The 54,158-nt window shown below is 65.8% G+C and carries 57 protein-coding genes and 1 riboswitch (1 of these 58 only partly in view); of the genes, 22 read left to right on the top strand and 35 right to left on the bottom strand.

What is annotated here, in order from left to right; translation table 11 throughout:
• Positions 1–19: the 3' portion of a phosphoribosylamine--glycine ligase gene (gene purD / locus ACNJYA_RS34780; protein ID WP_439401562.1), read on the top strand. The gene continues 1,265 nt to the left of window position 1, outside the view; only the last 19 of its 1,284 coding nucleotides appear in the window; its start codon lies beyond the left edge, outside the window; the stop codon is at positions 17–19.
• Positions 20–219: 200 nt separating this feature from the next.
• Positions 220–1,122 (top strand): alpha/beta fold hydrolase, encoded by a 903-nt coding sequence (locus ACNJYA_RS34775; protein WP_439401561.1) that lies wholly within the window; start codon positions 220–222, stop codon positions 1,120–1,122.
• A gap of 102 nt (positions 1,123–1,224) precedes the next feature.
• Here the strand turns inward: ACNJYA_RS34775 and ACNJYA_RS34770 are convergent, their stop codons facing one another.
• Positions 1,225–1,683: a nucleoside deaminase gene (locus ACNJYA_RS34770; protein ID WP_439364667.1), complete on the bottom strand. Its 459-nt coding sequence runs from the start codon at positions 1,681–1,683 to the stop codon at positions 1,225–1,227.
• 117 nt (positions 1,684–1,800) lie between these two features.
• Between ACNJYA_RS34770 and ACNJYA_RS34765 the strand changes: the two genes are divergently transcribed.
• Both ACNJYA_RS34765 and rsmD read left to right on the top strand, forming a co-directional pair.
• Complete coding sequence (locus ACNJYA_RS34765; protein WP_439364665.1) at positions 1,801–3,825, top strand: pseudouridine synthase; 2,025 nt, start codon at positions 1,801–1,803, stop codon at positions 3,823–3,825.
• 1 nt (position 3,826) lies between these two features.
• The gene (rsmD, locus tag ACNJYA_RS34760; RefSeq protein ID WP_439364664.1) at positions 3,827–4,384 is read left to right on the top strand and encodes a 16S rRNA (guanine(966)-N(2))-methyltransferase RsmD; all 558 of its coding nucleotides are present in this window, start codon (positions 3,827–3,829) and stop codon (positions 4,382–4,384) included.
• Between the two features lie 82 nt (positions 4,385–4,466).
• On the opposite strand, the gene mutL is transcribed toward rsmD, so the two are convergent.
• A complete protein-coding gene (mutL, locus tag ACNJYA_RS34755) occupies positions 4,467–6,281 on the bottom strand; it encodes a DNA mismatch repair endonuclease MutL (RefSeq protein WP_439364662.1) in 1,815 nt (604 codons plus the stop codon).
• 317 nt (positions 6,282–6,598) lie between these two features.
• Between mutL and ACNJYA_RS34750 the strand changes: the two genes are divergently transcribed.
• Positions 6,599–6,907, top strand: coding sequence for a hypothetical protein (locus ACNJYA_RS34750; protein ID WP_439364661.1), 309 nt, complete (start codon positions 6,599–6,601; stop codon positions 6,905–6,907).
• Between the two features lie 58 nt (positions 6,908–6,965).
• Here ACNJYA_RS34750 and arfB read toward each other — a convergent pair whose 3' ends face one another.
• The 7 genes from arfB to ACNJYA_RS34715 all read right to left on the bottom strand — a co-directional run bounded on the left by arfB (position 6,966) and on the right by ACNJYA_RS34715 (position 15,970).
• A complete protein-coding gene (gene arfB, locus ACNJYA_RS34745; protein ID WP_172788784.1) occupies positions 6,966–7,382 on the bottom strand; it encodes an alternative ribosome rescue aminoacyl-tRNA hydrolase ArfB in 417 nt (138 codons plus the stop codon).
• A gap of 120 nt (positions 7,383–7,502) precedes the next feature.
• Positions 7,503–8,867, bottom strand: a complete 1,365-nt coding sequence (locus ACNJYA_RS34740; RefSeq protein ID WP_439364660.1) for a M16 family metallopeptidase — start codon at positions 8,865–8,867, stop codon at positions 7,503–7,505.
• Complete coding sequence (locus ACNJYA_RS34735; protein WP_439364658.1) at positions 8,864–10,258, bottom strand: M16 family metallopeptidase; 1,395 nt, start codon at positions 10,256–10,258, stop codon at positions 8,864–8,866. The genes ACNJYA_RS34740 and ACNJYA_RS34735 overlap by 4 nt, the downstream gene beginning before the upstream one ends.
• A gap of 188 nt (positions 10,259–10,446) precedes the next feature.
• Positions 10,447–11,172 (bottom strand): hypothetical protein, encoded by a 726-nt coding sequence (locus tag ACNJYA_RS34730; RefSeq protein ID WP_172788787.1) that lies wholly within the window; start codon positions 11,170–11,172, stop codon positions 10,447–10,449.
• 97 nt (positions 11,173–11,269) lie between these two features.
• Positions 11,270–11,764, bottom strand: coding sequence for a signal peptidase II (lspA, locus tag ACNJYA_RS34725; protein ID WP_212259353.1), 495 nt, complete (start codon positions 11,762–11,764; stop codon positions 11,270–11,272).
• Between the two features lie 10 nt (positions 11,765–11,774).
• Positions 11,775–14,783 (bottom strand): isoleucine--tRNA ligase, encoded by a 3,009-nt coding sequence (ileS, locus tag ACNJYA_RS34720; protein WP_212259354.1) that lies wholly within the window; start codon positions 14,781–14,783, stop codon positions 11,775–11,777.
• A gap of 203 nt (positions 14,784–14,986) precedes the next feature.
• Complete coding sequence (locus tag ACNJYA_RS34715; RefSeq protein ID WP_212259355.1) at positions 14,987–15,970, bottom strand: bifunctional riboflavin kinase/FAD synthetase; 984 nt, start codon at positions 15,968–15,970, stop codon at positions 14,987–14,989.
• A gap of 230 nt (positions 15,971–16,200) precedes the next feature.
• Here ACNJYA_RS34715 and ACNJYA_RS34710 point away from each other — a divergent pair, with 230 nt between their 5' ends.
• Positions 16,201–16,596, top strand: coding sequence for a response regulator (locus ACNJYA_RS34710; protein WP_008567674.1), 396 nt, complete (start codon positions 16,201–16,203; stop codon positions 16,594–16,596).
• A 140-nt stretch (positions 16,597–16,736) separates the two neighbouring features.
• On the opposite strand, the gene ACNJYA_RS34705 is transcribed toward ACNJYA_RS34710, so the two are convergent.
• Both ACNJYA_RS34705 and ACNJYA_RS34700 read right to left on the bottom strand, forming a co-directional pair.
• Positions 16,737–17,591 carry a TIGR01459 family HAD-type hydrolase gene (locus ACNJYA_RS34705; RefSeq protein WP_439401560.1) on the bottom strand — a complete coding sequence of 285 codons (855 nt, stop codon included), beginning with the start codon at positions 17,589–17,591 and terminating at the stop codon, positions 16,737–16,739.
• 15 nt (positions 17,592–17,606) lie between these two features.
• Positions 17,607–19,085 carry an EAL domain-containing protein gene (locus ACNJYA_RS34700; RefSeq protein ID WP_439401559.1) on the bottom strand — a complete coding sequence of 493 codons (1,479 nt, stop codon included), beginning with the start codon at positions 19,083–19,085 and terminating at the stop codon, positions 17,607–17,609.
• A 315-nt stretch (positions 19,086–19,400) separates the two neighbouring features.
• Between ACNJYA_RS34700 and ACNJYA_RS34695 the strand changes: the two genes are divergently transcribed.
• The gene (locus ACNJYA_RS34695) at positions 19,401–20,240 is read left to right on the top strand and encodes a class I SAM-dependent methyltransferase (RefSeq protein WP_439401558.1); all 840 of its coding nucleotides are present in this window, start codon (positions 19,401–19,403) and stop codon (positions 20,238–20,240) included.
• A gap of 47 nt (positions 20,241–20,287) precedes the next feature.
• Here the strand turns inward: ACNJYA_RS34695 and ACNJYA_RS34690 are convergent, their stop codons facing one another.
• The 7 genes from ACNJYA_RS34690 to uvrC form a co-directional block, all read right to left on the bottom strand.
• On the bottom strand, positions 20,288–21,418 hold the full coding sequence (locus ACNJYA_RS34690; protein WP_260380988.1) for a YihY/virulence factor BrkB family protein: 1,131 nt from the start codon (positions 21,416–21,418) through the stop codon (positions 20,288–20,290).
• Entirely contained in the window at positions 21,418–22,002 is a 585-nt protein-coding gene (locus tag ACNJYA_RS34685; RefSeq protein ID WP_439401557.1) for a phage holin family protein, read from the bottom strand. Before ACNJYA_RS34685 ends, ACNJYA_RS34690 begins: the two co-directional genes overlap by 1 nt.
• A 91-nt stretch (positions 22,003–22,093) precedes the next feature.
• Complete coding sequence (prmB, locus tag ACNJYA_RS34680; protein ID WP_439401556.1) at positions 22,094–23,053, bottom strand: 50S ribosomal protein L3 N(5)-glutamine methyltransferase; 960 nt, start codon at positions 23,051–23,053, stop codon at positions 22,094–22,096.
• Positions 23,053–23,520 carry a molybdenum cofactor biosynthesis protein MoaE gene (locus ACNJYA_RS34675; protein WP_172788773.1) on the bottom strand — a complete coding sequence of 156 codons (468 nt, stop codon included), beginning with the start codon at positions 23,518–23,520 and terminating at the stop codon, positions 23,053–23,055. Before ACNJYA_RS34675 ends, prmB begins: the two co-directional genes overlap by 1 nt.
• Positions 23,521–23,757: 237 nt before the next feature.
• Positions 23,758–24,009, bottom strand: a complete 252-nt coding sequence (gene moaD, locus ACNJYA_RS34670) for a molybdopterin converting factor subunit 1 (protein ID WP_157286520.1) — start codon at positions 24,007–24,009, stop codon at positions 23,758–23,760.
• Entirely contained in the window at positions 24,006–24,623 is a 618-nt protein-coding gene (gene pgsA / locus ACNJYA_RS34665) for a CDP-diacylglycerol--glycerol-3-phosphate 3-phosphatidyltransferase (protein WP_172788771.1), read from the bottom strand. Before pgsA ends, moaD begins: the two co-directional genes overlap by 4 nt.
• Before the next feature lie 95 nt (positions 24,624–24,718).
• Positions 24,719–26,779: an excinuclease ABC subunit UvrC gene (gene uvrC / locus ACNJYA_RS34660; RefSeq protein WP_439401555.1), complete on the bottom strand. Its 2,061-nt coding sequence runs from the start codon at positions 26,777–26,779 to the stop codon at positions 24,719–24,721.
• 248 nt (positions 26,780–27,027) lie between these two features.
• On the opposite strand from uvrC, the gene ACNJYA_RS34655 reads away from it, so the two are divergent.
• Positions 27,028–27,651, top strand: a complete 624-nt coding sequence (locus tag ACNJYA_RS34655; protein WP_439401554.1) for an outer membrane protein — start codon at positions 27,028–27,030, stop codon at positions 27,649–27,651.
• Between the two features lie 71 nt (positions 27,652–27,722).
• Here ACNJYA_RS34655 and ACNJYA_RS34650 read toward each other — a convergent pair whose 3' ends face one another.
• The 4 genes from ACNJYA_RS34650 to ACNJYA_RS34635 form a co-directional block, all read right to left on the bottom strand.
• Positions 27,723–27,938, bottom strand: a complete 216-nt coding sequence (locus tag ACNJYA_RS34650) for a cold-shock protein (protein WP_008544396.1) — start codon at positions 27,936–27,938, stop codon at positions 27,723–27,725.
• Positions 27,939–28,204: 266 nt separating this feature from the next.
• Positions 28,205–29,065 (bottom strand): 23S rRNA (adenine(2030)-N(6))-methyltransferase RlmJ, encoded by an 861-nt coding sequence (locus ACNJYA_RS34645; RefSeq protein WP_439401553.1) that lies wholly within the window; start codon positions 29,063–29,065, stop codon positions 28,205–28,207.
• Between the two features lie 128 nt (positions 29,066–29,193).
• Positions 29,194–29,886 carry a ribonuclease T2 family protein gene (locus ACNJYA_RS34640; protein ID WP_439364650.1) on the bottom strand — a complete coding sequence of 231 codons (693 nt, stop codon included), beginning with the start codon at positions 29,884–29,886 and terminating at the stop codon, positions 29,194–29,196.
• 117 nt (positions 29,887–30,003) lie between these two features.
• Entirely contained in the window at positions 30,004–30,465 is a 462-nt protein-coding gene (locus tag ACNJYA_RS34635; RefSeq protein WP_172788766.1) for a hypothetical protein, read from the bottom strand.
• A gap of 182 nt (positions 30,466–30,647) precedes the next feature.
• On the opposite strand from ACNJYA_RS34635, the gene ACNJYA_RS34630 reads away from it, so the two are divergent.
• Positions 30,648–30,956, top strand: a complete 309-nt coding sequence (locus tag ACNJYA_RS34630; RefSeq protein ID WP_172788765.1) for a hypothetical protein — start codon at positions 30,648–30,650, stop codon at positions 30,954–30,956.
• Positions 30,957–31,001: 45 nt separating this feature from the next.
• Complete coding sequence (locus ACNJYA_RS34625; protein ID WP_271509094.1) at positions 31,002–31,532, top strand: DUF3617 domain-containing protein; 531 nt, start codon at positions 31,002–31,004, stop codon at positions 31,530–31,532.
• 188 nt (positions 31,533–31,720) lie between these two features.
• Here ACNJYA_RS34625 and ACNJYA_RS34620 read toward each other — a convergent pair whose 3' ends face one another.
• From ACNJYA_RS34620 to ACNJYA_RS34610, 3 genes are read right to left on the bottom strand one after another with little or no spacing between them, the layout of a single operon-like run.
• Positions 31,721–33,109 carry an ATP-binding protein gene (locus ACNJYA_RS34620; RefSeq protein WP_172788763.1) on the bottom strand — a complete coding sequence of 463 codons (1,389 nt, stop codon included), beginning with the start codon at positions 33,107–33,109 and terminating at the stop codon, positions 31,721–31,723.
• Between the two features lie 18 nt (positions 33,110–33,127).
• Complete coding sequence (locus ACNJYA_RS34615) at positions 33,128–33,859, bottom strand: response regulator (RefSeq protein ID WP_212259367.1); 732 nt, start codon at positions 33,857–33,859, stop codon at positions 33,128–33,130.
• On the bottom strand, positions 33,856–34,398 hold the full coding sequence (locus ACNJYA_RS34610; RefSeq protein ID WP_172788761.1) for a MarR family winged helix-turn-helix transcriptional regulator: 543 nt from the start codon (positions 34,396–34,398) through the stop codon (positions 33,856–33,858). Before ACNJYA_RS34610 ends, ACNJYA_RS34615 begins: the two co-directional genes overlap by 4 nt.
• 338 nt (positions 34,399–34,736) lie before the next feature.
• On the opposite strand from ACNJYA_RS34610, the gene ACNJYA_RS34605 reads away from it, so the two are divergent.
• The 5 genes from ACNJYA_RS34605 (at position 34,737) to ACNJYA_RS34585 (ending at position 39,222) form a co-directional block, all read left to right on the top strand.
• Positions 34,737–35,819, top strand: coding sequence for a branched-chain amino acid aminotransferase (locus ACNJYA_RS34605; RefSeq protein WP_212259368.1), 1,083 nt, complete (start codon positions 34,737–34,739; stop codon positions 35,817–35,819).
• Between the two features lie 264 nt (positions 35,820–36,083).
• Positions 36,084–36,608 carry a YegJ family protein gene (locus tag ACNJYA_RS34600; RefSeq protein ID WP_439401552.1) on the top strand — a complete coding sequence of 175 codons (525 nt, stop codon included), beginning with the start codon at positions 36,084–36,086 and terminating at the stop codon, positions 36,606–36,608.
• Positions 36,609–36,811: 203 nt separating this feature from the next.
• Positions 36,812–38,326 (top strand): histidine--tRNA ligase, encoded by a 1,515-nt coding sequence (gene hisS, locus ACNJYA_RS34595; protein ID WP_212259370.1) that lies wholly within the window; start codon positions 36,812–36,814, stop codon positions 38,324–38,326.
• A gap of 100 nt (positions 38,327–38,426) precedes the next feature.
• Positions 38,427–38,630 (top strand): tautomerase family protein, encoded by a 204-nt coding sequence (locus ACNJYA_RS34590; protein WP_025033847.1) that lies wholly within the window; start codon positions 38,427–38,429, stop codon positions 38,628–38,630.
• Between the two features lie 199 nt (positions 38,631–38,829).
• Positions 38,830–39,222: a thioesterase family protein gene (locus ACNJYA_RS34585; RefSeq protein ID WP_128264805.1), complete on the top strand. Its 393-nt coding sequence runs from the start codon at positions 38,830–38,832 to the stop codon at positions 39,220–39,222.
• Positions 39,223–39,346: 124 nt separating this feature from the next.
• On the opposite strand, the gene proC is transcribed toward ACNJYA_RS34585, so the two are convergent.
• Both proC and ACNJYA_RS34575 read right to left on the bottom strand, forming a co-directional pair.
• Entirely contained in the window at positions 39,347–40,222 is an 876-nt protein-coding gene (gene proC, locus ACNJYA_RS34580) for a pyrroline-5-carboxylate reductase (protein ID WP_212259401.1), read from the bottom strand.
• Positions 40,223–40,361: 139 nt separating this feature from the next.
• Entirely contained in the window at positions 40,362–40,862 is a 501-nt protein-coding gene (locus tag ACNJYA_RS34575; protein ID WP_172788755.1) for a YbjN domain-containing protein, read from the bottom strand.
• A 433-nt stretch (positions 40,863–41,295) separates the two neighbouring features.
• Positions 41,296–41,454, top strand: a riboswitch (FMN riboswitch).
• Positions 41,455–41,532: 78 nt separating this feature from the next.
• Between ACNJYA_RS34575 and ACNJYA_RS34570 the strand changes: the two genes are divergently transcribed.
• Positions 41,533–42,090, top strand: coding sequence for a 6,7-dimethyl-8-ribityllumazine synthase (locus tag ACNJYA_RS34570; RefSeq protein ID WP_036027167.1), 558 nt, complete (start codon positions 41,533–41,535; stop codon positions 42,088–42,090).
• A gap of 112 nt (positions 42,091–42,202) precedes the next feature.
• Here ACNJYA_RS34570 and ACNJYA_RS34565 read toward each other — a convergent pair whose 3' ends face one another.
• The 7 genes from ACNJYA_RS34565 to lgt form a co-directional block, all read right to left on the bottom strand.
• On the bottom strand, positions 42,203–43,237 hold the full coding sequence (locus ACNJYA_RS34565; RefSeq protein ID WP_439401551.1) for a D-alanine--D-alanine ligase family protein: 1,035 nt from the start codon (positions 43,235–43,237) through the stop codon (positions 42,203–42,205).
• A complete protein-coding gene (locus ACNJYA_RS34560; RefSeq protein ID WP_439401550.1) occupies positions 43,234–44,262 on the bottom strand; it encodes a putative zinc-binding metallopeptidase in 1,029 nt (342 codons plus the stop codon). The genes ACNJYA_RS34565 and ACNJYA_RS34560 overlap by 4 nt, the downstream gene beginning before the upstream one ends.
• A gap of 223 nt (positions 44,263–44,485) precedes the next feature.
• Positions 44,486–45,439, bottom strand: a complete 954-nt coding sequence (locus tag ACNJYA_RS34555) for a ribose-phosphate pyrophosphokinase (protein WP_172788752.1) — start codon at positions 45,437–45,439, stop codon at positions 44,486–44,488.
• Between the two features lie 194 nt (positions 45,440–45,633).
• Entirely contained in the window at positions 45,634–46,251 is a 618-nt protein-coding gene (locus ACNJYA_RS34550) for a hypothetical protein (protein ID WP_439401549.1), read from the bottom strand.
• A 113-nt stretch (positions 46,252–46,364) separates the two neighbouring features.
• The gene (pgeF, locus tag ACNJYA_RS34545) at positions 46,365–47,132 is read right to left on the bottom strand and encodes a peptidoglycan editing factor PgeF (RefSeq protein ID WP_439401548.1); all 768 of its coding nucleotides are present in this window, start codon (positions 47,130–47,132) and stop codon (positions 46,365–46,367) included.
• Positions 47,129–48,247, bottom strand: a complete 1,119-nt coding sequence (locus tag ACNJYA_RS34540; RefSeq protein ID WP_439401547.1) for a class I SAM-dependent methyltransferase — start codon at positions 48,245–48,247, stop codon at positions 47,129–47,131. The genes pgeF and ACNJYA_RS34540 overlap by 4 nt, the downstream gene beginning before the upstream one ends.
• 20 nt (positions 48,248–48,267) lie before the next feature.
• Positions 48,268–49,113, bottom strand: coding sequence for a prolipoprotein diacylglyceryl transferase (gene lgt, locus ACNJYA_RS34535; protein ID WP_172788748.1), 846 nt, complete (start codon positions 49,111–49,113; stop codon positions 48,268–48,270).
• 197 nt (positions 49,114–49,310) lie between these two features.
• Between lgt and ACNJYA_RS34530 the strand changes: the two genes are divergently transcribed.
• The 4 genes from ACNJYA_RS34530 to ychF all read left to right on the top strand — a co-directional run bounded on the left by ACNJYA_RS34530 (position 49,311) and on the right by ychF (position 52,417).
• The gene (locus ACNJYA_RS34530) at positions 49,311–49,571 is read left to right on the top strand and encodes an accessory factor UbiK family protein (protein WP_100235986.1); all 261 of its coding nucleotides are present in this window, start codon (positions 49,311–49,313) and stop codon (positions 49,569–49,571) included.
• 359 nt (positions 49,572–49,930) lie between these two features.
• Entirely contained in the window at positions 49,931–50,650 is a 720-nt protein-coding gene (locus ACNJYA_RS34525) for a 50S ribosomal protein L25/general stress protein Ctc (protein WP_172788747.1), read from the top strand.
• A gap of 58 nt (positions 50,651–50,708) precedes the next feature.
• Positions 50,709–51,314, top strand: coding sequence for an aminoacyl-tRNA hydrolase (gene pth, locus ACNJYA_RS34520; protein ID WP_212259376.1), 606 nt, complete (start codon positions 50,709–50,711; stop codon positions 51,312–51,314).
• Between the two features lie 5 nt (positions 51,315–51,319).
• On the top strand, positions 51,320–52,417 hold the full coding sequence (ychF, locus tag ACNJYA_RS34515) for a redox-regulated ATPase YchF (RefSeq protein ID WP_439401546.1): 1,098 nt from the start codon (positions 51,320–51,322) through the stop codon (positions 52,415–52,417).
• A gap of 148 nt (positions 52,418–52,565) precedes the next feature.
• Here ychF and ACNJYA_RS34510 read toward each other — a convergent pair whose 3' ends face one another.
• Complete coding sequence (locus tag ACNJYA_RS34510; protein WP_018648333.1) at positions 52,566–52,862, bottom strand: DUF4282 domain-containing protein; 297 nt, start codon at positions 52,860–52,862, stop codon at positions 52,566–52,568.
• Positions 52,863–53,041: 179 nt separating this feature from the next.
• On the opposite strand from ACNJYA_RS34510, the gene ACNJYA_RS34505 reads away from it, so the two are divergent.
• Entirely contained in the window at positions 53,042–53,494 is a 453-nt protein-coding gene (locus ACNJYA_RS34505; RefSeq protein WP_172788744.1) for a MaoC family dehydratase, read from the top strand.
• Complete coding sequence (locus ACNJYA_RS34500; protein ID WP_439401545.1) at positions 53,494–53,973, top strand: MaoC family dehydratase; 480 nt, start codon at positions 53,494–53,496, stop codon at positions 53,971–53,973. The genes ACNJYA_RS34505 and ACNJYA_RS34500 overlap by 1 nt, the downstream gene beginning before the upstream one ends.
• The last annotated feature ends 185 nt before the right edge of the window (positions 53,974–54,158 follow it).

Here is a 54,158-nt window from a genome sequence, read left to right as displayed (position 1 = left end):
GGAAAAGGCCAGAAATTAGCGCCTTGACGGCGCGCAAACGCGCCGACGCGTCGATCCGGAATCTCGACGTTCGCGTCACCGCGCCGCCACATCTACAATCCAGAATGTGCAATCAGCAGTTGGGGTTAGTTGCCCCGACCATAATACCGGTACTGTGCATGGGGTTGTTTTCGAACTTTTGTTTGTCGAGCGCCCCCACGACCATAAGGATGCAACAAGATGTCCGATCTCGCCGACCTCTATCCGGGCTTTGCCGCCGAATGGATCGACACCTCGTTCGGCCGCATCTTCGCCCGCGTCGGCGGCAAGGGCCCGCCGCTGCTGCTCCTGCACGGCTTCTCCGAGACCCACGTGATGTGGCACCAGGTGGCCCCTGAGCTCGCCGAGCACTTCACGCTGATCATCGCAGACCTGCCGGGCTACGGCTGGTCCGACATGCCCGCGAGCGATGCGCTGCACATCCCCTACTCTAAGCGCGCCATGGCCAAGGCCATGGTCGAGGTCATGGAGCGCCTCGGCCACGTGCATTTCGCGCTCGCCGGCCACGACCGCGGCGGCCGCGTCTCCTATCGCCTCGCGCTCGACCATCCCGGCCGGCTGTCGAAGCTCGCCGTGCTCGATATCCTGCCGACCTATGATTACTGGGAGCGGATGAACCGCGCCTACGCCCTGAAGATCTATCACTGGACCTTCCTGGCGCAGCCCTATCCGCTGCCGGAGACGCTGATCTCCGGCAATGGCGAGTTCTTCCTGCGCTTCAAGATGGCGAGCCAGACCAAGTCGAAGACGCTGGACGCGATCGACGAGCGCGCGCTCGAGCACTACCTCGCCCCGTTCCGCGATCCCGCCCGCATTCACGCGATGTGCGAGGACTACCGCGCCGGCGCCTATTTCGACTACGACCTCGACAAGGCCGATTTCGAAGCCGGCAAGAAGATCACCGTGCCGATGCTTATCCTGTGGGGCAACGCCGGCATCGCCCAGGCCGCCGCGACGCCGCTCGACACGTGGAAGCAATGGGCCACCAACGTCGACGGCATGCCGGTGGATTCGGGGCACTTCCTCACGGAGGAGAATCCTGATGTGACCGCGAAGGCGTTGCGCGAGTTCTTCCTGGCCTGAGCCACCGCGTCATTGCGAGCGCAGCGAAGCAATCCAGACTGTCTCCGCGGAAAGACTCTGGATTGCTTCGTCGCTTCGCTCCTCGCAATGACGGGGAAGGGCCTACCGCCGCTCCCGGAAGAACTCCTTGAGCAGCCGCGCCGCCTCGCTTTCGCCGACGCCGGAATAGACGTCCGGCGCGTGGTGACAGGTCGGCGAGGCAAAGAACCGAACCCCTGAGTCCACCGCGCCGCCCTTGGGGTCGGCCGCGCCGTAATAGAGCCGCCTCACCCTTGCAAACGAGATCGCGCCCGCACACATGGTGCAGGGCTCCAGCGTCACGTAGAGGTCGCAGTCGACCAGCCGCTCGCTGCCGATCTTCGCGGCGGCGGCGCGCAGCGCGACGATCTCGGCATGGGCGGTCGGATCATGGTCGGTCAGCGTCCGGTTGGCGCCGGTGGCGATCACCTCGTGGTCGCGGACCACCACGCAGGCGATCGGAACTTCGCCCGATTTTCCGGCATTTTCGGCCGCCAGAAGCGCCAAATCCATGAAAGAAGGGGCTTTCATGCCTCGTATCATCGCCAGAAACCTGCTACTAGCTCCGCCTTCAGCAAGAGTGGATACCGATTTTGCCTGAGCATGCGGCTCGGAACGAGCGCGCACACTGCTCGCGCCACCCCTTAAGTGAGATTAGTCATGCCTCGCGACAGCGACAAAGACAACGATTCCCGCGGCCGGCGAGGCCCGGCCAAAGGCCGTAGCGGCAAGCCGCGCGGGCCCGAGAAGAAATTCGCCAAGCGCGGCTTCGAGGGCAAAGGCGCGCGCGACAGCCGCCCGCCCCGTGGCGACCGTGACAGCCGTCCATTCCGCCGCCGCGAGGAGGGCGATGCGCCGCGCCGCGATTTCAGTGACCGTCCCCGCTTCAAGCGCGACGACCGCGGCAGTGAGGGGCGCGGCGAGCGCAGCTTCAAGCCGCGCGGCGATCGCCCGTTCTCCGATCGCTCCTCGCGTGACGGCGAGAAGCGACCCTTCAAGCCGCGCGGTGATCGCCCGTCCTATGGTCGTGACGACCGTCCGCCGCGCAGGGATCGCGACGATGCCCGCTCGGCCGGCCGCTCCAGCGATAGGAAGTTCGGCGACAAGAAGCCCTACGCGCCGCGCGGCGACCGTCCAGAGCGCAAGTTCGACGGCGAACGGAAATTTTCGCGGGGTGGGCCGGATCGCGAACGCGACCGTGGGGATCGCGGGCCGCGCGAGGATCGTGGCGAACGCAGCTTCAAGCCGCGCGGAGACCGCCCGAATTTCGATCGCGGTGATCGCGCACCGCGCGGTGATCGCCCGCGCAAGTCCTTCAACAAGGATTTCGGCGGCCGCGATCGCGGCGAGGAGAAGCCCTGGCGTCAGCGCGACGATCGCCATGAGGGTGGCCGTGGCGAGGACCGTCCGCGTTTCTCCCGGCGCCGGGACGAGGGCGATGATCGCCCGCGTTTCTCGCGTCCGCGGGAAGAGCGCACCGGTGACGATCGTCCGCGTTTCAACCGCTCGCGCGAGAAGCGGCCGGAAGGCCGCATGGACTGGCAGGAGCATCCGCGCAGCGAGGGCCGCTTCCGCGATCGTCCGCGCCGCGACAACGAGGACGACAGCAGAATTTTCGAGAAGCGTCCGGCCTTCGGCGGCCGCGGTGCCTACCGCGAGCGCGATCGTGATTTCGAAGGCCGGCCGCGCCGCGACGACGCGCCGAAGCCGAAGAAGGCCGGCGAGCGCATCGCCAAAGTGCTGGCCCGCGCCGGGCTTGCCTCGCGCCGCGACGCCGAGGAGATGGTCACGCAGGGCCGCGTGACCGTGAATGGCCGCGTGATCAACTCGCCCGCGCTCGACGTCACCAAGAACGATGTCGTCATGGTCGACGGCAAGCCATTGCCGGAGCGCGAGCGCACGCGCCTGTTCCTCTACCACAAGCCGCGTGGGCTGATGACGACGCATGACGACCCCGAGGGCCGTCCGACCGTGTTCGACAATCTGCCCGAAGGCCTGCCGCGGCTGATCAGCATCGGCCGGCTCGACTTCAACACCGAGGGCCTCTTGCTGCTCACCAACGACGGTGGGCTTGCGCGCACGCTCGAGCTGCCGGACACCGGCTGGCTGCGCCGCTACCGCGTCCGCGCCCATGGCGACGTCACCCAGGCGCAGCTCGACGAGCTCAAGAACGGCATCGAGGTCGAGGGCGTCAAGTATGGTCCGATCGAGGCCACGCTGGAGCGCGACCAGGGCGCCAATGTCTGGCTGGTGTTCGCGATCCGCGAGGGCAAGAACCGCGAGGTGCGCAATGTCTGCGCCCATCTCGGCCTCGAAGTGAACCGGCTGATCCGCGTCTCCTACGGCCCGTTCCAGCTCGGCGAGATTCCGGAAGGCCAGGTCGAGGAGATCCGCGCGCGCGTGCTGCGCGAGCAGCTCGGCGACAAGGTGATCGAGAAGTCGGGTGCGCAGTTCGACGCGCCCTCGAAGTCATCCTCGCGCGCCGACGACGCACCGAGCGAGAAGAAGCCGACCAGCAAGCGCGCCGTCATCAACGACCGCAAGGGCCGCCGCGTGCTGGTGCAGCGCACCGGCAGCGAGGAGGCCCGCGAGCGCAACGAGATGGAGGCGAACGGCTACGGCCCGCCGCGGCGTCCCAAACGCGGCTATCACGGCAAGCGCGACCTGACGCCGCGGGAGGACTAGCTTGCGCGTCGTCGGCGGCAGGTTGAAGGGGCGCAATCTCGCCTCACCGTCCTCGCGCGACATCCGCCCGACGGCGGACCGCCTGCGCGAGTCCGTGTTCAACATCCTCGTGCACGCCTATGACGATCCGATCCAGGATGCACGCGTGCTCGATCTCTTCGCCGGCACCGGCGCGCTCGGCATCGAGGCGGTCTCGCGCGGCGCCAAGTTCACGCTGTTCGTCGACAATGGTGCGGAGGCGCGTGCGCTGCTCCGCAACAATGTCGAGGCCCTCGGCCTCGGCGGCGTCACCAAGGTGTACCGCCGCGATGCGACCGATCTCGGCCCCGCGCATCCCGTCGAGCCGTTCTCGCTGGCGTTCCTCGATCCGCCCTATGGCAAGGGATTTGCCGAGAAGGCGCTCGCATCCTTGCGCGACGGCGGTTGGCTGACGCCGGGCGCGCTGCTGGTGGTGGAAGAGGCCAAGGCCGCGCAGTTCGCGACGCCGGAAGGTTTTGAGGAGCTGGAGCGGCGGGCTTATGACGACACTGAGTTTGTGTTTTTGCGTAGGGCGGACTAGCGAAGCGTAATCCGCCACTGTCTCTCACCGCGGACGCAGAAGAGGTGGATTACGCCTTCGGCTAATCCACCCTACGGCACCGTCACCGCCTCCCGAACAGCTTCTCCACGTCGCTCAGCTTCAGCTCGACATAGGTCGGCCGGCCGTGATTGCATTGGCCGGAGTTCGGGGTCTCCTCCATCTCGCGGAGCAGCGCGTTCATCTCCTCCGGCCGTAAGCGGCGGCCGGCGCGCACCGAGCCGTGGCAGGCCATGGTCGCCGCGACGTGCATCAGGCGGCGTTCGAGCGGCAGTGCCTCGTCCCATTCAGCCATGTGCTCGGAAAGATCGCGCAAGAGGCCGCCGGCATTGGTCTTGCCGAGCAGCGACGGCGTCTCGCGCACCGCGACCGCGCCGGGGCCGAAGGATTCGATGGCGAGGCCGAACGACGCCAGCTCCTCGCTGCGCTCCAGCAGGCGCTCAACGGTGGCCTCGTCCATCTCGACGATCTCGGGGATCAGCAGGATCTGCCGCTGCACGCCGTTCGCGGCGAGCGAGGCCTTCAGCCGCTCATAGACGATGCGCTCATGCGCGGCGTGCTGATCGACGATGATCAGGCCGTCGCGCGTCTGCGAGACGATATAGGTCTCATGGATCTGGGTGCGTGCCGCGCCGAGTGGGCGATCGACGAGGTCGCTGACGGGCTGGGTCTCGATCCGCACGTCCGCGCTGGGCGCGCCGACATCGAAGGCGGCCTGCGCGCGCTCCGCGAAAGCCGGTGCGGCAGCGCCATCGAACGACGGCATTGGCGCCACGGGAGCGGATGGCGAGGTCCGCCAATCCCAGCTCGCCGGACGCTGTGGCGTGAACGCGGGCCGGAACGAGGACAGCGCACTTTCGCCGCTGTTGGCGGCGGTGCGTCGGCCCTCGCGCGCCAGCGCCTCCTTCAAACCGTGCACGATCAACGCGCGGACGAGGCCGGCATTGCGGAAGCGCACCTCGGTCTTGGCCGGATGCACGTTGGCATCGACCTCGCGCGGATCGAGCGTGACGAACAGCGCCAGCACCGGATGGCGGTCGCGCGGCAGATAGTCGGAATAGGCCGCGCGCACGGCGCCGAGAATGAGCTTGTCGCGCACCGGCCGGCCATTGACGAAGAGATATTGCCCGAGCGCGTTGGCCTTGGTTAGCGCGGGAGCTGCAGCATAGCCGGCGACCACGACGCCCTCGCGCTCGGCATGGACCTCGATGGCGTGGCTGCGGAACTCGGCGCCGAGGATGTCGCCGAGCCGGGTCAACCGTCCGGCCGCGCCGGGCAGCGCCGCAGCCCAGGTCACCGGCGCGCGCTCCTCGCCGGCGAGCGTGAAGGCGATGTCGGGCCGCGCCATCGCGAGGCGCCGCACCACTTCGCGGATCGCTTCCGCCTCGGTGCGGTCGGTCTTCAGGAACTTGAGCCGCGCCGGCGTCGCGTAGAAGAGATCGCCAACCTCGACGCGCGTGCCATGCGCCAGCGCCGCCGGCATGATCTCGGACTTTTCGCCGCCCTCGACCGACAGCGCCCAGGCGTGGGGCTCGCTGGCATGCCGCGTGGTGATGGAGAGGCGCGCCACCGAGCCGATCGAGGGCAGGGCCTCGCCGCGAAACCCGAGGGTGCGGATCTGAAGCAGGTCCTCGTCGTCGAGCTTGGAGGTGGCGTGACGCTCGACCGCGAGCCCAAGATCTTTCGCGGTCATGCCGCTGCCGTCGTCGGTGATGCCGATCCGCCGCCGCCCGCCGCCGTCGGTGAAGACGTCGATCCGGCTCGCGCCGGCATCGATGGCGTTCTCGACCAGCTCCTTGACCACGCTCGCCGGACGTTCCACCACCTCGCCGGCGGCGATGCGGTTGACGACCTGTTCTGGCAGTTGGCGGACGGGCATGAGGCTCACTCGGCGAATATTCTCAAGTCTAATGCCGCGCAGCAACAAATGCATGGGGGAGGTCGAGCTTCCCACACCCGAAATGGGGACATTTTCGGCGCGCACCGCCCGTCGGGAATGCGTGGCATGTTCCGCGCCGCCGCATATGAGGAGCACAATTCCGCGAAAGCGCCGCGAAAATCCTAAACGATCACCACACGGCGCAGCTTGCATCACACCGCGCCGTTCGAACTCTCTTTCGCGATGAACCGGTCCGGTGCAGGCGAACGGTGCAGAACGCAGCCGAACGGTTCATCGCGACATTCCAGGAGACATGGATGAAGTTGGTGAAGACCTCTGCGATCGCTTGCGCTCTCGCGGCCCTCGTTGCAACGCCCGTTCTCGCCCAAGGCACCTCGTCTGGGGCGAGGCCCGGCGGCACCGTACAAAGCAAGCCCATGCAAGGCGGTGCGTCAGGCAGCGAGGATGAGGATCTCGGTGCCCAGCAGGGCGCTGCCGGCGAGAAGGTCGGCATGAAGTCGAGCAAGGGCACGAAGGGGTCCGTCGGAACCACCGGCAGCGCGACGCGCAAGGGCACGGCCGACGATTCGGCGGCGGGTGGTGCTGCCACCGGCAAGCGCTACTGACGCCAGCGTGCGAATTGGCAAACCTCCGGTCGCTTCGCGGCCGGAGGTTTTTCATTGCCTAGTCGTCGAAACCGCGGCCGCGCTTCGCCTTGATATCGCTGCGGCGTTTCTTGCCCTCGAGCCGGCGCTGCTTGGAGGCGAAGGTCGGCCGCGTCGCGCGGCGAGGCGTCGGTCGCACCATGGCCTCCTTGAGGATCTCGACGAGACGGTCGATAGCATCCTGACGGTTGCGCTCCTGGGTGCGGAAGCGCTGGGCGTGGATCACGATCACGCCGTCCTTGGTCATGCGCTGGCCGGCAATGCGGGCGAGGCGCAGCGCCGCGTCCTCGGGCAAGGTCAGCTTGCGGGTGTCGAAGCGCAGCTGCGCGGAGGTCGCGACCTTGTTGACGTTCTGCCCGCCCGGGCCGGAGGCGCGGACAAAGCCGATCTCGATGTCGTCCTCGTCGATGACGAGATCGCGGGATATCCGCAGCATGCTGGCACCATTCGTGATGTCAGGACATACCGCGGACATCTGCCTTCAGCAATGGCGCTGCCGCGACACGCAAATGGCCGGGGCGAGCCCGGCCATTCAGAAAAACGTCCAGAAAAGAGATCAGTTCGACTTCGGTGTCGCAGCCGCCGGTTGCGCAGCGGCCTGGGGGGCCCGGCCGACCACGACAGTCAGCAGCCCCTGGCCCCAGAGCCGCCTGGCGGCCGCCTTGGCATCGTCCAGCGTCACGGCGTCGACGATGGCGTTGCGCTTCTCGATATAGTCGATCGGCAGCTTGTCCTGCTGATATTGCAGCAGCGCCTGCGCCAGCTTGGACGAGGTGTCGAGCGCCAGCATCTGCGAGCCCTTGAGGTAGGACTTGGCCTCATCGAGCTCCTTCTGCGTCGGGCCCTCCTGGGCGATGCGGCGCACCTCCTGTTCGATGGCCTCGATGGTGTCACCGGCACGATCGGCGCGGGTGCCGGTATTGCCGATAAAAACCGCGGAGTGCTGCATCCAGAGCAGCGACTCGTACACCGAATAGGCCAGCCCACGCTTCTCGCGCACCTCGCGATAGAGTCGGGAGGACAGTCCACCGCCGCCGAGGATGTGGTTGACGACATAGGCCGCCATGAAGCTGGGGTCACTGCGCTTCACGCCCGGGCCGCCGAAGGTGATCACGGTCTGCGGCACGTCGAGCGTCACGAAGGCGCGTTGCGGCGGCTTCGCGGCCTCGACGTCGGGGACCGGCGTCAGATTGGCCTTGGCCGGCAGGCTGCCGAAGGTGTGGTCGAGCAGCTTTCCGAGCGTGGCCGGATCGACGTCGCCGACGACCGCTACTTTGAGTCCATCCTTGGCGAGGACACGGCCGACATAATCCCTCATGTCGGCGACCGTGATGGTCGGCACGCTGTCGAGATTGCCGTTGCTCTGCCGGCTGTAGGGGTGATCGCCGAACGCGACCTCCAGGAATTTGCGGCTCGCCAGCGAGGTCGGATTGGTGGTCTCGCGGCGCAGGCCCGAGATCACCTGCGAGCGGATGCGTTCGACGTCGGCCGTGTCGAAATGCGGCGAGGTCAGCGCCATCCTGAGCAGGTCGAAGGCTTCGTCCTTGTTGTCGCGCAGCATGCGCAGGCTGCCGCGGAAGGTGTCGCGGGTGGCGCTGAAGGAGAGTTCGATGGCGCGGCGGTCGAGCCGTTCATGGAACGTCTTGGAATCGAGATCGCCGGAACCTTCGTCGAGGAGATCGCCGACCAGGTTGGCGACACCGGGCTTGTCCTTGGGATCCTGCGCCGAGCCGCCGGCGAAGGAATATTCCATCGCGATCAGCGGCACGGTTGCGTCCTGCACGAACCAGGCTTCGATGCCGCCCGGCGAGATCAGGTGCTGGATCTTCGCGGCGGCCTGCGACGGCGAGGCCGCAGAGAATGCGAGGACCGCGCCGGCAGTAACGGAGAATGCAACGCGTCGAAGGAAGGAATAGGTCACGAGCGCTTCTCCTCGCGCTTGGCGGTTGCAGTGTCCTTGATCAGGTAGCCCGTCACCGAGCGCTTCTTCTCGAGCCATTTCTGCGCAACGGCGCGGACCTGCTCGGCGGTGACGGCGCGGATGCGATCGGGCCAGCTCCTGATGTCCTCGATCGACAGGCCCGTGGTCAGCGCGCCGCCGTACCAGCGCGCCAGCACAGTCTGGTTGTCCTGGGCGTAGATCGCTTCGGCGATGAGCTGGGTCTTGACGCGTTCGAGATCCTCCGCACGGATCGGGTTCTGCGCCACGTTGGCAATGACGCCGTCGACCGCCTGTTCAACTTCGGCGAAGCTGACGCCGGGTTTCGGCGCAGCCGAGATCGCGAATTGGGTCGGGTCGAGCGAGATGCTCGAATAGCTGGCGTTGGCGGAGACCGCGAGCGGCTTGTCGACGACGAGGGCGCGGTAGAGATAGGAATTGCTGCCGCTGCCCATCAGCTGCGCCAGCACGTCGAGGGCAGCGCTCTCGCCGGCCGCGGCCGTGGTCGCCGAGGGCACCAGATAATAGCGCCGCATGTTCGGCTGCTCGACGCGCGGGTCGGCAAGCGTGACGGTGCGCGGGGCGGCGGGCTCCGGCTCCTGCGGACGCACCCGCCGCGCCGGGATCGCGGGCTGGGCGGGAATCGAGCCGAAATTGCGCTCGACCAGCGGTCGGATTTCGGCGGCATCGACGTCGCCGGCGATCACCAGGATCGCGTTGTTCGGCGCATAGAACCGACGATAGAAGGCGAGCGCATCCTCGCGATCGAGCTTCTCGATCTCCTGATGCCAGCCGATCACCGGACGCCCGTAGGGATGGTTGAGATAGAGCGCGGCCATGATCTGCTCGTTCAATCGCGCATCCGGATTGTTGGCGACGCGCATGTTGTACTCTTCGAGCACGACGTCGCGCTCGGGCAGCACGTTCTCGTCCTTGAGGATGAGGCCCGTCATGCGGTCGGCCTCGAACTCCATCATGGTCGGCAGCTGCTCTTTCGGCACGCGCTGATAGTAGTTGGTGTAGTCGACCGAGGTCGAAGCGTTCTCGTTGCCGCCGACGCGCAGCACGGTCTGGGAGAATTCGCCGGCCGGATGCTTCGAGGTGCCCTTGAACATCAGGTGCTCGAGGAAGTGGGCGAGGCCGGACTTGCCGGGCGTCTCGTCGGCCGAGCCGACCTTGTACCAGATCATCTCGGTGACGACGGGGGTGCGGTGATCCGGGATCACCACGACCTGCATGCCGTTGGGAAGCGTGAAGCTGGCGGGCGGAGCCGATGTCACGGTGGTCTGGGCAAGGGCGGCGCCGGCCGAGAGGACACTCGTCGAAAGCAGCGCGGCAAGGAGGCAGGCAGCCGATCTGTAAGAGGACATCATGATCCCTGGTTGAGGTGCCGAGCCCGGATCTCCGGCTCGGAAGGCACGGCATGCTACACCGTGCGGCGGAGGCTTCGCGTCACGAAGCAGAGAACGCTAGTCAACTCGGGAGCAGCCAGCAGCTGAAGCTGCGTGCAGTGCCGGCAGCAATTGCGCGGCTGCCCAAATGTCGGGGCGGGGCAGGAGCGTTATCGCTCCTTCTCCTTGCCGGATAGGACGTCGAAATAGGTTCGCTTCGAATCATCCGGGCCGGAGCCGTAGGCGTAGTTCGGCGACGGCGTCTGATATCCGGGCGGCGGCTCCACCAGCGATTGGCGTGGCGGCTCCGACGTAAACTGCTTCGACTCGGGCGCGTTCCCTTTGAACAGTTTAAACAGCCCGCCGGTATATCCGAGTTCGGCTGGGCTCATCGTCGGATTGGCGATGTTGGTGCCTGGTTGGGCCGGATCATTGCCGGTCTTTTCGGCGGCGGCCGTCTTGTGGGCGTTCATCTCGGCGGGCGACAGCGGCTGGGCATTTTTCCAGTACTCCGTTGCCTTGTTGCCGGACTTCTTCCGCTCGGCGACAGCTTCCTTGCGGCGCTTCTCGTCGGGGTCCTTCGGCCAGTTTGGCGCAGCCGCGGCCTCGGCTGCGGCGGGTGGCGGCAGGTCGAGCTTGGGCGGCACGACCAGCGGCGAACGCTCGCGGTATTCGATGCCGGGTTTTCCCATGCTCTTGGCGCCAAGACCGGACATCAGGCCGTCGATGAGCTTCTCTTCGAAGGTCATGTCGTCGTCGTCATCGTCAGCAGCACGGGCGGCGCCGGTCGACATGACGAGGCCGATGCCGAGCGCGACGGCGGACAATTTCAGTGCCCGCCAGACCCCCGATTGGGGGTCTCGAACCATCGAACCACTGGTCTTCGAGCTGCGCATGACCGTACCTGTTTCAAATTGTAGCAGATTGCCGCTCGCACGCGGCTCAAACCCTTGCAAAAGCAGGGTTCCACCTGCCGGTCCGTATCGGCCGGGATCAGGGCGCTTTTGCGGCGGGTACCCCCAAGAAGGAATCATACAATAGCGCCGCCACCCCAGCAACGATGGCCACGTCCGCGAGGTTAAACACATACCAATTATAGGTATTTCCGGCGATCTCGATGTGGAACAGGGCGAAATCCACCACCGCGCCATAGGCCAGGCGGTCGATGCCATTGCCGATGGCGCCGCCGATGATCAGGCCGAGCGCGACGGTCGCGAGCACGGTGTGCGAGCGCGCCATCCAGATCGCCAGCGCAACCACGGCAATGGCCTTGACGGCCATCAGCGTGAGCTGCGCGGCCTGGCTGTCGTTCTGGAGCCAGCCGAAGCTGATGCCGATGTTCCAGGCCAGCACCAGGTCGAAGAACGGCGTCACCCGCACAGCGCCGCGACGGGCGAGGTCGAACACGTTCAGGAGCCAGAGCTTCGAGGCTTGGTCGGCCACGAGCGTGACCATGGCCGCGAGGATGCCGGCGCGGAGCGGGGTCATGGCCGGCCGGTCAGACCGCCACCCCCAACGCCTTCCATTCGCGCAGCGCCTTGGCGTCGCGCGGGGTGACGTCGGGATATTCGGCGTCTTCGCCGACCATCGGCGAGATCTTCCAGGAGCGGGCGCATTTGGTGCCGACCGCCTTCTCCACCGCGACCGCGACGCCGGGGACGGCATCGAGGCGGAATGCCGAGGCCGGCGCCTCGCCCTCCCGCACCTCGTAGTTCGAGGTGATGCAGACTTCAGCCAGATCGATGTCGAACAAGGTCGCCAGCATGCCGCGATCGGCGACATAGATCACAGGCGATGCCTCCAGCGACGAGCCGATGTTCTTGGCGGCGCGTTCCAGCTCGAGCGCGCCGGTGACGACGCGGCGGACGTTGCGGATCGCCTCCCACTTCGCGGCGAGCTCGTCGTCGCGCAAGGCTTCGAGATCGGCGGGGAACAGCGTCAGATGCACCGACGGTTCGGGGTCGGGCCGGTACATGCGCCACGCCTCCTCGGCAGTGAAGCTGAGGATCGGCGCCAGCCATTTCAGGATCGAGGCGCATAACAGGTCGATCGTCGTCAGCGCCGCCTTGCGCGTCAGCGAGGAGGGCGGATCGCAATAGAGCGTATCCTTGCGGATGTCGAAATAGAATGCGGAGAGCTCGCTGTTCAGGAAGGCGGACAGGATCGCGACCACGGTCTTGTAGTCGAACTCCCGATAGGCCTTGCCGATCGCAGCGGCGCGCACCGCGAGCTCGTGCAGCATCAAGCGCTCGAGCTCGGGCATCTCGGCGGGCGCGACGGCGTCGGCCGGCTTGTAATGATGCAGCGTGCCGAGCATCCAGCGCACGGTGTTGCGCAGCTTGCGGTAGGTCTCGACTGTGTTCTTCAGGATCTCGGGGCCGATGCGCTGGTCGTCGGTGTAGTCGCAGGACGCGACCCAGAGCCTCAGGATGTCGGCGCCGGATTCCTTGATGACGGCCTGCGGCTCGATGGTGTTGCCGAGCGACTTCGACATCTTGCGGCCGTCCTCGGCCTGGGTGAAGCCGTGGGTCAGCACGATGTCGTAAGGCGCGCGGCCGCGCGTGCCGCAGCTTTCCAATAGCGAGGAATGGAACCAGCCGCGATGCTGGTCCGAGCCTTCCAGATACATCACCGTGTCGGCGCCGCCGTCGACCTTGCGCTTGATGCCGGCGAGCCCGGGAAACTGCACGGGATCTTCGAGCACGAAAGCGTGGGTCGAGCCGGAATCGAACCAGACGTCGAGAATGTCGTCGACCTTCTGCCAGTCCTCGTTCGCGCGGGGCCCGAGGAAGCGCTCGCGCGCGCCCGTCGCGTACCAGGCGTCGGCGCCTTCCTTCTCGAAGGCTTCGCCAATGCGCGCATTGACGGCCTCGTCCTGGAGGATCTCGGCGGAGCCGTCACCCTTCTCGCGCACGAACACGGCGATCGGCACGCCCCAGGCGCGCTGGCGCGAGATCACCCAGTCCGGGCGCGCCTCGATCATGCCGTTGATGCGGTTCTCGCCCGACGGCGGCACCCATTGCGTCACCGAGATGGCATGCAGCGCGCGGGCGCGCAGCGTGTCGCCGCTCTTGGCCTTGCCGCCCTGCGCAATGTCCTTATCCATCGCGATGAACCATTGCGGTGTGTTGCGGAAGATCACCGGCTTCTTGGAGCGCCAGGAGTGCGGATATTGATGCTTGAGCCGACCGCGCGCGAGCAGCATGCCTCTGTCGACGAGCGCCTTGATCACGGCCTCGTTGGCATCGCCCTTCTCGCCCTTGTCGGTGATGACGCGCTTGCCGACAAAGCCCGGCGCATGATCGGTGTAGGCGCCGTTCTCGTCGACGGTATAGGGGATCGCGGTGTTGATGCCGCGCGCATCGAGATCGCGCGCCTGTGCCATCCAGGCATCGAAGTCCTCGCGGCCATGGCCGGGCGCGGTGTGCACGAAGCCGGTGCCGGTGTCGTCGGTGACATGGTCGCCGGGCAGCAGCGGCACGACGAAGTCGTAGCCACCGCCAACGCCCCTCAGCGGATGGGCACACTCGATCGCGTCCATGGTGTCGCCGGGGACGTCGCGGACTTTCTCGTAAGCCGTCACCCGCGCCTGCTTGAAGACGTCTTCCGCGAGCGCATCGGCGAGGATCAGGAGGTCGCCGGTCTTGGCCCAATTGTCGGCGGGGGCGTCCGTCACCTTGTAGAGGCCATAGGCGATCTTCGGCGAGAACGAGATGGCGCGGTTGCCGGGCAGCGTCCAGGGCGTCGTGGTCCAGATCACGACGCTTGCGGAGGCGAGCGCACCGTGCGCGGGCGAGGTCACCGGGAACTTCACCCACACCGTATCGGAGGTGTGGTCCTCGTACTCCACCTCGGCTTCGGCCAGCGCGGTCTTCTCGACCACGCTCCACATCACCGGCTTGGAGCCGCGATAGAGCGTGCCGTTGGCGGCGAACTTCATCAGCTCGCGCGCGATCTGGGCTTCGGCCGGATAGCTCATGGTGGCGTAGGGATGGTCCCAATCGCCGATGACGCCGAGGCGCTTGAACTCCTCGCGCTGCACGCCGAGCCAGTGCGTGGCATAGGCGCGGCACTCCTTGCGGAAATCGATCATCGCGGCGGAGTCGCGGAAGTCGGGCTTCTGCTTGCCCTTCTTGCGATAATGCTCCTCCTCGACCTTCCACTCGATCGGCAGGCCGTGGCAGTCCCAGCCCGGCACGTAGTTGGAATCGAAGCCGAGCATCTGCTGGCTCTTGGTGACGAGATCCTTCAGGATCTTGTTCAGCGCCGTGCCGATATGGATGTTGCCGTTGGCGTAGGGCGGGCCGTCATGCAGCACGAACTTGGCGCGGCCTTTCCCATTCTGGCGCAGCTTCTCATAGAGGCCGATCTCGTACCAGCGCTTGAGGATCTCCGGCTCGCGCTGCGGCAGGCCGGCGCGCATCGGGAATTCGGTCTGCGGCAGGAACAGGGTCTTCGAATAGTCTTTGGCTTCAGACTTTTGGGACTTTTGCGGCTTTTCGGACATGAGGCTGACTGGCTCGGAAAGGGCGCGGGAACGGATGGCGATGCGGAATCGCGGGTGAAACGACGAAATCCCGGTCTTGCGCCGAGCCTTCAGGCTCAGGCGGAAGCCGGGCCGCTAATCCCTATGATGCGCCGCGCAAACATGGGCTCTCCATAGCAGGGGGCCGGAGGAAGCGCAAAGGGCCGGCGAGGCCGGGTTTCGGCTCAATCGATCGCGCCCAGCCGCGGAAACGCGTCCGGCGCGGCGGCGAGCATGGCGCGGGCGCGGGCGGAATCGTCGTCCATCTGCCGGATCAGGGCCTCCAGATCATCGAATTTCAGCTCCTCGCGGATGAAGCCGATGAAGGCGCAGTCGAGCGCCTGTCCGTAGAGGTCGCCCTTGAAGTCGAACAGGAAGATTTCGAGGAGCGGAGCGCCATTGTCGAAGGTCGGGCGGCGGCCGAAGCTGGCCACCCCGTCCAGACGCTCCTGATCCTTTCCCTGGCCGCGGCCGACCCGCACCGCGTAAATGCCATGCTTGAGGCCGCAATTGGCGTCCAGGCGGATGTTGGCGGTGGGATAGCCGAGGTCGCGGCCGCGCTTTTCACCGTGGATCACCTCGCCGGTGATGAACCAGGGCGCGCCCAGCATGGTCGTGGCCTCGTCGAGCTGGCCCTCGGCGAGCGCGATCCGGATCGCGCTGGAGGAGACCGGCCGTTCGTCGATATCGACATGCGCCTGCACGTCGACCTCGATGCCGAGCCGGGGCGCCTCGTTGACGAGAAGGCTGGGCGAGCCGACCCGACCCTTGCCGAAATGGAAGTCGTAGCCGACGGCAATGCCGCTGACCCCGAGACGCCCGATCAGGTCATGGTGAATGAAATCTTGCGCGCTGGTTCCGGCACGGGCCTTGTCGAAGGTCATGACCACGGCGCCGGCAAGCCCGGTGCCAGCCAGAAGCCGCAGCTTGGCCCGCTCGTCCGTCAGGCGGAATTGCGGGGTGTTGGGACTGAAAAACCGCCGCGGATGCGGCTCGAAGGTCAATGCCAGCGCAGGGCGGCCATGCGCCCTGCCCATCTCCAGGGCAGCCGCGATGACGGCGCGATGGCCGAGGTGAACGCCGTCGAAATTGCCCATGGCGACCACGGCGCCCCTTGGAATCGCGGAATCCGGCGTTGTATCGCGGATGACGGTAAAAGGCGGAGCCATCAGGGGAATTCTCGAACCGGGCAGGACCGGCCCGGACCGTGGCGCGACCGGCCGTGCGAAGTCAAGCGGCGGGGCGGGCAGACATTGAACACGATTTCAGTCCTTCGGAGCTGCCCGCAGTTAACGCGCTGTTTAAGGCCTTGGTGCTAGTGCTTGAGGCGTGGAACTGCCGGGCGCCGGCCTGGCAGGTCCGATCGTAATATTCCTTGGTTTGCGTTGGGGGAGTCGAGATGGCGGTTGATTTGTCGATGCCGGTTCTGGTGGTGGATGACTACAGCACCATGATCCGTATCATCCGGAATCTGCTGAAGCAGCTTGGCTTTGAGAACATCGATGATGCCAGCGACGGTTCGGCAGCGCTGAACAAGATGCGCGGCAAGAAGTACGGGCTCGTGATCTCCGACTGGAACATGGAGCCGATGACGGGCTACGACCTCTTGCGCGAAGTCCGCGCGGATCCGAACCTCGCCACCACGCCCTTCATCATGATCACCGCGGAATCGAAGACCGAGAACGTGATCGCGGCCAAGAAGGCCGGCGTGAACAATTACATCGTCAAGCCGTTCAACGCGGCGACGCTGAAGACCAAGATCGAGGCGGTCTTCCCGGACATGGCGAGCGCGTAAGCGCGATCGTGTCCCGGACAAGGCGCGGCACGTTAGTGACGCGACGCTGAGCCGGGACCCAGTCTATCCCACGACATCGCTTACGGCTTCTAGGCCCCGGCTCTGCAGCTCTTCGAGCTGCGTCCGGGGCACGATATTTTCTACCACTTCAATTCGCGCATCAGCGCCTTCGGCGGGTGGCCGAACAGCTCCATCACCGAATTCGGGTCGAGCTGGTCGAGGCCCTCGAACTCCTCGGCATGGATGCCGCGGGTGACGAACAGGCAGTCGATGCCGAATTCGCGGGCGCCAGTTAAGTCGGTGCGGACGGAATCGCCGATCGCCAGCACCTTCTTCCGGTCGATCTGGTAGCCTTGGCGCTCCCCGGCAAGCGCCATGGCGCGCTCATAGATCGGCCGGTGCGGCTTGCCGTAGAATATCACCTCACCGCCGAGCTCGCGATAGAGCTCCGCGATCGCGCCGGCGCAGTAGATCAGCCGGTCGCCGCGCTCTACCACGATGTCGGGGTTGGCGCAGACCAGCGTCAGCTTGCGCTCGCGCGCCTTCAGCATCATGCCGCGATAGTCTTCCGCCGTCTCGGTCTCGTCGTCGTAGAGGCCGGTGCAGACGATGTAATCGGCCTCCTCCAGCGGTGCGGTCGCCGCATCGAGGCCGCGATAGATCGAGTTGTCGCGCTCGGGGCCGAGCCAGAACATCTTGCGGCCTGGATGCTCGGCGACATAGAGCCGGGTCAGATCGCCTGAAGAGACGATCGCGTCATAGGTCTCATCGGGGACGCCGAGCTTGCGCAATTGCCGCTGCACGGAGTCGGCCGGGCGCGGCGCGTTGGTAATCAGGATCACCGTACCGCCGCGGCTGCGATAGGTGTGCAGCGCCTCGCAGGCCTCGGGGAAGGATTCCAGCCCGTTATGGACCACGCCCCAGATGTCGCTGAGCACGACCTCCACACCGCCCACGAGCTCGCGCAGGCCTTCGGCAAAATGCAGCGCGGTCATGACGTGCGCGGCCGATCAGATGCGGCGCGCGAGCGCCGCGTTGCCTGTGATGCGTTGGGACGGAGGCGCCGCGGACGTTGCGCCTGAGCTGGGTGTGGCGGAGCCATTGGATCCCTGAATGTCCTGCGCCTGGTTCGGCGAGGCCCCGCCGGTAGCAGATGCCCCTTCGGGCCGCAATGGCCGGGGCGGTGCGAACAGGAACCCTTGGCCGAACCGTACGTCATAGTCGAGCAGGTCGACCACCGCGCGCTCGCCTTCGATCCGTTCGGCGATCAGGTCGATGCCGAAGCGGCCGAGCAGGTCGGAGAGGTCGGAGGGGTGGATGTCGGAGGCGGAAGCCTGCTTGGGATCGAGCAGCAGCGCGGCCGGCACCTTGATGAAGCGGACCCCGCGATCGGCCAGCTCGCGCGGCTCGATGCGCAAATCCGTGACATGGTCGATCGAGAAACGGAAGCCGCGCTGGGCCAGTGCCGCGAGGTTCTCGGTCTCGGCCGGACCGAGATTGCGGAAGGTCGACTGCTTGAACTCCAGCACCAGCGAGGGCGCCAGCGCGCGGTTGGCTTCGAGGAAATCGAGGCATTGCGCGAAGGTGGTGGAATTGCCGACTGTGGAGGCCGCGACGTTGCAGAACACGCCGACGTCCTTGTTGCGCACCATCAGGCGCCGCAGCACCTGCACGCAGCGCAGCATCACCATGTTGTCGATGCGCCCGATCAGCCCCGAGGCTTCCGCGATGCTGATGAACTCCTCGGCCGCGATCAACTGGTCGCGCTCGTCGCGCAGGCGCGTCACCGCCTCGTAGAACCGCACCTTGCGCTGCGGCAGCGTCACCATCGGCTGCAGGAAGATATCGATGCGATTCTCGTCGACCGCATTGCGCAGCGTCGCCAGCAACTGGGTCTGGTTGCGTCCATTGGCGGCCTGAACCGGGCTGGCCGCCTGGACCTGGACCGGCGGCGGCGCCGGCCGTGGCGGGGGCTCCGGAAGCGGAGGAGGAGCGAACGGCTTCTCCTCGAAGGGGGTAGCCAGATCGATCGGCGTTTCCGGCTCGGGCCGCGTGACCGGGGCGGGTGCGGGCGCCGGCGCGTGGCCGGCGAGCAGATCCTCATGGGCCGCGACGGTGGTGGCGAGCTGCCTGACCAATCCGCCCAGTTCGTTGATCTCGCCAATGACCGACTGGATTCGGTCGGAATTGGTCGAATTCGACGAGGCGATGCGGCTCTCGATGGCAGCCAACCGGCGGCCGAACTCGGCCACCTGGCGGGCGAGGTCGGCGGTGCCGCGCGACAGGTCGGCGATCTGGCCGCCGACGTCGCTGCGGTCGCGCAGTCGCATCGACACCGCGTTGTAGAGGATCAGGAAGGTGAGCGCCGTCAGCGCCACAATCGCCGATTCCGTTCCGCTGATGCCGGCGACCGAATAGAGCACGAGCCCGAGCGAGGCCGCGACCAGGACCATGCAGATGGCGATGAAGATCGTCGAAATGCGAATCATGCCGCGCGTTGTGCCTTTAAGAGCTGACTGCTTCACCCGGGAAAACACGGGTCGCGCTCGACTCCGTCACGCCTCATGCTCCCCCAAGCATCCATGAGCCTAACATCATTGTTGATTCGAGGGGATAGTGGCTGTTTCGCAGCCCGGTCGGTCCGCGGCCGAAAGCTTTCGAGGCAGCGGCTGCGAAACCTCGCACGGCCTCTGCGGCTCCGGTGCGGAAATCAAGACGCTCTCAGCGGAAAATCATGCCGCCCTCAAGGCCAGCGAGCCGCATGCGCTCTATCGTCCCGGCGTTCTCAACCGCAGGAGATTGCCATGTCGACATCCGCCGCCCTCAAGCCAGTTGCCCCCCAACCCGATCTTGCCGCCGTCAAGCAGCGCCAGCACGGCGCCTGGTCGTCGGGCGACTATGCCGTGGTCGGCACTACCTTGCAGATCGTCGGGGAACAGCTCTGCGAGGCCATCGACTTGCGCGCCGGCAGCAAGGTGCTGGACGTCGCCGCCGGCAACGGCAATGCGACGCTGGCAGCGGCGCGGCGCTGGTGCGACGTCACATCCACCGACTACGTGCCGGCGCTGCTCAAGCGCGGGCGCGAGCGCGCGATGGCCGAACATCTCACCGTCGAGTTCCGCGAGGCGGATGCCGAAGCGCTGCCGTTTGCCGACGCCAGCTTCGACGTCGTGCTCTCCACTTTCGGCGTGATGTTCACCCCGGATCAGGACAAGGCCGCGTCCGAGCTCGCACGGGTCTGCAAATCCGGCGGCAAGATCGGTCTTGCCAACTGGACGCCGCAAGGCTTCATCGGCCAGCTGTTCAAGACCATCGGCAAGCATTTGCCGCCGCCGGCGGGCGTGAAATCGCCCGCCATGTGGGGCACGACGGCACGGCTCGAGGAAATGTTCGGCGGCGTGGCCGCCGAGATCGCCGCCGAGCCGCGCATGTTCGTGTTCCGCTATCGCTCGCCGGACCATTGGCTCGACATCTTCAAGACGTTCTACGGGCCCACGCTGAAGGCGTTTGCTGCGCTCGACGCGAGCGGCCAGGCCGCGCTGACGCGCGATCTGCTGGCGCTGCTCGGGGAGTTCAACCACGCCGATGACGGCACGATCGTGGTGCACAGCGAATATCTGGAAGCCGTGATCACCAAGCGCTGACCGCGCCCGAGATGCGGTCGGGCCAGCTCCGGCCCGACCGCCACCGATCAAAATGGCGCGGTGGCGCCGACCGTGTCGGCGGAGACGGCGTCGCGGGTGCCGAGCGGCTTGGGAGACCCCTCGGTGGTGTCCTTGAGCGTCTGCCGCTCGATCTCCGAATTCAGCTCGGCGCCGAACATGATGACGATCGCCGACATCCACATCCACATCATCAGGCCGATCGCCGCGCCCAGAGAGCCGTAGGTCGCGTTGTAATTGGCGAATTCCGAGAGATACCAGGACAGCAGGGCAGAGCCTGCGATCCAGAGGATCGCGGCCATCACGGCGCCGAGGCTCAGCCATTGCCAGCGCGGCGCGTCACGGCTGGGCGCGAAGCGGTAGAGAATGGCGAGTGCGACCAGCAGGATGACGAACAGCAGCGGCCATCGTGCCAGCGCCACGATCAGCTTGCTTTCCGGCGCCATGCCGAGATGATTGAGCGCAAGCGGGAAGGCGACGACGGCTCCCACCATCAACAGCAGCGCCACGATGCCGCCGACGGTGAAGGCCAGCGAGATCATGTTCAGCTGGATGAAGCTGCGCTTCTCGCGTTCCTCATAGGCGACGTTGAGGGCGTCGAAGATCGCCTTGACGCCGGCATTGGCGCTCCAGATCGCAAGCAGCAGGCCGACCAGGAAGGTGACACCGAGCGTCGTATTGCCGTTCGACACCACGCGCGCGACCTGGTCCTCGACGATCTGGAACGAGCCCTCGGGCAGCATGGTCGCAAGCGTCTGGAGGTTGGCGCTGATCGTCGCGGGATCGGCAAACAGGGCATAGGAGGAGACGAGTGCGGTGACGGCGGGGAAGAGCGCGAGCAGGCCGAAGAAGACGACGCCGCCCGCCGTCGCGAGCAGGCGATCCTCGTCGATGCGCTGATAGGTCCGCCAGAAAATATCCTTCCAGCCCGCCCAGGGGATCTCGAACGGGCTTTTCGCCCGGCGGCCGCGGCCCGGCTGCATCGCCGCGCCGGCCGGGTGCGTTTCCGGGGAATTCGCTTCGCCCTTGCGGTGGTCTGGCGGAGGCCCGGGCCTCGCCAGGCCGGAATCCTGAAAGTAGTGCTCCGCGGTCAGCACGAACACGGCCGTCGCCGCCACCAGCAGCCAGGAGTCGATCTGTTCGGAGCGCCGCGCCAGCATCACGCCTCCAGACTGCGCCTGTTGCGTCTCCGCCGGGCGGCCGTCAGCCCGACCAGGCCGACCGCGGCGAGCATCAGGCCGAGCTGCACGGGATGGTTGGCGCGGGCCGGCCAGGTCTTGATGCCGCCGCGCTCGCCCGGTGCGAGCGGCGCGAGGGGAATCGTCGTTGCGACCTCCTTCACCGCCTCCTTAACCGTTCCACGCGGGATCCGGGGCGTGGCGACCGCCACGCGCAGACGGCTCGCGAGCGGCACCACCGGCTTGGCCTTGCGTTTCATCTGCGCCATGGCCACGCCGGCACAGACCGCGGCCAGCACCAGCAGCACCGTGGCGACCACGCCAAATCCCCAGAATTGCCCGTAGATGATCGCGACCCAGCGGTACAAGGCGATCAGTCCGACGAAGAACGCCGCGACAATGAACAGGCCGGCGACCGCGAACAGCCCGCCGGCGACCGCGTAGGACGTCACCTTCCCTGTTGCCTGACTGGTCTGGTCACGCAGATAGGATTGAGCAGCGCGTTTGACGTGATTGAGCTTGAGCGCCATCCCGGCGCGCAGCAATTCGCCCGATGGCGCGAGCATGCGGACATCCTCCAAGGACTAGAAAATTCGTCGGGGGATGAACGTGGCGATATTTGACTTGTTCCGATTGAGCGTGACCGGCCGTGATGAATCAGCCGAGATCGGCGGCTGCGATCCAGAACACCTCGCCCTCGGAATCTTCGGTGTCGAGCCAGAGCAGCGGCAGTTCCGGAAAGGCCTCGTCGACTAGCTCGCGGCCGCGGCCGATCTCGCAGATCAGCCCGCCCTGCGGCGTCAGGTGATCGGGCGCATCGCGCAGGATCCGGCGCACCACGTCGAGACCGTCGGCGCCGCCATCGAAGGCGAGCTTCGGCTCGGCCCGGCACTCCGGCGGCAATGCCGCCATGCCCTCGGCGTCGACGTAGGGCGGGTTGGTGATGATCAGGTCATATCTGTTGCCGCCGAGCGGGGCGAACAGGTCGCCGCGATAGAGGCTGATCCGGTCCTCGAGCCCGTATTCGCCGACATTGCGCGCAGCGACCTCGAGCGCGCCCTTGGAGATGTCGACGGCGTCGACGGTGGCGTTCGGGAAATGATGCGCGGCGAGGATCGCAAGGCATCCCGAGCCCGTGCAGAGATCGAGCACGCGCTCGACCGCCGTCGGATCGTCGATCAGCGATCCGGCCTCGCCGTCGGCGCCGAAATGCGACTCCAGGAGCTCGCCGACGAAGGAGCGCGGAACAATGACGCGCTCGTCGACATAGAAGGGCAGGCCGCGCATGTAGATCTTGTTCACGAGATAGGCGGCCGGTTTGCGCGTCGTGACGCGCTGATGGATGAGATCGAGGAGGGTCTTGCCTTCCGCGGCGGTGAGGCGCGCGTTGGCAAAGATCTCGAACTGGTCGGGAGTGAGATGCAGCGCCTCGCAGACCAGGAACGCGGCTTCCGCGACGGGATCGGTCGTGCCATGGGCAAAGGCGAGCTTCGCCTCGACGAAGCGGCTCACCGCGTAGCGGACGAAGTCGAGCAGCGTGAGAAGCTCGCCGGGTCCCACCTTCGCGAGCTTCGGCGCGGCGCGGCCGCGCGCGGTCTTCTTCGTAACTTTAGCCATCAGGATTTCGTCCAGCGTGCGGCGGCTTCGTCGTCACGGGCATGGGCCTCGACCCAGCCGGTGCCGGTGGCGCTCTCTTCCTTCTTCCAGAACGGCGCGCTGGTCTTGAGATAGTCCATCAGGAACTCGGCCGCCTGGAACGCCGCCTGCCGGTGCTGCGAGGCGGTCACGACCAGCACGATGTTCTGGCCCGGCATGAAGCGGCCGACGCGGTGGATCACCGTGACGCCGTTGAGCGGCCAGCGCGAAATGGCCTCGTCGGCATGGCGCCTGATCTCTTCCTCCGCCATGCCGGGATAATGTTCGAGCGTCAGCGCCGCGACGTTGGCGCTGTCCTCGTCGGCGCGGCATATCCCGGAGAAGCTCACGACAGCGCCGATATCGGTCCGGCTGCCGGTCAGAACCGAGATCTCGCGCGCGATGTCGAAATCGTCTTCCTGGATACGGATGGTGACGGGGCAGGTCATGATCGTGCCGCTTCGATGGTGCCGCACCTCTCCCATAGGGAGAGGTCGCGCCGAAGGCGCGGGTGAGGGGATCCGCCCTCTCGTGAGACCTGTGCCCCCTCACCCGGATCGCTTACGCGACATAGCCGAGGCTTTGCCTCGGCGTTCTCTAACACGGCCGCCGAAGGCGGCCTACGCCTCTCCCCTTTGGGGAGAGGTGAGCCGACACCGTACGCTCGTCTGTTCGAGAGCATCAGCCTAGCCGCCGGTCATGGGCGGGAAGAACGCGATCTCGCGGGCGCCTGCAATGGCGGCGTCCTGCTTGACGTGAGCGCGGTCGATCGCGGCACGGATCACCTTCGGCTTCTCGAACGCATGCGCATAAGCCTCGCTTTGGCCGGAGAGCCAGGCGATCAGCTCCTCGACGGTGCGCACGCTCGCGGGCGGCTCGATCGTCTCTTCGGCCTTGCCGACGCGCTCGCGCACCCAGGCGAAATACTTCACCTTCATCCCTCGTCCTCCTTGATGAGGTGATGGATGCCGGCGCGGAAATAGTCGTAGCCGGTGTACATGGTGAGGATCGCCGAGGCCCACAGCAGTGCGAGGCCAATCATCGAGACCACAGGCACGACCTCGTCGCCGGCAGGACCCGCGAGCAGGAACCCGATCGCTACCAGCTGGACCGTGGTCTTCCACTTCGCAAGCTTGGTCACGGGCACGCTGACGCGGAGCGCAGCCAGATATTCGCGCAGGCCCGAGACCAGGATCTCGCGGCACAGGATCACGATGGCGGCCCATAGCGACCAGCCGTGAATGATGCCGTCCGCGGCCAGCATCAACAGACAGGAGGCGACCAGCAGCTTGTCGGCGATCGGATCGAGCATGCGGCCGAAGGCCGATTGCTGATTCCAGATCCGCGCGTAATAGCCGTCGAGGTAATCGGTCACCCCAGCGGCAATGAAAATGGCGACCGCGAGCCAGCGCAGCCAGAGCGGCTGATCCAGAATCGACTGCGCATAGATGCATCCGACCACGACCGGGATCGCGGCGATCCGGCCGTAGGTCAGGATGTTGGGGAGGGACATCGCGCGGCTGGTGGTCCCTCGTGTCGTGGCGATGTTCATCCGTCCTACCAATACCGCTCAAGCCTGAAGGTCAACCGTTCCACTCCCAAATGGGATGCAGGATGCGACGACCATATGACCGCCGCCTCCTTAGTTCACCCCGGCTGGGGATGGAAATACTCGAAAATCCTGCGGGCGCTCTCGGCGCTGACCCCCGGAACCTTGCCGAGATCGGCGATCGAGGCCCGCTCGATCTCTTTCAGGGTGCCGAAATGATGCAGCAAGGCACGTTTGCGTGACGGGCCGATGCCCGGAATCTCCTGCAAGCCGGCCTCGCGGATGTCCTTCTTGCGCAGCTTGCGGTGCGAGCCGATGACGAAACGGTGGGCCTCGTCGCGCAGGCGCTGGATGAAATAGAGCACGGGATCGCGCGGCTCCAGCTTGATCGCCTCGCGCTCCGGCATGAACAGGGTCTCGCGGCCGGCATCCCGGTCCGGCCCCTTGGCCACCGACATCAGCGACACCTGGGTGAGGCCGAGATTGGCGAAGATCTCGCGCACCGCGTTGAGCTGGCCGCGGCCGCCGTCGATGATGACGAGGTCGGGCCATTGCGGGAAATCGTCGTCCTTGGCCTTGGTGGCGGCGTCCTCGGGCGGGTTGATCAGGCGCTTGAAGCGGCGCTCCAGCACCTCGCGCATCATGGCGAAGTCGTCGCCGGGCGTGATCCCTTCCGACTTGATGTTGAACTTGCGGTACTGGTTCTTCACGAAGCCATCAGGGCCCGCGACGATCATGGCACCGACCGCGTTGGTGCCCTGGATGTGGCTGTTGTCGTAGACTTCGATGCGCTTGGGCATGTGCGGCAGGCTCAGCGTCGCGGCCATGGCCTCGAGCAGGCGGCTTTGCGTCGCGGTGTCCGCGAGCTTGCGGCCGAGCGCCTCGCGCGCATTGGTCAGTGCGTGGGCGACCAGCTCCTTCTTCTCGCCGCGCTTGGGCGCGGTGACCTCGACCTTGTGGCCGGCCTTGATCGACAGCGCATTGGCGAGCAGCTCGCTCTCCTCGATCTCGTGCGAGAGCAGGATATTCTTCGGCGGCGGCTTGTCGTCGTAGAACTGGGCCAGGAAGGACCCAAGCACTTCCTCGGGCGTAAAGCTCTTCTCCGCGCGCGGAAAATAGGCGCGGTTGCCCCAGTTCTGTCCGGTGCGGAAGAAGAACACCTCGACGCAGGAGAAGCCGCCCTCCTGGTGGATGGCGAACACGTCGGCTTCCTCCACCGTGCGTGGGTTGATGCCCTGCTGCGACTGGATCGCCGACAGCGCGGCGAGGCGGTCGCGGTAGAGTGCGGCGCGCTCGAATTCGAGCTCGTTCGAGGCCTTCTCCATCTCGCCGGCGAGCTCCTGCTTCACCGCATGGCTCTTGCCGGAGAGGAAGTCGCTCGCCTCGCGCACCAGCGTCGAATAGCCGCCGAAATCGATCTCGCGGGTGCAGGGGCCGGCGCAGCGGCGGATCTGGTGGAGCAGGCAGGGCCGGGTGCGGCTCTCGAAGAAGGAATCGGTGCAGGAGCGGATCAGGAACGCCCGCTGCAGCGCCGTGATGGTGCGGTTGACCGCGCCAGCAGAGGCGAACGGGCCGAAATAGCGTCCGGGCCGGGTCTGCGCACCACGATGCTTGAGGATCTGCGGCGCCCAATGGTCGCCGGTGATCAGGATGTAGGGAAACGATTTGTCGTCGCGCAGCTGCACGTTGAAGCGCGGCCGCAGCTGCTTGATGAGGTTGGCTTCCAGCAGCAGCGCCTCGGTCTCGGTCGTGGTCGAGACGATCTCCACGGTGACGGTGGCCGCGATCATGCGCAGGATGCGGGCCGGCAGTGGCGCACTCTGGCGCGCATAACTGGACAGGCGCTTTTTGACGTTCTTGGCCTTGCCGACATAGAGCACGTCGGCGCTCGCATTGAGCATGCGATAGACGCCGGGCGAGGTCGGCGCGAGGCGGACCGCGCGCTCGATCGCCTCGTGACCGATCGCGAGCGGGCCTTCGCCGACGGCGCCGCTCTCTTCCAGGATGTCCGGCAGCAGCGCATCGTCCTCGTCGTCGCCGCCTGCCGCCGCGGGATCGACGTCCGGCGCGGCCAGCCGCTCGGGCGGGGCGTCGCTCGCAGCAGGCTGCGGCGGCTTGCGCGCGCGGTCGTCCGGATTGTCGGAGGAATCGTGAACCATGGGGCGAATTTAGGCGCTGGGGGTGCCGATTTGAAGTTCCGGCCATGCCGCACGCAAGAGGATGGCGGCCAGTTTCCGGTAACGCTTCCTTAAGTCTGTTAAGCGGGCGGTAACCCGACTTAACAGCCCTTTAACTTAAAACTCTCGATAAATCCTACGCGAAAAGTTCTTGGTTCCGTAACCGTCCGGTTTTGCTCGCGCGGCGGCGCGGACATCGCTCGGTTGCGACAGTTGCGTTGGAGTGAGTGATGAAGAGGCTCGTTGTGGGCGCAGCCGCGTTGGTTGCAGCCGGCTGGACAGCTTCGGCAGAGGCCGCCGATCTCAATTACGGGCAGCGTGCGCCCTATACCGTCAATCAGCCGCTCAATGCCTATAGCTGGGCAGGTCCCTATCTCGGCGGCAACATCGGCTATCAATGGGGCTCGGTCGACAACAACCCCACCAAGCCGTCCGGCTTCGTCGGCGGTGTGCAGGCCGGCTACAATTTCCAGAACGGCCCGTGGGTGTTCGGTGTCGAGGGCGACATCCAGGCCGTCGGCGCCGACGACACCTTTGCGCCGTGGAAATTCTCCAACCCATGGTTCGGCACCCTGCGCGGCCGCGCCGGCTATGCGTTCAACAACGTGCTGTTCTACGGCACCGCCGGGCTCGCCTTCGGCGAGCTGCGGGCGCAGACCTTCGGCTGGACGGAGTCGCACACCACCGCCGGCTGGACCATCGGTGCCGGTGCGGAAGTCGGCCTCACGCCGAACTGGAGCGCCAAGCTCGAATATCTCTACATCGATCTGTCGACCAGCCAGTTCGCAATTACGGGCGTATCAAACGGCTATAGCGCCAGCGTTGTCCGCGCAGGCGTGAACTATCGCTTCTGACATCCAAAGAAGAAAATACCGGACCAGCCTCCCGGCCGCTCGCGGCCGGGATTTTTTTCGCGCCAGGCTCGCTAGGAGAGGATCACAAGATTGACCGCCTTTGGTCCCTTCCCCTTCTTGTCCGGTTCGACTTCGAAAGTAATACGCTGTCCTTCGGCAAGGTCCTTCAGTCCCGCCCGCTCCACAGCGGTGATGTGAACGAAGACATCGCGACCGCCGTCGTCAGGCTTGATGAAGCCGTAGCCGCGCTCGCCGTTGAAGAACTTGACCGTTCCCGTCATGGCCATCGGGAAACTCCCCCTCATTGCTCCTCCGCCGCGACGCAGACTCACGTCGCGACATGACCGGGCCATACGGAGCCCGGGAGCTGGCCATCCCTTGGACGGACCTGATCGGTCCGGCGGGATCTTTCTTAGGGCCTTCACTCCGCCGCAACCATTCGCGGAAGCGGAACGTAAAGCCAGTCACGGAAATAGCATAATACGGTTCTTTGCAGATTGACTACCGGTCCTGCATATTTTTCCCAAGAATGCCGGAGTGTTACGGCCTGACGTTAAGGCTTGGGTACCTCCAGTCGGAATCTGGCAGCCCCGCCCTGGCCGAGCGGTATTTCCAGCTCCGGCAGAATGGTCTTGAGCTCGCCGTGCAGCGTGTAGGGCGGGTTGACGATCAGGAGCCCGGTGGAAGTGAGGGCGGCGCTGTCGGCTTGCGGCGCGACGCTGAATTCGAGGCGCAGGCATTTTCCGGTCGGCTTTGCTGCAGCTGCGAGCCGCGCCACGGTTTGCGCCAGCGTGTCGGTGGCGCGCCGGTTCTTGGCGGGATACCAGATTACGTAGATACCGGTCGGCCATTTCGCGAACGCCGCCGAGAAGACGTCGCCGAGCCGCTCGAACTCGTCCTTGGCCTCGAAGGGCGGATCGATCAGCACGAGGCCGCGCCGCTCCTTCGGCGGCACGAAAGCCGGCAGCGCCACCCAGCCGTCGAGATCGACCACGCGGGCCTGCTCGTCGCGGCGCAGCGCGTCGATCAGCGCTTTCCGTGCCTTCGGCTCGAGCTCGCAGGCGACGAGCCGGTCCTGCGGCCGGAGCAGGCCGCGCGCGATCAACGGCGAGCCCGGATAGATCTTGAGCTCGCCCTTCGGATTGAAGGCGCGGACGATGTCGAGATAGGGCTTCGTCAGCGCCGCGCTCTCGTTCGACAGGCGCGCCTGCAGCAGCCGCGCGATGCCGGTCAGCCATTCGCCGCCGCGGCGCGCCTCGTCGCTGTCGAGATCATAGAGGCCGGCGCCGGCATGGGTGTCGATGACGCGGAACGCTGCCGGCTTGTCCTGCAGATAAGTGAGGATGCGCGCCAGCACGATGTGCTTGATGACATCGGCGAAGCTGCCGGCGTGGAAGGCGTGGCGGTAGTTCATGGGATAGGACTACGTTGTCTGGCGCGATCCCATCCCCTTGTCATTGCGAGCGCAGCGAAGCAATCCAGAATCTTTCCGCGAAGGCCGTCTGGATTGCTTCGTCGCAAGGGCTCCTCGCAATGACGGGCCTACCCGCCCCTGATCGGCGGCATCGTCACCTGGTCGCGGCGGCAGGCGCGGCGCTCGATCTCGTCGCAGGCGCGGAATTGCAGGTCCTTGCTGAGGCAGATGCGGACCTCGGACAGCCGTGTCCGGTTGCAGGTGACCGAGACGGCGGCATTACTGAGACCCGGATTGGCCTTGATGAAGGCCTCCTCGACGTCCGCCGGCGCGACGGTCTTGGGTTGTGACAGATCGAGATACTCGGTCGGAATCTTGATCGCGGCGCGCGCCTTGCGGATCATCTCGAAATAGCTGCGGCCCTCGAGCCCGGAACAGGTGCCGTGCTTGTCCCACTCGTTGAAGATCAGGCCCGGCGCCGGCATCAGGTCGAGCATCGAGGAGACGATGTTGCGGTTCAGGCGCGGCGCCGGCCGCTGGCAATATTCCGGAAAACCGTTCTCGTATTGCGGCCACAGCCCATGCACCACGAACGCGTAGGGCCGGCCGCCGCATTGCATCTGGGACCGGCCGCCGCGTTCGGCTGCTTCCTCGCAGAACGAGGGCGACCACGACAGCGACAGCACATAGAAATCGAACTCGCCGGGTGCGTTCTGCCGCTTGTCCTGCGCCTTCGCACCGCCGGCGAGGGTGGCCAACCCAGTTGCGAGGGTCAGCGAGATCATCAGACGGGACAACGAACGCAATCGGGAGTGAAACATGGCGACGCCCCTCAACTAGACTGTGCGCACAGCCTAGCAGGCGATGGGAACATTTCAAGAACAAAATTGGGGCGGCAGTCGTCGGCCGGCTGATCAGCCCTAATCAGCCGCTTCGGGTCAGGGCTTGGCGGCGCGGCAGGCCGGATTGTAGGCCCAGTTGCGGTCGACGCCGACCACGCACCACTCGACGCCGTTGCCGTAGCCGGCGAAGCCGCCATCCTCAATGAGCGAGAAATGCACCTTGCGTACCTTGCCGTCGGTGAGCATGGCGTCAGCGGTGCAATAGCGGCGCGGAATGTTGTCGGACTGCCAGGGGCGGAACGCGACCTCGCGAACGGCGGAGAAGCCGGTGATCTTCAACGGGGAATTCCAGAACCCGCTTTCCTTTTCCCAGAATTGGGTGGCGATCGTCGGCAGCGCCCTGTCGCAATCGGCCACGGCGCCGTCATAGCGCGGCCCGCTCAGCCAGAAATTCAGCTCGAGCGGATTGGCGGCCCTGGCCTCGCCGAGCGACAGCGCTCCCAACATGAGGCCGAGCACGGCGGCAAAGCGGAGCGATTTCTGGGAGGGGGCGCGCATGGTCAATCCGGACAGCTGGCTCTTGCGAAGGTCGGACGGTGCCGCGAAGGTTGGGGGAGGTCAAGTGCAGCGCGGCAACACTTCGCCAGGACTTGACCAAGATGTCGCGGCCAACAGGGTTCGGTTCTTTTCACGCCCCTCCCGGCACCGTAAACTGGCGCCAGCCAATTGGAGTGACGGGAATGCGAATCATTGCGGCCGCGGGCCTTCTTGCCAGCCTGGTTGTCTCGGGCATGATGGCGAGCCAGTCGGCGCGCGCCGACATCTTTGCTCCGGTGCCGCCGTTCAAGGGCAACGACACCGGCGGCATCATCGCCTATTCGATGGCGACCCAGGTCGATGCGCGTCAGGTCGCGGTCGATCACTGCGCCCGCTACGGCAAGGTCGCGAAATTCCTGGGCGTGCAGGCCTATGAGGGCGGCTACATCTCGTTCGCCTGCCGCTGGGTGCCCTATGGCGCCGCCGATCGGCCGATCCGCACGCTCTACTGAGGTGCTGTCGTAGCGCCGCACTTCTCTCAGCCGGGAGCCTTCGACATGACGCGCAAATTCGCTTTGCTCGGCTCGACGCTCTGCCTCGCGTTGTCGGCAGGCGGCGCCAGCGCCGACGACCTGCCGGTACGCAAACCCGGTCTTTGGGAGATGAAGCTGGTCACATCAGGCTCGCCGGTGCCCGAGATGACCATGCAGCACTGCACCGACGAGACCGTCGACAAGGAGATGAGCAATAACGTCTCCCCGATGGCCAAGCAGATCTGCGCCAAGCAGGAGATCAAGAAGACTGCGACCGGCTATGTCAGCGATTCCGAGTGCAGCGTCGCCGGCGTCAGCACGACCTCGCATGCGGAGATCACCGGCGATTTCAACTCGGCCTACACGGTGAAGACGACCTCGCATGCGCAAGGCGGCGTCGCCGGCACGGCCGGGCGCGATAGCACCACGACGCTGCAAGCCAAATGGCTCGGGGCCTGCAAGCCGGATCAGAAACCCGGCGACATCGTCATGCCCGGCGGCTTCAAGATGAACACGCGCGACATGGACAAGCTGAAGGCGCTGCTGCCGAAGTAGGGTCAGATGGTCGCGAGACAGTAGTCCGAAAATCGGTGCGCTCCCTCGCCCCGTTCTTACGGGGAGAGGGTTGGGGTGAGGGGCCTCTCTCCACACGTGCGGTCGTCAAGGGACCTGTACCCCCTCACCCGAATTCGATCTGCGATCGCATTCGACCTCTCCCCGCAAGCGGGGAGAGGTAAGAAAGCCTACACCGGAATCCGCACGCTCGCTCTCAATCCCCCCATCGGGCTGTCCCCCAGCGTGATGTCGCCGCCATGCGAGCGGGCGATGTCGCGGGCGATCGCGAGCCCCAGGCCGGTGCCGCCTTCGTCCTGGTTGCGGGCGTTGTCCAGCCGCAGGAACGGCTTGAACACCTCTTCGCGCAAGTGCGCGGGTATGCCCGGGCCGTCGTCATCGACGGTGACCGTCAAATAACGGTGATCGCGCTGGCCGGTGATGGCGATGTTCTTGCCGTAGCGCGCTGCATTGGTGACGAGGTTGGCGAGGCAGCGCTTGAACGAGGCCGGCTTCACCGTCACCACGGGCAGACCGTTGAAGGCGACGGTCGCGGTATGGCCGTGGCGCTCGGCATCGCTGCGCAGCTCCTCGAGCGCCTGCGCCATGTCGGTCGGTTGCGACTGCTCGCCGGAATCGCCGCGCGCAAACGCAAGGTAATCCTCCAGCATCATCGACATCTCGTCGACGTCCTTGCGCATGCCCTCGAGCTCGGGATTGTCGCCGATCAGGGCCAGCTCGAGCTTGAAGCGGGTCAGGATGGTGCGCAGATCGTGGCTGACCCCGGCGAGCATCGCGGTGCGCTGCTCCATCGTGCGCTCGATGCGCGACTTCATTTCGAGGAAGGCGACCGCCGCGCGCCGCACCTCGCGCGCGCCGCGCGGTCTGAAGTTCGGCGCCTCGCGGCCCTTGCCGAAACTCTCGGCGGCATCGGCAAGGCGCAGGATCGGCTTGATCTGGTTGCGCAGGAACAGCACCGCCACGATCAACAGGATCGAGGACGTGCCGACCATCCAGAACAGGAAAATCTCCGAGTTGGAGGCATAGGCGGCGCTGCGCTGCGCGAACACGCGCATCACGGCATCGTCGAGCTGGATGCGGATCTCGACCAAGTTAGAGCGGCCGACCGTATCGATCCAGAACGATCGCCCGATCTGGCGGCCGAGCTGCACCGACAGCGTCTGGTCGAGCAGCGAGAAGAACGGTTTTGGTCCCGGCGGCGGCATGTCGCCGGCGGGCAGGAAATCGACGACCAGACCGAGCCGCTGCTGCGCGATGCGGCGGATCTCGTTGCGGTCCTTGTCCTGGGGATAGCCCTTGTAGACGTCGATGAGTGCGGCGATGTCCTGCACCACCGCGGCCGACAGGCGTCGCGTCACCGTGTTCCAGTGCCGCTCCATGAACACGAAGGCGACGACCGATTGCAGCACCACCATCGGCACGATCATGATGAGGAGCGCGCGGGCGTAGAGGCCGGTCGGCATCCAGCCCTTGAACGCGTTGCCCATCCAGCCGTTGGCGGCGGAGACGCGGCCGGCGGCGCTCTTCAGAAGCGTCAGGCCGGTATCGATCGTGCTCATCTGGCGCGCTTCACTGGTTTATGGCGAGGCCACCAGCCGGTAGCCGATGCCGCGCACCGCCTGCAGGAACAGCGGATTGGCAGGATCGGTCTCGATCTTGCGCCGGAGGCGGTTGATCTGCACGTCGACGGCGCGCTCATTGACGCTGCCGTTGCCGGTCAGCGCGCTGCGCGGCACGGTCTCGCCCGGCGTCTCCGCGAGAATCCGCAGCATCTCGCGCTCGCGGTCGGTGAGGTGGATGACCTCCTCGCCCTGGCGCAATTCGCCGCGCTCGAGATGGTAGACATAGGGACCGAACGCGATCTTCTCGACCGCCGTGGCCTGCGGCGGCGGCGCGGCGCGCTTGAGGATGTTGTTGATGCGCAGCGCCAGCTCGCGCGGCTCGAACGGCTTTGCCACGTAATCGTCGGCGCCGATCTGCAAGCCCTCGATGCGGGCTTCCGCCTCGTGGCGCGCCGTCAGCATCACGATCGGCACCGACGACGAGGTGCGGATGAAGCGGGCGAGGTCGAAGCCGGTCTCGCCGGGCATCATGACGTCGAGGATCAGGAGATCGAAATGCAGGCCCATGAGCTTCGAGCGCGCATCGCCGGCGCTCGCCGCGGTGGTGACGCGGTAGCCTTCACTCGCAAGAAAGCGCGAGAGCAGGTCGCGGATGCGGCGGTCGTCATCGACCAGCAAGAGATGCGGGGCATCATCGGCCGGTTGCACCGGCGGGCGGGCGATCGTGGCAGCGAGCGGCACGGTCACTCCTTGGCGTCTTGGTTGACGGAAGCGAAGATCGTCTCGAGCACCTTGTCCGGATCGTCGCGGTCGATCATCGCGCGCAGGAAGCGCTTGACCGTCTCGGCATCCTGGGGCCCCATCTCGGCGAGCGCCCTGGTGATCCGCGTGGTCTGCAGTCCGGCGAGCTTCTGCACCAGCGCCTCGCCCTTCGGTGTCGCGTAGAGCAGGCGCTGGCGACGGTCATTGTCGCCGGTCTTCTGCACGATATAGCCCTCGTCCAGGAGCTGCTTCAGCACCCGGCCGAGCGACTGCTTTGTGATGCGCAGGACGTCGAGCAGATCGGCGACCTTCAGCCCGGGATAGCGGTAGACGAAGTGCATGACCCGGTGATGGGCCCGGCCGAAGCCGAATGCCTCCAGCTCCTGGTCGGGATCGCCGACGAAATCGCGATAGGCGAAGAACAGCAGCTCGATGATATCCCAGCGCAAATTGCCTCCGTCACCTGCGGCCGGCTTGGTCCCGGCGGCATCTTGAGGGGGAGTCGCGAAATTTATGTCAGGCATATTGACGTATCTTGGTTTCAATGTTACAAAAGGATCGACCCACACGAAACTTTAGATCGTTTCGCGCCGGGTGGCATCGGAGCAGGACGGCCGGAGAGAGCCGGACAGGCGGCGACGGCCGAAGCAGATCTACCGTGCGATTGTCGAGCGGCATTTCGGCAAAACATACTGGACTTCCGCCTTCCGCAAAAGCATGTCCTCGGGGACATGCTGGCCGCGGAAACCGGCCGTAACATGGCTGGTGGCGGTCCGGCCAGAAACCCAATCAAGCCAGCCGGGCCCGAACGGGCAGGCGGGCGCGAGAAACAGCGCCGCCACCGGCAGCGGGAGGCAAGGACATGAGCATGACATTCGACATCCAGCCCGCATCCAATCCGACGCCTGAGAAGGACCGTGTCGCCAAGCTGGTGGATCCCGGCTTCGGGCGGGTGTTCACCGATCACATGGCCATCGTCCGCTACAACCAGGCCAAGGGCGGCTGGTACGAGGCGAAGATCGAGGCGCGCGCCAACTTCCAGCTCGATCCCGCCGGCGCGGTCCTGCACTACGCCCAGGAGATCTTCGAAGGCCTGAAGGCCTACAAGCGCGACGACGGCGGCGTGAACCTGTTCCGCCCCGACGCCAATGCGCGGCGCTTCAAGGACTCGGCCGATCGCATGGCGATGGCGCAGCTGCCCGAAGACGTCTTCATCGAGGCGGTCGAGCAGGTCGTGCGCATCGACCGCGCCTGGATGCCGGGCGGCGAGGGCAGCCTTTACTTGCGCCCGTTCATGATCGCGAGCGAGACCTTCCTTGGCGTCAAGCCGTCGTCCGAATACATTTTTGCGGTGATCGCCTCGCCGGTCGGCTCCTACTTCAAGGGTGGGCCTGCGCCGGTCTCGATCTGGGTGTCGGAGAACTACACGCGCGCCGCGATCGGCGGCACCGGCGCAGTGAAATGCGGCGGCAATTATGCCGCGAGCCTGCGCGCCCAGGCCGAGGCGATCCAGCATGGCTGCGACCAGGTCGTCTTCCTCGATGCGGTGGAGCGCCGCTACATCGAGGAGCTCGGCGGCATGAACGTGTTCTTCGTGTTCGACGACGGCTCGCTCTCGACGCCGCCGCTCGGCACCATCCTGCCCGGCATCACCCGCGACTCCATCATCGCGCTCGCCCGGGATGCGGGCAAGACGGTGCGCGAGGAGCCTTATTCGCTCGATCAGTGGCGCAAGGATGCGGCCGCAGGCAGGCTCAAGGAAGCGTTCGCCTGCGGCACCGCCGCCGTGATCTCGCCGATCGGCAAGGTGCGTTCGGTCAGCGGCGACTTCGAGATCTCGGGCGGTGCGGCCGGCCCCGTCGCCATGGGCTTGCGCAAGCAGCTCGTCGACATCCAGTACGGCCGCACCAACGATCCGCACAACTGGATCCGCAAGGTGTTTTGATCTCGTCACCCTCCCCTGGAGGGGGAGGGTCGATCGCGCGCAGCGCGAGCGGGGTGGGGTGATCTCTCAACTCGGGCAGTGTTCGATGTGGAGAGACCGTCACCCCACCCCGTCTCTCATCTTCGCTACGCTCAGATGCGAGCCGACCCTCCCCCTCCAGGGGAGGGTAAGAAGCGCAATGTTTGTGGACTCTTGCGCAGTGAACGTGCTGCTGCCGACAGGCGACAAAGCCAGGACACAACAAGCATCCTGGACATCGCAATCATGGCAATGAAACTCTCCCAACCCATGAAATGGATCGTACTCGCCGCCATCACCGGCGCTTCCGTTTTCGGCATCCTGACCATCGGCCCCACGCACGAGGTCGCAGCGCAGGACCGCTCGCCGATCGTCGACGTGCGCACCGGCGATCCCGAGATGAATGCGGCGATCGCGCGAGCCCGCGCCACGCTCCCCACCTTCTGGACTTCCTATGAATCGCCAAAGCCGTCCGAGACCGGACACGCCCTGAAGGTACACTTTACGACCCGCAGGGGCGGCGAGCACGTCTGGATCGGCGAACTGAAGAAGCAGCCCGGCGGGACATATTCGGGCCTGTTCGCCAACGAGCCGCGCGATCTGCCGGGCAAACACGCAGGCGACGCGGTCAAGTTCACCGAGGCCGACATCTCGGACTGGATGTTCATGCGCAACGGCAAGATCGTCGGGGGCGAAACCATCAAGCCGCTGCTCAAATCCATGCCGAAAGCCGACGCCGACGCGCTCCGGGCGCGGATGGAGCAGCCGTAGAATGACCTTCTTCCTTCTCCCCTTGCGGGAGAAGGTGGCGCGAAGCGCCGGATGAGGGGTTGTTTCCGCGAACTCAGCATGGCGTTTGTGGATAGAGACCCCTCACCCGTCTCGCCGCTTCGCGGCGAGCCACCCTCTCCCGCAAGGGGAGAGGGTAAAAGCCCCCGGTTGCCGCCCCGCGCCGCGGCTGGTAAACGCCGCGCATGGCCGAGAAACCCAAAAAACCCCAGAAACTGAAGGCGCGTCTGCCGCGCGGGCTCGAGGATCGCGATCCCTCAGCGATCCGGGCGACGCGCGAGATGGTCGAGAAGATCCGCGCCGTCTACGAGCTCTACGGTTTCGAGCCGGTGGAGACGCCGGCGATGGAATACACCGACGCGCTCGGCAAATTCCTGCCCGACCAGGATCGCCCGAACGAGGGCGTGTTCTCGTTCCAGGACGACGACGAGCAGTGGATCAGCCTGCGCTACGACCTCACCGCGCCGCTCGCCCGCTACGTCGCCGAGAATTTCGATACGCTGCCGAAGCCCTATCGCAGCTACCGCGTCGGCTATGTCTTCCGCAACGAAAAGCCCGGCCCCGGCCGCTTCCGCCAGTTCATGCAGTTCGATGCCGATACGGTCGGTTCGGCGACGCCGGCGGCGGATGCCGAGATCTGCATGATGGCGGCGGACACGATGGAGGCGCTCGGCATCGCGCGCGGCCAGTACGTGGTGAAGGTGAACAACCGCAAGGTGCTCGACGGCGTTCTGGAAGCCATTGGCCTGGCAGGTGAGGAAAATGCGGCGCGCAGACTGACCGTGCTGCGCGCGATCGACAAGCTCGACAAGTTTTCCGCGGACGAAGTGCGCAAGCTGCTTGGTCCCGGACGCTGGGACGGTGGCGAGGAAGGCAAGGGCGACTTCACCAAGGGCGCCAATTTGAGCGCGGCGGAAGCCGACGTCGTTCTCGCCATCACCAAGCCGCGCGAGGATTGGAAAGAAGCAATTGCCGCGGCAGAAACCTATCTCGCCAAGAGCGAAGTCGGTCAGGCCGGCGTCAGCGAGCTGGAAGAGATTGCAAAGCTGGTCACGGCGTCGGGCTATGGCGCGGATCGCATCAAGATCGATCCCTCCGTCGTCCGCGGCCTCGAATATTACACCGGCCCCGTCTACGAGGTCGAACTGCTGCTCGACACCAAGGACGAGAAGGGCCGCCCGGTGCGCTTCGGCTCGGTCGGCGGCGGCGGGCGCTATGACGGCCTCGTCTCGCGCTTCCGCGGCGAGCCGGTGCCGGCGACCGGCTTCTCGATCGGCGTGTCGCGGCTGCAGGCCGCGCTGACGCTGCTCGGCAAGCTCGACACGCGGCCCGAGTTCGGCCCAGTCGTCGTTACCGTGTTCGACCGCGACCGCGTCGCCGACTATCAGAAGATGGTGGCGAGCTTGCGAGGTGCCGGCATCCGCGCCGAGCTTTATCTGGGTAACCCCAAGAACATGGGCAACCAGCTCAAATATGCCGATCGCCGCAACTCACCTTGCGTCATCATCCAGGGCTCGGATGAAAAGGCGCGCGGCGAGGTGCAGGTCAAGGATCTGATCGAGGGCGCCAAGGCGGCCGCCGCGATCGCCTCCAACCAGGAATGGCGCGAGACGCGGCCGGCGCAGTTCTCGTGCAGCGAGACCGATCTCGTCGCCAAGGTGCGCGAGGTCCTGGCCCGCCATGACGTGAGCTGGGGCTAGCTATTCGCTGACGCCGTCATGCCCGGGCTTGTCCCTGGCATCCACGTCTTGTTTGATGGCGACCGTCAATGGCCGGTGTTCGGCCGCAAGGGAGAGAAAAATGCCTGAGATCACCATCAGCATGGCCGAAGGCCGTACCGACGAGCAGAAGGCCGGCATGATGCGCGACATCACCCAGGCGCTGGTGAAGAATCTCGGCGTCGATGCCGATGCCGTCGTCATCCAGATCAACGAAGCCCCGCTCCGCCACAAGATGAAGGGCGGCAAGACCTTCGTGGAGCGCGCGGCGGCGGCGAAGAAGTAGCCATCGGCAGTTCGGCATTCACGGCTGTCGTCCCGGACAAGCGTCAGCGCAGATCCGGGACCCATAACCACGGGAAGTGGTTGTGAAGTGAAGCGGTCACTCCGAGTCCCCGCAACTACGACGTCCTGTGGTTATGGGTCCCGGATCGGCGCGCGCTTAAGGCGCGCTTGTCCGGGACGACACTGAGTTTGAGGTCCCCATGGACGCACGCGACTTCATCACAACAGGCATGAGCGCCGAGCGCACGCTGGTGGTCCCGGTGGAGCGCACTGTCGGGCATTTCGTATCAGGCATGCCTTTTGTCTACGCGACCCCGATGATGATCCTGGAGATGGAGATGACGTCGGGCGATGCGATCCGCGCCGCGCTTCAGCCAGGCTGGGTCACTGTCGGTACCGAGGTCGACATCCGCCATCTTGCCGCCGCGCTGGTCGGCGCCACCGTGCGGACCACCGCAAAGGTGGTCGCGGTCGAGCGCCGCGTCATCCGCTTCGAGGTCGAGGCGTTCGAGGGCACGCGCAAGCTCGGCGAAGGCCGCCACGCCCGCGGGCTCGTGAATGTCGAGATGTTCAACAAGCGGTTAGGGGCGTAGCGGCGAGCGCCGTGCCGTAGGGTGGGCAAAGCGGAGCGTGCCCACCACTTCAGAGGGACAATTGAAAGATGGTGGGCACGGCGCTTCGCGCCTTTGCCCACCCTACGGCACCTACGGCACCTGATTACTTCGCCAATTCCTTCGACCGCTTTGTCGCCGCCGCGATGGCGCGGATCATGAGATCGCGCAGGCCCGGCTCGCCCATCAGCACGCCGAGCGCTGCGGCCGTCGTGCCGCCGGGCGAGGTGACGTTCTGGCGCAGCGTGCTCGCGGGCTGCTCCGACTGGTGCAGCAATTCGCCGGAGCCGGCGACGGTCTCGCAGGCGAGCTTGGTCGCCAGCGCTTCGGGCAATCCCGCTTCAACGCCGGCGCGGGCGAGCTCTTCGGCGAGCAGGAACACATAGGCCGGGCCCGAGCCGGACACGGCGGTGACCGCATCCATCAATTCTTCGTCCTCGACCCATTCGACCGAGCCGGTGGCGCGCAGCAACGCATCCGCTATCGCGCGCTGCGCGGCGCTGACGTCGTTCGCCGCGACCGCGACGGTGATGCCGCGGCCGATTGCGGCCGGCGTGTTCGGCATCGCGCGCACCACGGCGCCGCCGCAGACCGCCTGGAGCGAGGCGATCGTGGTGCCCGCCATGATCGAGACCACCGAGGTCTTGTCCGAGACGAACGGCTTCAGCTTGGCGCCGGCCTCGCGGAACATCTGCGGCTTCACCGCCACGACCAGCGTCTCGACAGCGCCTGCGGTCGTCACATCAGGATTGAGCACGACACCCTTGGCGGCCAGCGCGGAGATCTCGGGCGCAATGTGCGGCTCGATCACCGCGACGCGGCGCGGATCGAGCCCGCCTGCCAGCCATCCGGTCAGCATCGCGCCGCCCATCTTGCCCGCGCCGGCGAGCAGGATGGTGCCGGTGATGTTTTGGAGGGTGCTGCTATTGGCCACTGCGGTCACCACAAATTCGGTGTCGTCCCGGCGAAGGCCGGGACCCATAACCACAGGCGGTTCTAATGGATGGAGAGCAGAGCAACAAGCATCGTGCCATACGGGGAAAATCACGCGGTATGGGTCCCGGATCTGCGCGCGCTTTAGGCGCGCTTGTCCGGGACGACGTTTGGGAGCGAGGCGAGCCCTACGCCTCCCCGACCGTGTCGAACATCGCCGCGTCCATGGCCTGCGCCGTCGTCTTGCCGGCCCACACCACGAACTGGAACGCGGGGAAGTAGCGCTCGCAGGCATGGATGGCGCCGGCAAGCATCACTTCGCATTGCGCGGGCGAGGCGATGAGGCCGCCCGGCAGCACCAGGGCCTGGCGGTGCATCACCATGCCGGTGTTGGTCCACAGGTCGAAATGGCCGACCCACAGCTGCTCGTTCACGGCGGCGACGAGCCGCTGCACCTCGCCGCGGCGCGCGGGTGGAATCTTCATGTCGAAGGCGCAGGCCAGATGCAGCGCCTCGATCTCGCCCATCCAGGTGAAGGAGAGCTGGTAGTCGGTCCATTGTCCCTTGGAGACAATCGTGAGTTCGTCCTCGCCGGAGCGTTCGAACGGCCAGTTGTTGCTGGCGGCGATGTCCTCGACCACCGCGAGCGGATGGTTTCTGGAATCGATAGTGCCTTCGAGCAGGGACATGCCGTCTCGACCTCTTGCCTTCTTGTTGTCTTTGATACGCACACGGTTGGGCCCGGCACGCGCTCCCTAAACGTCGCTACGGCGTCCCCTCGGATTAGCCTATGCAATCTCCTCGGAGTCGCTGTTGCGATCCCTCGGATCAGCGCGGGCCTGTCGCGGATCAAGTGATGTGATTTGCGGAATCTGCGCAACGGGGTCGCGAGTCCGTCCACAAGCCAGGACTCGTTCGTCCACAGCTCATCTCCGCCACAATTCTTAACGGACGAGAACAAACCGGAATCGGATTCCGCAAAAGCGCTCGCCGCAAATTCCGCCGGGCGAGGGCTGGGCCGCCGTCCGGGCATGGGACCATGCGCTTTGCCCATGCGGAACACGCTTGCCGCGACTGCCCGCCGGCGGCATATTTCCGACTAGGCCGTTCATCCCGGACGGCCGATGTTCTCAGGGCGGGGTGAAAGTCCCCACCGGCGGTAAGGGCCGAAAGGCCCAAGCCCGCGAGCGCCTTCCGTGAGGGTTATCCCGAAGGGAAGGGTCAGCAGATTCGGTGCAACTCCGAAGCCGACGGTTAAAGTCCGGATGAAAGAGAACGGTCGCTGGCAGACGCATCGAGACGATGCGGCTGTTTGTCGTTCCGTGTGCCCTGATTCTGGTCCTTAAACCGAGGAAAGCCATGAATCAGATGCTGCAAGATCCCCAAACCGAAACGTCCCAAACGCCGCCGCCGGTTCCCGTGGACCCGGCACCTGCGCATCCGCGCTTCGCCAAACCGCAGCGGGTGGCCTTCGTGCAGGCCTGCTGGCACCGCGACGTGGTCGCGGAAGCCCGCATCGCCTTCATGAAGGAGGCGGAAGCCCGTCACCTCACCCATGTCGACGTGTTCGAGGTGCCGGGCTCGTTCGAGATCCCGCTGCACGCGCAGGTCCTCGCCAAGACGCGGCGCTACACCGCGATCGTCGCGGCCGGCCTCGTCGTCGATGGCGGCATCTACCGGCACGAATTCGTCGCCGACACCGTGATCAAGGCGCTGATGGACGTGCAGCTGCGCACCGAGGTGCCGGTGTTCTCGGCCGTGCTGACGCCGCAGCAATTCCACGAGACCGAGGTGCATTACGACTTCTTCCGCAAGCACTTTGCGATCAAGGGTGTCGAGGTCGCGACCGCCTGCGCGGAGACGTTGCACGGCCTGGAGCGCCTGCGCGGCCAGGTCGCCGCGGGGATCGTGGGGTAGGCACACTGCCGTAGGGTGGGCAAAGCGAAGCGTGCCCACCTCTTCTCGCGAGACAAAAGGGCGGGCACAACGCTTTGAGCCTTTGCCCACCCTGCGATGCAATCGCCTCTCGTCACCCCAGCGACACACCCGCCTTGGCGCGGGTGATCCCAAGCGTCAGGATGCGACGCAGAAGATCTCCATAGTTCAGCCCGTCGTGCTGAGCCGCGGTGGCGAATTCCTGGCTCTTGGCGATCTCCGGGTTGGGATTCGCTTCGATGAAATACGGCGTGCCGTCGGCGGCGAGACGAAAATCGATGCGCGCGTAACCGTCGAGGCCGAGCGCCCGGTAGATGCGTTTCGCGGCACGCTGGATGCGTGCGGTGACCTCGGGCGCAAGATCGTTCGCCGGCCCGTCGACGATGCCGACGCGTTCCTGGTACTCGGTGTCGTGCTTGGCTTTTTCGGTGGCGATGTGGCGTGACCTGCGCCCGCCCATGCTGCCGAACTTCAATTCCCAGACCGGCAGGACGCGCAGCCGGTTGTTGCCGAGCACGCCGACATAGAGCTCACGCCCCTCGATGAACTGCTCGGCGATGGCGGCGGTCTCCACGCGCTCGTGGATGAAGGCGACCCGTTCCGCCAGCTTCTCGTCGGTATCGACGATCGAGGCCTGCGATATGCCAAAGGACCCGTCCATGTTCAGCGCCTTGACGATCAGCGGCAGCGCAAGATGTTTTGGCCGTTTCACCTTGCGGCGCATCGGGAAGACGGCGAAGGCGGGCGCCGCGATACGGCGGTGATGCGCGAGCGTCTTGGACAGATCCTTGCCGCGCGCCAGGATCAGGCCACGCGGGTTGCAACCGGTGTAGGGCACCTTCATCAGCTCGAGATAGCTGGCGATGTGCTGGTCGTAGGCGACGTTGTAGTGGAATTCCTCCAGCAGCGTGAAAACCACGTGCGGCTTGAACTCCTCGATCGCTTCGCGGATTGGTCTGACTTCCTCCTGCGCGCCGAGCGGGCGCACCTCGTGGCCCGCGGCACGCAAGGTGCTGACGACGTCGTATTCCGTTTTCCAGACGTTGATCTCCTGCGGCGTGTATCCGTCGGAGGAGTCCGGCGGCAGGAAGTCCGGATGCATCAGCACCAGAATACGGAGGCGTCTCATAGCGCGATCCATTTGCGCCGAGACGGGCCAAAAAGCGCGTGCATCGTCTTGGCGGTCACGAGGACAATGAAATCGAGAACGAGCTTCTGTTCGGGGCCCACGGCACGCAAATCGAGATCGCGGCAGCGGGAGATCATCTCGTCAAGCACGGCATCGAGCGTGAGCTGGTTCTCGCCCGTCCAGCGCGCGACCAATTGCCTGATCTGGGAGCGGTGCCGCCTGATCAGGGTCGAGGCCGGCGTTGACCGATGGTGCCGCGGGTCGGCTGAAAACAGCCGGGAGAGGTCGCGGTCGTAGGTCTTTGGTGGCGTGAACGCGTAGAACGCCTGCTTTTTCTTGTAGTGCTCTTCGAGTGTCTGGTTGAGCCGGCCCAGCGGGTCGACGCGCTCCCGCGTCGTGATCGACGGCCGCTTTCCGGCGATCTCGCCCATCAGCTCGTCGACATATTCGAGCTTCTTCAGCGCCGGCCAGCCGGCATATCGCGTTCGCCAGTTCGAGCGCGGCCGCAGCCACACCGCAAAGGTTTCGGCGAAATCTTCGTCCGGATGGCTCTGTGCGTACCAGAGCCGAAGGTGTTGAACGTAACGCCGGCTGGCGGGATTGGGCCGGTAGTAGCGCGGGTAGTGCTTCGACGATGGGCCGAACAGCTGCTGCCAGCGCCGCCGCCGCTGCAGCTGGTAACCATGCTGCAAGGCATGCCCCGCCTCGTGACGGAGGATGGCCATGCACTCGCGCCAGGTTCCGCCCTCGACGTCGAACATCATCTTCTTCTCGAGCTTCATCAGGCGCGGATGGGCGAGATAGAAGGGGATGGCGATGCCGGGCACGTCGCCCGGACTGAACCATTCGCTCGAGATCCATGTGTGCGGCCGCAGCCGGATGCCGCGCTCTTCGAGTTCCTCGTAGAGCGTGCCGACGCAGTCCTCGAGCCAGGTGCCTTCGACCGTAACCCTCAGGCTGCGGAGGCGTTGCTTGAGCAACTCGTCATCCGACAGCTTCTCCCAAGCAAATTTCCGGCGTGGCATCAGGCATCCAGAGGGCAGAGATGACTCGGTATCTGGATGATGTCATGGGTCGCCGACGGCAACAACCCGCGGGGGCTGTGATGCGGGGACCGTGGCGTTGCGGGATGGTCGTCGTTCCGGGGCGTGCGTAGCACGTGCCGGGATCCATCGATCTACGCGGACCGCAAGATGGATTCCCGGTTGGCCTCCCTCCAGGCGTCCGGAATGACGGCCGCAAAAAAAATCAGTCGAACAGGCTCGACACCGATTCTTCCGCCGCCGTGCGCGCGATCGCATCCGAGATCAGGCTGGCGATCGGCAGCGTGCGGATGTTCGGCGCCTTGGTCACCGCCTCGGTCGGCAGGATGGAGTCGGTGATCACCAGCTCCTTCAGCCTGGAGCCGGCGATGCGGGCGGCGGCGCCGCCGGAGAGCACGCCGTGGGTGATGTAGGCGTAGACGTCCTTGGCGCCCTTGGCGAGCAGCGCATCGGCCGCATTCACCAGCGTGCCGCCGGAATCGACGATGTCGTCGACGAGGATGCAGGTGTGGCCGGAGACGTCGCCGATCACGTTCATGACCTCGGACTCGCCCGGCCGCTCGCGGCGCTTGTCGACGATCGCGAGCGGGGTGTTGATGCGCTTGGCGAGGCCGCGCGCGCGGGCGACGCCGCCGACGTCGGGCGAGACCACCATCGTCTTGGTCAGGTCGAACTTGTCCTTGATGTCGCGCACCATCAGCGGCGCGGCGAACAGGTTGTCGGTCGGAATGTCGAAGAAGCCCTGGATCTGGCCGGCATGCAGGTCGAGCGTCATGACGCGGTCGACGCCGGCCTGCGTGATCATGTTGGCGACGAGCTTGGCCGAGATCGGCGTGCGCGAACCGGACTTACGGTCCTGCCTGGCGTAGCCGAAATAGGGCAGCACCGCGGTGATGCGGCGCGCCGAGGAGCGGCGCAGCGCGTCGGTGATGATCAGGAGCTCCATCAGATGGTCGTTGGCGGGGTACGAGGTCGACTGGATGACGAAGGCATCCGAGCCGCGGACGTTCTCCTGGATCTCGACGAAGATCTCCATGTCGGCGAAGCGCCGCACCACCGCCTTGGTCAGCGGCAGGTCGAGGCCTTGCGCGATCGCCTGGGCGAGGGCCGGATTGGAGTTGCCGGCGACGAGCTTGATGGAGCCGTTTTTGGCCGACATGGACGCTTCCTCCCGCGCTTTGCTGGATACGACCTTCAACATCAGAAAATACCCGCTGGCAGCACGGTTACGACGGGCGAGGAAATATCAGGCGGAAGGCCGCAATGGCAACCCGGGATGATACGTTTTCCCTTTGAAAATCCTGAGTCGGGCCAACGGCTTGGCCGCAAGTTGCGGCCGTGGTTTAGCGGGGGTTATTGCTCGGCATAGCCGAGCGCAGAGGCCGGCATGTCAGGCGCGGGCGCGTCCTTGACGACGCTTGCCACTGCCGGTCCCCGCAACGCCGGAGCCGCGCCTGGTGCATCCGGCGCTCCGTTGATCATGTTGGAAAGTCCGCTGAATCCGGCCTGGGCGATCTTCCGCAGCACGAGGTCGTCGGCAGCAGCCCAGGCGTCGCGACCAGCCTTGGCCGAGGTCGGTTCCTCGCCGGAGAGGCGCAGCGCGCGCTGCTGGTTGGCGTCGTAGACGTCCCAGACCCAGGCGATCACGGTCTTGCCGCGTACCACCTGGGCGGAGAGGTAGCTGCGCACGCGATAGGCAGCCGTGCCCTCGCGGGAGACCACGGACAGGCTGCGCAGCTTGGATTCGCTGTCGAGCACGCCGACCATGCGGTCGAACACTTGCGGCGGTGGGCCGTCAATCGATTCGAAGGCAACGGTCGCCCCGCTGCCGGCGCTCGGCGCCATCGCATAGGAATTGGCGGCACTGCCGCCACCCCCGGCGCAGCCGCCAAGCGCGGCCGCTGCCGCCAGCAGCATGACCGCCAGCACGCGCGAACCCGCGCGGCGGAAGATGAATGACGCGTCCCTCATTATGGAGGGCAGCGATATCGTTAAAATCGATTAAGGTCTAGGGCAGGCGCGACACAGGCCACTGTCATCGTGCCGGGGCATCGCCCCGGAAAAACACGGAGTTGCCCGTGTGTTCACGCTTCCAGCGCAATCGCGTGAACGTGGCGGCCGTAATCCGGCTCCTTGCGGTGCACCGAGCGGCGATAGCTGAAGAAGCGCTCGTCGGAATAGGTGTCGAGACCGAGGTCGTCGATCATCAGGATGCCGGCGGCCTCCAGACGCTTGCGGATGAAGCCGGCGAGGTCGAACATCGCGTGGCCCTCGCGTACCGACGGGATGAAGAACACAGCGTTCTCCGCATCCGCCTCGATGAAGCGCGCGACGAACTCGTTGCCGACCTCGTAGCTGTCCTGGCGGATCAAGGGGCCGATCGCGGCGATGATGCCGCCGCGCGTGGCGCCGAGCTGCTCCATCGCCGCGATGGTCGCTTCCAGCACGCCTGTCAGCGCGCCCTTCCAGCCGGCATGCGCACCGCCGATCACGCGTGCCTGGGGATCGACGAACAGCACCGGGCCGCAATCGGCGGTGGAGACGCCGAGCGCGATGCCCGGCGTCTTCGTCACCAGCGCATCGCCTTTCGGCCGCGGCCCGCTCGGCCACGGTGCCTCGGCAATGAGCACGTCGGGCGAATGGATCTGGTGCAGGCTGATGAAGCGCTCCGGCGCGACGCCGACATGCTCGGCCATGCGGCGCCGGTTCTCGGCGACCAGGGCCTGGTCGTCGTTGGAGCCGAGCCCGCCGTTCAGCGCGGAATAGATCCCGCCGGAGACGCCGCCTTCGCGGGTGAAGAAGGCATGGCGGAGGCCGGGCACTGCCGACAGCAGCGACGAAGCGATCGTCATGAGGCCTCTCCTGCCTGTTCGAGATCGCTGAGGCCGGCAAGGCCCGTCAGCCGCGGCTCGGAGATGCCGAGCACCTTGAACATCGAGCCCATGCCGCCACGCCCGGTATCGGTCAGGCGCTTGAGCGCCACTGAAATGTCGGTGGCGACGTCGGGCGCAGCTTTCTGCATCAGGGCGGCGGCGCGGGTGTCGATGCCGATCCGCTTGAGGAAGTCACCTTGCGTCACCGGCCCATGCACGCGCGCGCCGACATCCTCGGCCGCGCGCGCCAGCGCCTGGAAATCGACATGGGCGGTGACGTCGGCCTGGCCCGGCGCCTTCAAGGGATCGGCGAAGGTGTGGCGTGCGATGGCCTGGAAGGTATCGCCGGCGTCGCTGCGCAGATGGCCGTAATCGATGATCAGCGCCGCGCCGTCCTGATCGCGCACGCGCGTGGCGAGCTTCATGATCTCGCCGTCGGGGCGCCACTCGAACACGGCACCGATGGGGGCGGCGCGCACCAGGGGCGGCAGCAGCACGTCGAAGCGGGGCGTCGGCTCCGGCGCCGCGCCGAACTGAAGCTTGCCGTTGGGATCGATCTCGATCACGCGCTCGTGCCAGCCGTTCTCGAGCCGGACCATCTGGTAGATCGGCAGCACGTCGAAATATTCGTTGGCGAGGATGATGCTCGGTCCTTCCGGCACCTCGTCGATGCTGTCGTGCCAGGCGATGTTGCGCACGTTGGCGAGCGTCGCGCTCTGCCGGTCGCGCAACACGGGATTGACCTCGACCATGTGGATGTGGAGCGCCTGGTAGAGCGGCGGCAGCACGCGGAGAGCGCGCAGCGCATCCGCCATCATGGTGCCGCGGCCGGGGCCGAGCTCGATCAGCCGCAGGAATTGCGGCGAGCCCATCTGCTTCCACACCGAGGCGGTCCACAACCCCAAGAGCTCGCCGAACATCTGGCTGACTTCGGGCGCCGTGGTGAAATCGCCCTCGCGCCCGAGCGGATCGCGCGAGACGTAATAGCCGTAGCGCGGATGCATCAGGCACAGTTCCATGTACCGCCAGACCGGCATCGGTCCAGAGGATTTGATCAGCGCCTTGATCTCGTTGAGGAGCGGCTGGTCGGTCACGGCGGTCTTCTCGAAATCAATTAACGAATGGCCTGGACGGGCGTCGGCGCACCGCGCCTGACAGCCCATACAATAAGTATGGCGCCGACGATAAGCATCGGGATCGACAACAGCATGCCCATGGTTAATCCGCCCCAGAGAAAACCGAGCTGCGCGTCCGGCTCGCGGAAATGCTCGCCGGCGATACGGGTCAGGCCATAGATCAGGATGAAGCTGCCGAGGATCATGCCGGGCCGCTTCAAGGCGCCGAAGCGGATCATGATCGCGAGCACGGTAAACAGCAGGATGCCCTCCATGCCCGCTTCGTAGAGCTGGCTCGGATGGCGCGGCAGCTGTGTCGGATCGTTGGGGAAGATCATCGCCCAGGGCAGGCTCGGGTCCGTGGCGCGGCCCCACAATTCGCCGTTGATGAAATTGGCGATGCGTCCGAGCAAGAGCCCGACCGGGGCGACCGCGGTGGTGATGTCGCCGAGCGACAGGATCGAGATGCCGCCCCGATAGGCGAACCACATCACCGCGACGACGCAGCCGAGGAAGCCGCCGTGGAACGACATCCCGCCCTCCCACAATTTGAAGATCGCGGCGGGATGATCGATGAAGAAGGGCAGGTTGTAGAACAGCACGTAGCCGGTGCGGCCGCCGAGGATGATGCCGAGCGTGACCCACAGGATGAAGTCGTCGATCTGCACCAGCGACATCGGCGCCGGTCCGCCCCACAGGTGCTCCTTCTTCAGCAGCGAGCGCGCATAGAGCCAGCCGAACACGATGCCGCAGATATAGGCGAGGGCATACCAGCGGATCGCGAACGGGCCGATCTCGATCGCGATCGGCTTGAAGGCGGGAAAGTCGATCAGCAGAAACGGCATCGCGCCTTCTATGTCCAAGCGGGATCGCGGCGGTTGGGCGCCGCAGACGCCCCGTGATTCCTCTTATGCAGGGACGTTGAATACGATTGCAAGGAAACCGGCGCATGACAAGGATACCGCCGCTTCGCCCTTGAACCGGCCTCGTCGGATTGCCATTGTCTCCCGTGAGTTCGCGCAAAGTTTATCGGAGGCCAAAAATGACCCAGACCAGCAACCGGTTTTTCGACGAGATCGGCCGCCTGATGAACGACGCCGCCGGTGCTGCCCAGGGCGTCAAGCGCGAGTTCGATACGGTGATGCGCAGCCAGGCCGAAAAATTCCTGCGCGACATGGACCTCGTCAAGCGCGAGGAGTTCGAGGCGGTCAAGGACATGGCGCGCCTGGCGCGCGAGGAGAACGAAGCCCTGAAGGCGCGGATCGCGGCGCTGGAGGCAAAGCTGGGCGGTACCCCGACGTAAGCCGCGGTCTCTCTGACCCTCCCCTGGAGGGGGAGGGTCGATCGCGCGCAGCGCGAGCGGGGTGGGGTGATCCCTCCACACGGGGACTGCCCGAGGGCAGAGATCACCCCACCCCGTCTCACATTTCGCTACGCTCCATGTGAGCCGACCCTCCCCCTCCAGGGGAGGGTAAGAACCCGGGCCCTCTAGGGGAGGGTGCAACCCCCCGGGCTGCCAGCCCATTCTCCTTGTCATTTCCGCGTCTTCCGGGTAAAAGCCCGCCACGTCCGCGGCCCCCGCACCCCTGGAGGCTTGCTGTGGACCATGCCATGGGCCGCCTTGCGGCCCATTAACTTTTGCAAAAACAAGGACTTAACGACATGGCGACGACCGTCAAGGAATTGAAGGCGACCGCACGTCCGAAGAGCGGCAAGGGGGCCGCCCGGGCTGAGCGTCGCGCCGGGCGAGTGCCCGGAGTGATCTACGGCAACAACCAGCCCCCGCTGACGATCTCGATCGAAGATCGTGAACTGCGCCAGCGCATCCTCGCCGGCCGGTTCCTGACCACGCTGGTCGACATCGACCTCGAGGGCAAGAAGCACCGCGTCATTCCGCGCGACTACCACCTCGATCCGGTCAAGGACTTCCCGATCCATGTCGACTTCATGCGGCTGGGCGAAGGCGCCACCATCCGCATCAGCGTTCCCCTGCACGTGGTGAAGGCGGAAGGCTCCCCGGGCGTGAAGCGCGGCGGCACCGTCAACATCGTCGCCCACGCGATCGAGCTCGAATGCGGCGTCGAGAGCATCCCGCAATACATCGAAGCCGATGTCGGCGCGCTCGAGATCGGTCACTCCCTGCATCTGGCCGACATCAAGCTGCCGGCCGGCGTGAAGGCGCTGACCCGCGAGGACGCGACCCTCGTCACCATCGTGCCGCCGTCCGGTTACGCCGAAGAGCAGAAGGCCGCTGCTGCGGCTGCCGCTGCTGGTGCTGCCCCGGGCGCTGCGGCCGCTCCGGCCGCTGGTGCCGCGGCTCCGGCCGCTGCTGCTCCTGCCGCTGCCGCCAAGGCTCCCGCCGGCGGCGACAAGAAGAAGTAATCTCTCGAAGCTGGCGCGCGGTCCTTGACCGCGCGCCGAGCGGGGGGCGCGCCGCGTCATGCGACTCTTTGTTGGGCTCGGCAATCCCGGCGCGAAATACGCACGTAACCGGCACAATATCGGCTTCATGGCCGTCGACGAGATTGCGCGGCGTCATGGCTTTGCGCCATGGCGCCGCCGCTTTCAGGGCGAGACCTCGGAAGGTGCGCTCGGCACTGAGCGCGTGATCCTGCTCAAGCCCACGACCTACATGAACGAGTCCGGCCGCAGCGTTCAGGAAGCGGCGAGCTTCTTCAAGATCGCGCCAGGGGACACCACCGTGTTCCACGACGAGCTCGAGCTGCCGCCGGGCAAGGTGCGGGTGAAGATCGGCGGCGGCATCGCCGGCCATAATGGCCTGCGCTCGATCTCGGCGCATATCGGCAACGATTATCGCCGGGTGCGGCTCGGCATCGGTCATCCCGGCGTCAAGGAGATGGTGCACGGCCATGTGCTGTCGGACTTCGCCAAGGCCGACAACGAATGGGTGGCGACGCTCTGCGACGCGGTCGCCGAGCACGCCGCACTGCTCGCCAAGGGCACGGACGCGACCTTTGCCAACAGGGTGCATCTGGCCATGCAGGCGAAGGGATTTTTGACCAAGGACGAGAACGGCAAGGAATAACGCTCGTGGGATTCAAATGCGGGATCGTCGGATTGCCCAATGTCGGCAAGTCGACCTTGTTCAATGCGCTGACCGAGACGGCCGCGGCGCAGGCCGCGAACTATCCGTTCTGCACGATCGAGCCGAATGTCGGCGAGGTTGCTGTCCCCGATCCGCGGCTCGACAAGCTCGCGGCGATCGCCAAGTCGGGCCAGATCATCCCGACCCGGCTGACCTTCGTCGACATCGCCGGCCTCGTGCGCGGCGCCTCCAAGGGCGAAGGGCTCGGCAACCAGTTCCTCGCCAACATCCGCGAGGTCGACGCCATCGCGCATGTGGTGCGCTGCTTTGAAGACTCCGACATCACCCATGTCGAAGGCAAGATCGCCCCGCTCGCCGACATCGAGACCATCGAGACCGAGCTGATGCTCGCCGATCTCGACAGCCTCGAGAAGCGCGTCGACAACCTCACCAAGAAGGCCAAGGGCAACGACAAGGACGCCAAGGAGCAGCTCGATCTCGTCAACCGCACCCTGGTGCTGCTGCGCGACGGCAAGCCCGCGCGCCTCGTCGAGCGCAAGGCGGAGGAGGAGCGGGCGTTCTCCATGCTCGGCCTGTTGTCGTCAAAGCCCGTGCTTTACGTCTGCAACGTCGAAGAGGGATCCGCGGCCACCGGCAACGCCTTCTCCAAGGCGGTCGAGGAGCAGGCCGCGAAGGAGGGCGCGGTTGCCGTCGTCATCTCCGCCAAGATCGAATCCGAGATCGCGACCATCTCGCGTGACGAGCGCGCGGACTTCCTGGAGACCTTGGGCCTCGAAGAAGCCGGCCTCGATCGCCTGATCCGCGCCGGCTACTCGCTGCTTCATCTCATCACCTACTTCACCGTGGGTCCGAAGGAAGCGCGCGCCTGGACCATCCATCGCGGCACCAAGGCGCCCGGCGCGGCCGGTGTGATCCACACCGATTTCGAGAAGGGGTTTATCCGCGCCGAGACCATCGCGTACGAGGATTACGTCACGCTCGGCGGCGAAGCCGGTGCCCGCGATGCCGGCAAGCTTCGCCTCGAAGGCAAGGACTACGTCGTCGCCGACGGCGACGTGATGCATTTCAGGTTTAATACGTAGGCACCATCATCGGTGCCGTAGGGTGGGTTAGACGAGCATATGCGCGAAGCGCATCTGCTCGGCGTAACCCACCACTGTCTCGGTCCGCAGAGACAGAAGAAGTGGGTTACGGCTTCGCCTAACCCACCCTACGGCACTTGCGCCGACCTCACCGCATCCCGCCGCCCTGGTCCCGGATCGCGCCGAGATGCTCGTTGATGCGGAAGACGATCAGGATCAGCTCCGCGACGATGCGCGAGAACACGATGCCGACCACGACGCTGGCGATCGACGACAGCAGCACCAGGAAGCCGCCGAACGGGCTGATCGCCATCGCAGCGAGGCCTGAGAAGATGCCGGAGAGGCCGAACAGGCAGATCAGCGCGATCACCAGCCAGTAGAAGGTCTTGATGATCGTCGGCGTGATGAAGCGGTCCCATTGAAACAGGTCGCTGAATGAAAACATTGCTTTCCCCAAGGCAAATCGGGACGTCAAATTTGGGCCGCGTCGATGCATTCTGGCCCTCGGCTGATCCGACTCAAAACCGCGGCCACCCCGTATGTAGCACGAGCCATGCGGGCCGGCGGGTTGAGATTGCCGCAAAGTGCGGCCACAATCTGTCATTCCCGCAAAGCTTTCCCGAGATGACCCTGACCTTCGAAGATTTCCCGCCCGGCCGGTTCGGAACGTTCGGCCCGCGCCATGTCACCCGCGACGAGATCCTGGCCTTTGCCGCCGAGTTCGATCCGCAGCCGATGCATTTGGACGAGGCGGCCGCGGCCAAAAGCATGCTGCGCGGCCTGTCCGGTTCGGGCTGGCATCTGTGCTCGCTGATGATGCGGATGATGGCCGACGGCTTCATCACCCGCGCCGCGTCACTGGGATCTCCCGGCGTCGACGAGGTGCGCTGGCTCTCGCCGCTGCGGCCCGGCGACGATCTCACGCTCGATGTCGACGTCCTGGAGGCGCGGGTCTCGAAGAGCCGTCCTGAGCTCGGCATCGTCAAGTTCAAATGCACCGCGCGCAATGCGGCGGGGCAGGCGCTTGCCGAGATGACCTCGCCGATCCTGATCAAGCGGCGCGAGGGAGCGGCCTGATGCGGTTCTTCGAAGACATCGCGATCGGACAGCGCCGGGAGATCGGCGCGTACACGTTCACGGCGGAATCCATCAAGACATTCGCCGCCAAGTTCGATCCGCAGCGCTTTCACCTCGACGAGGAGGAGGGCAAGAACTCGCTGTTCGGCGGGCTCGCGGCCTCGGGTTGGCATGTCGGTTCGGCCTGCATGAGCCTGCTTGTCGCCGACGGCCAGCGTCTGGCGCGCGAGGCCGTCTCGCGCGGCGAAGAGGTTGCGGTATGGGGCCCGTCGCCGGGCTTTCGCGATCTGCGCTGGATCAGGCCGGTGCTCGCCGGCGACACCGTCTCTTACGTCAGCGTCGTCATCGACAAGCGCACCTCCGCCTCCCGTCCCGGCTGGGGCATTTTGACGGCCCGCACCATCGGCACCAACCAGCGCGGCGAGGAGGTCTATTCCATCACCGCCTCCGCCTTCGTGCCGCTGCGCAAGGGCGGCTAGATCCGTTCCAAGATGAACGGGCAAATGAGTACGCGAGTGTTGCCCGCGCGCTATGGACGCGATTCCGGGTGGCTGCCATAAGCCTGCGCAACATGGTGACCGCGAAGCTTTTGGCGGAACCAGTGAGTTGCTAACTAATTATGAACCTGTCGCTGTCTATTTGAAACGAATTGGCAGAGACAGGG

This window comes from Bradyrhizobium sp. BLXBL-01, assembly GCF_051853025.1.
In the GTDB taxonomy this organism is placed as follows: Bacteria; Pseudomonadota; Alphaproteobacteria; order Rhizobiales; family Xanthobacteraceae; genus Bradyrhizobium.
This window is presented reverse-complemented; position numbering and strand designations above follow the sequence as displayed.

What these genes read in the sequence shown, in the direction of transcription:
- pth (WP_212259376.1), top strand. Translation starts at nt 50,709, where the DNA reads ATGCGACTCTTTGTTGGGCTCGGCAATCCCGGCGCGAAATACGCACGT.
- arfB (WP_172788784.1), bottom strand. Translation starts at nt 7,382, where the DNA reads ATGCTGCGGATATCCCGCGATCTCGTCATCGACGAGGACGACATCGAG.
- ACNJYA_RS34710 (WP_008567674.1), top strand. Translation starts at nt 16,201, where the DNA reads ATGGCGGTTGATTTGTCGATGCCGGTTCTGGTGGTGGATGACTACAGC.
- ACNJYA_RS34620 (WP_172788763.1), bottom strand. Translation starts at nt 33,109, where the DNA reads ATGAGCACGATCGATACCGGCCTGACGCTTCTGAAGAGCGCCGCCGGC.
- pgsA (WP_172788771.1), bottom strand. Translation starts at nt 24,623, where the DNA reads ATGAACATCGCCACGACACGAGGGACCACCAGCCGCGCGATGTCCCTC.
- ACNJYA_RS34650 (WP_008544396.1), bottom strand. Translation starts at nt 27,938, where the DNA reads ATGGCCATGACGGGAACGGTCAAGTTCTTCAACGGCGAGCGCGGCTAC.
- ACNJYA_RS34630 (WP_172788765.1), top strand. Translation starts at nt 30,648, where the DNA reads ATGCGAATCATTGCGGCCGCGGGCCTTCTTGCCAGCCTGGTTGTCTCG.
- ACNJYA_RS34770 (WP_439364667.1), bottom strand. Translation starts at nt 1,683, where the DNA reads ATGATACGAGGCATGAAAGCCCCTTCTTTCATGGATTTGGCGCTTCTG.
- ACNJYA_RS34565 (WP_439401551.1), bottom strand. Translation starts at nt 43,237, where the DNA reads ATGAGACGCCTCCGTATTCTGGTGCTGATGCATCCGGACTTCCTGCCG.
- uvrC (WP_439401555.1), bottom strand. Translation starts at nt 26,779, where the DNA reads ATGGTTCACGATTCCTCCGACAATCCGGACGACCGCGCGCGCAAGCCG.
- ACNJYA_RS34705 (WP_439401560.1), bottom strand. Translation starts at nt 17,591, where the DNA reads ATGACCGCGCTGCATTTTGCCGAAGGCCTGCGCGAGCTCGTGGGCGGT.
- ACNJYA_RS34730 (WP_172788787.1), bottom strand. Translation starts at nt 11,172, where the DNA reads ATGCGCAGCTCGAAGACCAGTGGTTCGATGGTTCGAGACCCCCAATCG.
- ACNJYA_RS34750 (WP_439364661.1), top strand. Translation starts at nt 6,599, where the DNA reads ATGAAGTTGGTGAAGACCTCTGCGATCGCTTGCGCTCTCGCGGCCCTC.
- ACNJYA_RS34530 (WP_100235986.1), top strand. Translation starts at nt 49,311, where the DNA reads ATGACCCAGACCAGCAACCGGTTTTTCGACGAGATCGGCCGCCTGATG.
- ACNJYA_RS34585 (WP_128264805.1), top strand. Translation starts at nt 38,830, where the DNA reads ATGGACGCACGCGACTTCATCACAACAGGCATGAGCGCCGAGCGCACG.
- ACNJYA_RS34600 (WP_439401552.1), top strand. Translation starts at nt 36,084, where the DNA reads ATGGCAATGAAACTCTCCCAACCCATGAAATGGATCGTACTCGCCGCC.
- ACNJYA_RS34510 (WP_018648333.1), bottom strand. Translation starts at nt 52,862, where the DNA reads ATGTTTTCATTCAGCGACCTGTTTCAATGGGACCGCTTCATCACGCCG.
- ACNJYA_RS34610 (WP_172788761.1), bottom strand. Translation starts at nt 34,398, where the DNA reads ATGCCTGACATAAATTTCGCGACTCCCCCTCAAGATGCCGCCGGGACC.
- ACNJYA_RS34655 (WP_439401554.1), top strand. Translation starts at nt 27,028, where the DNA reads ATGAAGAGGCTCGTTGTGGGCGCAGCCGCGTTGGTTGCAGCCGGCTGG.
- ACNJYA_RS34505 (WP_172788744.1), top strand. Translation starts at nt 53,042, where the DNA reads ATGACCCTGACCTTCGAAGATTTCCCGCCCGGCCGGTTCGGAACGTTC.
- ACNJYA_RS34625 (WP_271509094.1), top strand. Translation starts at nt 31,002, where the DNA reads ATGACGCGCAAATTCGCTTTGCTCGGCTCGACGCTCTGCCTCGCGTTG.
- ACNJYA_RS34765 (WP_439364665.1), top strand. Translation starts at nt 1,801, where the DNA reads ATGCCTCGCGACAGCGACAAAGACAACGATTCCCGCGGCCGGCGAGGC.
- mutL (WP_439364662.1), bottom strand. Translation starts at nt 6,281, where the DNA reads ATGCCCGTCCGCCAACTGCCAGAACAGGTCGTCAACCGCATCGCCGCC.
- ACNJYA_RS34605 (WP_212259368.1), top strand. Translation starts at nt 34,737, where the DNA reads ATGAGCATGACATTCGACATCCAGCCCGCATCCAATCCGACGCCTGAG.
- ACNJYA_RS34570 (WP_036027167.1), top strand. Translation starts at nt 41,533, where the DNA reads ATGAATCAGATGCTGCAAGATCCCCAAACCGAAACGTCCCAAACGCCG.
- moaD (WP_157286520.1), bottom strand. Translation starts at nt 24,009, where the DNA reads ATGAAGGTGAAGTATTTCGCCTGGGTGCGCGAGCGCGTCGGCAAGGCC.
- ACNJYA_RS34700 (WP_439401559.1), bottom strand. Translation starts at nt 19,085, where the DNA reads ATGATTCGCATTTCGACGATCTTCATCGCCATCTGCATGGTCCTGGTC.
- ACNJYA_RS34675 (WP_172788773.1), bottom strand. Translation starts at nt 23,520, where the DNA reads ATGACCTGCCCCGTCACCATCCGTATCCAGGAAGACGATTTCGACATC.
- ACNJYA_RS34685 (WP_439401557.1), bottom strand. Translation starts at nt 22,002, where the DNA reads ATGCTCGCGCCATCGGGCGAATTGCTGCGCGCCGGGATGGCGCTCAAG.
- hisS (WP_212259370.1), top strand. Translation starts at nt 36,812, where the DNA reads ATGGCCGAGAAACCCAAAAAACCCCAGAAACTGAAGGCGCGTCTGCCG.
- ACNJYA_RS34735 (WP_439364658.1), bottom strand. Translation starts at nt 10,258, where the DNA reads ATGATGTCCTCTTACAGATCGGCTGCCTGCCTCCTTGCCGCGCTGCTT.
- ACNJYA_RS34640 (WP_439364650.1), bottom strand. Translation starts at nt 29,886, where the DNA reads ATGTTTCACTCCCGATTGCGTTCGTTGTCCCGTCTGATGATCTCGCTG.
- ileS (WP_212259354.1), bottom strand. Translation starts at nt 14,783, where the DNA reads ATGTCCGAAAAGCCGCAAAAGTCCCAAAAGTCTGAAGCCAAAGACTAT.
- ACNJYA_RS34775 (WP_439401561.1), top strand. Translation starts at nt 220, where the DNA reads ATGTCCGATCTCGCCGACCTCTATCCGGGCTTTGCCGCCGAATGGATC.
- lgt (WP_172788748.1), bottom strand. Translation starts at nt 49,113, where the DNA reads ATGCCGTTTCTGCTGATCGACTTTCCCGCCTTCAAGCCGATCGCGATC.
- ACNJYA_RS34635 (WP_172788766.1), bottom strand. Translation starts at nt 30,465, where the DNA reads ATGCGCGCCCCCTCCCAGAAATCGCTCCGCTTTGCCGCCGTGCTCGGC.
- ACNJYA_RS34560 (WP_439401550.1), bottom strand. Translation starts at nt 44,262, where the DNA reads ATGCCACGCCGGAAATTTGCTTGGGAGAAGCTGTCGGATGACGAGTTG.
- ACNJYA_RS34555 (WP_172788752.1), bottom strand. Translation starts at nt 45,439, where the DNA reads ATGTCGGCCAAAAACGGCTCCATCAAGCTCGTCGCCGGCAACTCCAAT.
- ACNJYA_RS34715 (WP_212259355.1), bottom strand. Translation starts at nt 15,970, where the DNA reads ATGGCTCCGCCTTTTACCGTCATCCGCGATACAACGCCGGATTCCGCG.
- ACNJYA_RS34645 (WP_439401553.1), bottom strand. Translation starts at nt 29,065, where the DNA reads ATGAACTACCGCCACGCCTTCCACGCCGGCAGCTTCGCCGATGTCATC.
- ACNJYA_RS34590 (WP_025033847.1), top strand. Translation starts at nt 38,427, where the DNA reads ATGCCTGAGATCACCATCAGCATGGCCGAAGGCCGTACCGACGAGCAG.
- proC (WP_212259401.1), bottom strand. Translation starts at nt 40,222, where the DNA reads ATGGGTCCCGGCCTTCGCCGGGACGACACCGAATTTGTGGTGACCGCA.
- ACNJYA_RS34575 (WP_172788755.1), bottom strand. Translation starts at nt 40,862, where the DNA reads ATGTCCCTGCTCGAAGGCACTATCGATTCCAGAAACCATCCGCTCGCG.
- prmB (WP_439401556.1), bottom strand. Translation starts at nt 23,053, where the DNA reads ATGGCTAAAGTTACGAAGAAGACCGCGCGCGGCCGCGCCGCGCCGAAG.
- pgeF (WP_439401548.1), bottom strand. Translation starts at nt 47,132, where the DNA reads ATGACGATCGCTTCGTCGCTGCTGTCGGCAGTGCCCGGCCTCCGCCAT.
- lspA (WP_212259353.1), bottom strand. Translation starts at nt 11,764, where the DNA reads ATGACCCCGCTCCGCGCCGGCATCCTCGCGGCCATGGTCACGCTCGTG.
- ACNJYA_RS34690 (WP_260380988.1), bottom strand. Translation starts at nt 21,418, where the DNA reads ATGCTGGCGCGGCGCTCCGAACAGATCGACTCCTGGCTGCTGGTGGCG.
- ACNJYA_RS34695 (WP_439401558.1), top strand. Translation starts at nt 19,401, where the DNA reads ATGTCGACATCCGCCGCCCTCAAGCCAGTTGCCCCCCAACCCGATCTT.
- ACNJYA_RS34550 (WP_439401549.1), bottom strand. Translation starts at nt 46,251, where the DNA reads ATGAGGGACGCGTCATTCATCTTCCGCCGCGCGGGTTCGCGCGTGCTG.
- ACNJYA_RS34500 (WP_439401545.1), top strand. Translation starts at nt 53,494, where the DNA reads ATGCGGTTCTTCGAAGACATCGCGATCGGACAGCGCCGGGAGATCGGC.
- ACNJYA_RS34525 (WP_172788747.1), top strand. Translation starts at nt 49,931, where the DNA reads ATGGCGACGACCGTCAAGGAATTGAAGGCGACCGCACGTCCGAAGAGC.